The organism is Amazonocrinis nigriterrae CENA67, assembly GCF_016056305.1.
In the GTDB taxonomy this organism is placed as follows: domain Bacteria; phylum Cyanobacteriota; class Cyanobacteriia; order Cyanobacteriales; family Nostocaceae; genus Amazonocrinis; species Amazonocrinis nigriterrae.
This window is the reverse complement of the sequence record NZ_JAECZC010000023.1, coordinates 1-57,671: the sequence shown is the minus strand read 5'-3', so window position 1 is coordinate 57,671 and position 57,671 is coordinate 1. Positions and strand designations below refer to the sequence as shown.

Annotated in this window: 46 protein-coding genes (1 of these 46 running past the window's edge); 15 read left to right on the top strand and 31 right to left on the bottom strand. The window is 41.8% G+C overall.

Translation table 11 applies throughout. The annotated features are described in order from the left end of the window. A protein-coding gene (locus I8748_RS14280) for a hypothetical protein (protein WP_198125245.1) crosses the window boundary here: on the top strand, positions 1–268 show its 3' end. Its footprint begins 335 nt before the window's first position; only the last 268 of its 603 coding nucleotides appear in the window; its start codon lies beyond the left edge, outside the window; the stop codon is at positions 266–268. A gap of 170 nt (positions 269–438) precedes the next feature. Here I8748_RS14280 and I8748_RS14275 read toward each other — a convergent pair whose 3' ends face one another. From I8748_RS14275 to I8748_RS14265, 3 genes are all read right to left on the bottom strand, one after another. After that, the gene (locus I8748_RS14275; RefSeq protein ID WP_198125255.1) at positions 439–1,422 is read right to left on the bottom strand and encodes a hypothetical protein; all 984 of its coding nucleotides are present in this window, start codon (positions 1,420–1,422) and stop codon (positions 439–441) included. Between the two features lie 379 nt (positions 1,423–1,801). Next, positions 1,802–2,320, bottom strand: coding sequence for a P-loop NTPase family protein (locus I8748_RS14270; protein ID WP_198125244.1), 519 nt, complete (start codon positions 2,318–2,320; stop codon positions 1,802–1,804). Positions 2,321–2,718: 398 nt separating this feature from the next. Continuing rightward, positions 2,719–5,340, bottom strand: coding sequence for a PD-(D/E)XK nuclease family protein (locus tag I8748_RS14265; RefSeq protein WP_198125243.1), 2,622 nt, complete (start codon positions 5,338–5,340; stop codon positions 2,719–2,721). Between the two features lie 141 nt (positions 5,341–5,481). Here I8748_RS14265 and I8748_RS14260 point away from each other — a divergent pair, with 141 nt between their 5' ends. Both I8748_RS14260 and I8748_RS14255 read left to right on the top strand, forming a co-directional pair. Beyond that, complete coding sequence (locus tag I8748_RS14260) at positions 5,482–6,222, top strand: dienelactone hydrolase family protein (protein ID WP_198125242.1); 741 nt, start codon at positions 5,482–5,484, stop codon at positions 6,220–6,222. 274 nt (positions 6,223–6,496) lie between these two features. Beyond that, positions 6,497–6,823 carry a hypothetical protein gene (locus I8748_RS14255; protein ID WP_198125241.1) on the top strand — a complete coding sequence of 109 codons (327 nt, stop codon included), beginning with the start codon at positions 6,497–6,499 and terminating at the stop codon, positions 6,821–6,823. Positions 6,824–6,933: 110 nt separating this feature from the next. Here I8748_RS14255 and I8748_RS14250 read toward each other — a convergent pair whose 3' ends face one another. Both I8748_RS14250 and I8748_RS14245 read right to left on the bottom strand, forming a co-directional pair. Beyond that, complete coding sequence (locus I8748_RS14250; RefSeq protein WP_198125240.1) at positions 6,934–7,341, bottom strand: hypothetical protein; 408 nt, start codon at positions 7,339–7,341, stop codon at positions 6,934–6,936. Positions 7,342–7,774: 433 nt separating this feature from the next. Continuing rightward, a complete protein-coding gene (locus tag I8748_RS14245; protein ID WP_198125239.1) occupies positions 7,775–9,478 on the bottom strand; it encodes a pentapeptide repeat-containing protein in 1,704 nt (567 codons plus the stop codon). 499 nt (positions 9,479–9,977) lie between these two features. Between I8748_RS14245 and I8748_RS14240 the strand changes: the two genes are divergently transcribed. Next, a complete protein-coding gene (locus tag I8748_RS14240) occupies positions 9,978–13,010 on the top strand; it encodes a zinc-dependent metalloprotease (RefSeq protein WP_198125238.1) in 3,033 nt (1,010 codons plus the stop codon). Between the two features lie 594 nt (positions 13,011–13,604). Here I8748_RS14240 and I8748_RS35695 read toward each other — a convergent pair. The 8 genes from I8748_RS35695 to purE all read right to left on the bottom strand — a co-directional run bounded on the left by I8748_RS35695 (position 13,605) and on the right by purE (position 21,800). Further along, positions 13,605–13,730, bottom strand: coding sequence for a hypothetical protein (locus I8748_RS35695; RefSeq protein WP_263975737.1), 126 nt, complete (start codon positions 13,728–13,730; stop codon positions 13,605–13,607). 126 nt (positions 13,731–13,856) lie between these two features. Continuing rightward, complete coding sequence (locus I8748_RS14235; protein WP_198125237.1) at positions 13,857–15,065, bottom strand: 4-hydroxy-3-methylbut-2-enyl diphosphate reductase; 1,209 nt, start codon at positions 15,063–15,065, stop codon at positions 13,857–13,859. Between the two features lie 339 nt (positions 15,066–15,404). Further along, the gene (locus I8748_RS14230) at positions 15,405–16,214 is read right to left on the bottom strand and encodes an SGNH/GDSL hydrolase family protein (RefSeq protein ID WP_198125236.1); all 810 of its coding nucleotides are present in this window, start codon (positions 16,212–16,214) and stop codon (positions 15,405–15,407) included. 74 nt (positions 16,215–16,288) lie between these two features. Continuing rightward, positions 16,289–17,710 carry an ammonium transporter gene (locus I8748_RS14225; protein WP_198125235.1) on the bottom strand — a complete coding sequence of 474 codons (1,422 nt, stop codon included), beginning with the start codon at positions 17,708–17,710 and terminating at the stop codon, positions 16,289–16,291. A gap of 409 nt (positions 17,711–18,119) precedes the next feature. Beyond that, positions 18,120–18,443: a YnfA family protein gene (locus I8748_RS14220; protein WP_198125234.1), complete on the bottom strand. Its 324-nt coding sequence runs from the start codon at positions 18,441–18,443 to the stop codon at positions 18,120–18,122. Positions 18,444–18,718: 275 nt separating this feature from the next. Next, a complete protein-coding gene (locus I8748_RS14215; protein ID WP_198125233.1) occupies positions 18,719–19,021 on the bottom strand; it encodes a hypothetical protein in 303 nt (100 codons plus the stop codon). A gap of 372 nt (positions 19,022–19,393) precedes the next feature. Next, entirely contained in the window at positions 19,394–20,866 is a 1,473-nt protein-coding gene (locus tag I8748_RS14210) for an ammonium transporter (RefSeq protein WP_198125232.1), read from the bottom strand. Between the two features lie 418 nt (positions 20,867–21,284). Further along, positions 21,285–21,800 carry a 5-(carboxyamino)imidazole ribonucleotide mutase gene (gene purE / locus I8748_RS14205; RefSeq protein WP_198125231.1) on the bottom strand — a complete coding sequence of 172 codons (516 nt, stop codon included), beginning with the start codon at positions 21,798–21,800 and terminating at the stop codon, positions 21,285–21,287. Between the two features lie 134 nt (positions 21,801–21,934). On the opposite strand from purE, the gene nagA reads away from it, so the two are divergent. After that, positions 21,935–23,107 carry an N-acetylglucosamine-6-phosphate deacetylase gene (nagA, locus tag I8748_RS14200; RefSeq protein WP_198125230.1) on the top strand — a complete coding sequence of 391 codons (1,173 nt, stop codon included), beginning with the start codon at positions 21,935–21,937 and terminating at the stop codon, positions 23,105–23,107. 517 nt (positions 23,108–23,624) lie between these two features. Here nagA and I8748_RS14195 read toward each other — a convergent pair. The 4 genes from I8748_RS14195 to I8748_RS14180 form a co-directional block, all read right to left on the bottom strand. After that, positions 23,625–25,793, bottom strand: coding sequence for a DEAD/DEAH box helicase (locus I8748_RS14195; RefSeq protein ID WP_198125229.1), 2,169 nt, complete (start codon positions 25,791–25,793; stop codon positions 23,625–23,627). 316 nt (positions 25,794–26,109) lie between these two features. After that, a complete protein-coding gene (locus I8748_RS14190) occupies positions 26,110–27,438 on the bottom strand; it encodes an ATP-binding protein (RefSeq protein WP_198125228.1) in 1,329 nt (442 codons plus the stop codon). 96 nt (positions 27,439–27,534) lie between these two features. Then, a complete protein-coding gene (locus I8748_RS14185; protein WP_225896407.1) occupies positions 27,535–28,872 on the bottom strand; it encodes a tellurite resistance TerB C-terminal domain-containing protein in 1,338 nt (445 codons plus the stop codon). 99 nt (positions 28,873–28,971) lie between these two features. Continuing rightward, positions 28,972–30,330: an ATP-binding protein gene (locus I8748_RS14180; protein WP_198125227.1), complete on the bottom strand. Its 1,359-nt coding sequence runs from the start codon at positions 30,328–30,330 to the stop codon at positions 28,972–28,974. A gap of 87 nt (positions 30,331–30,417) precedes the next feature. Here I8748_RS14180 and I8748_RS14175 point away from each other — a divergent pair, with 87 nt between their 5' ends. From I8748_RS14175 to I8748_RS14160, 4 genes are all read left to right on the top strand, one after another. Next, a complete protein-coding gene (locus I8748_RS14175; RefSeq protein ID WP_198125226.1) occupies positions 30,418–30,738 on the top strand; it encodes a TMEM14 family protein in 321 nt (106 codons plus the stop codon). 1,260 nt (positions 30,739–31,998) lie between these two features. Beyond that, positions 31,999–33,237 carry a phosphotransferase family protein gene (locus tag I8748_RS14170; RefSeq protein WP_198125225.1) on the top strand — a complete coding sequence of 413 codons (1,239 nt, stop codon included), beginning with the start codon at positions 31,999–32,001 and terminating at the stop codon, positions 33,235–33,237. A gap of 190 nt (positions 33,238–33,427) precedes the next feature. Further along, positions 33,428–34,516, top strand: a complete 1,089-nt coding sequence (locus I8748_RS14165; protein ID WP_198125224.1) for a T3SS effector HopA1 family protein — start codon at positions 33,428–33,430, stop codon at positions 34,514–34,516. Between the two features lie 77 nt (positions 34,517–34,593). Continuing rightward, a complete protein-coding gene (locus I8748_RS14160) occupies positions 34,594–35,040 on the top strand; it encodes an acyl-CoA thioesterase (protein ID WP_198125223.1) in 447 nt (148 codons plus the stop codon). Here I8748_RS14160 and I8748_RS14155 read toward each other — a convergent pair. The 3 genes from I8748_RS14155 to menA all read right to left on the bottom strand — a co-directional run bounded on the left by I8748_RS14155 (position 35,023) and on the right by menA (position 38,569). After that, positions 35,023–36,504, bottom strand: coding sequence for a 2-succinylbenzoate--CoA ligase (locus I8748_RS14155; protein ID WP_198125222.1), 1,482 nt, complete (start codon positions 36,502–36,504; stop codon positions 35,023–35,025). The two genes, I8748_RS14160 and I8748_RS14155, sit on opposite strands and share 18 nt — an antisense overlap. Continuing rightward, complete coding sequence (locus I8748_RS14150; RefSeq protein ID WP_198125221.1) at positions 36,489–37,577, bottom strand: o-succinylbenzoate synthase; 1,089 nt, start codon at positions 37,575–37,577, stop codon at positions 36,489–36,491. Before I8748_RS14150 ends, I8748_RS14155 begins: the two co-directional genes overlap by 16 nt. Positions 37,578–37,672: 95 nt before the next feature. Continuing rightward, positions 37,673–38,569: a 2-carboxy-1,4-naphthoquinone phytyltransferase gene (menA, locus tag I8748_RS14145; RefSeq protein ID WP_198125220.1), complete on the bottom strand. Its 897-nt coding sequence runs from the start codon at positions 38,567–38,569 to the stop codon at positions 37,673–37,675. 326 nt (positions 38,570–38,895) lie between these two features. On the opposite strand from menA, the gene I8748_RS14140 reads away from it, so the two are divergent. Beyond that, entirely contained in the window at positions 38,896–40,308 is a 1,413-nt protein-coding gene (locus I8748_RS14140; protein ID WP_198125219.1) for an isochorismate synthase, read from the top strand. Positions 40,309–40,638: 330 nt separating this feature from the next. On the opposite strand, the gene I8748_RS14135 is transcribed toward I8748_RS14140, so the two are convergent. From I8748_RS14135 to I8748_RS14115, 5 genes are all read right to left on the bottom strand, one after another. Next, the gene (locus I8748_RS14135) at positions 40,639–41,043 is read right to left on the bottom strand and encodes a putative toxin-antitoxin system toxin component, PIN family (protein ID WP_198125218.1); all 405 of its coding nucleotides are present in this window, start codon (positions 41,041–41,043) and stop codon (positions 40,639–40,641) included. Next, positions 41,040–41,279, bottom strand: coding sequence for a hypothetical protein (locus I8748_RS14130; protein ID WP_198125217.1), 240 nt, complete (start codon positions 41,277–41,279; stop codon positions 41,040–41,042). Before I8748_RS14130 ends, I8748_RS14135 begins: the two co-directional genes overlap by 4 nt. A gap of 132 nt (positions 41,280–41,411) precedes the next feature. Continuing rightward, positions 41,412–42,719: a glutamate-5-semialdehyde dehydrogenase gene (locus tag I8748_RS14125; protein ID WP_198125216.1), complete on the bottom strand. Its 1,308-nt coding sequence runs from the start codon at positions 42,717–42,719 to the stop codon at positions 41,412–41,414. A 167-nt stretch (positions 42,720–42,886) separates the two neighbouring features. Continuing rightward, positions 42,887–43,012, bottom strand: coding sequence for a hypothetical protein (locus I8748_RS14120; RefSeq protein WP_318781222.1), 126 nt, complete (start codon positions 43,010–43,012; stop codon positions 42,887–42,889). A 155-nt stretch (positions 43,013–43,167) separates the two neighbouring features. Continuing rightward, positions 43,168–43,356, bottom strand: coding sequence for a hypothetical protein (locus I8748_RS14115; RefSeq protein WP_198125214.1), 189 nt, complete (start codon positions 43,354–43,356; stop codon positions 43,168–43,170). 127 nt (positions 43,357–43,483) lie between these two features. Between I8748_RS14115 and I8748_RS14110 the strand changes: the two genes are divergently transcribed. Together I8748_RS14110 and I8748_RS14105 are read left to right on the top strand one after the other, a co-directional pair. Then, entirely contained in the window at positions 43,484–43,861 is a 378-nt protein-coding gene (locus I8748_RS14110) for a hypothetical protein (RefSeq protein ID WP_198125213.1), read from the top strand. A 298-nt stretch (positions 43,862–44,159) separates the two neighbouring features. Beyond that, a complete protein-coding gene (locus tag I8748_RS14105) occupies positions 44,160–46,157 on the top strand; it encodes a zinc metalloprotease HtpX (RefSeq protein WP_198125212.1) in 1,998 nt (665 codons plus the stop codon). 222 nt (positions 46,158–46,379) lie between these two features. On the opposite strand, the gene I8748_RS14100 is transcribed toward I8748_RS14105, so the two are convergent. Continuing rightward, positions 46,380–46,517: a hypothetical protein gene (locus tag I8748_RS14100; protein WP_198125211.1), complete on the bottom strand. Its 138-nt coding sequence runs from the start codon at positions 46,515–46,517 to the stop codon at positions 46,380–46,382. 621 nt (positions 46,518–47,138) lie between these two features. Between I8748_RS14100 and I8748_RS14095 the strand changes: the two genes are divergently transcribed. Both I8748_RS14095 and I8748_RS14090 read left to right on the top strand, forming a co-directional pair. Next, a complete protein-coding gene (locus tag I8748_RS14095) occupies positions 47,139–48,725 on the top strand; it encodes an iron uptake porin (protein WP_198125210.1) in 1,587 nt (528 codons plus the stop codon). A 67-nt stretch (positions 48,726–48,792) separates the two neighbouring features. Beyond that, positions 48,793–50,187: a sugar porter family MFS transporter gene (locus I8748_RS14090; RefSeq protein WP_198125209.1), complete on the top strand. Its 1,395-nt coding sequence runs from the start codon at positions 48,793–48,795 to the stop codon at positions 50,185–50,187. Positions 50,188–50,229: 42 nt separating this feature from the next. On the opposite strand, the gene I8748_RS14085 is transcribed toward I8748_RS14090, so the two are convergent. Then, a complete protein-coding gene (locus I8748_RS14085) occupies positions 50,230–51,615 on the bottom strand; it encodes a metal-dependent hydrolase family protein (protein WP_198125208.1) in 1,386 nt (461 codons plus the stop codon). A gap of 421 nt (positions 51,616–52,036) precedes the next feature. On the opposite strand from I8748_RS14085, the gene I8748_RS14080 reads away from it, so the two are divergent. Next, entirely contained in the window at positions 52,037–53,506 is a 1,470-nt protein-coding gene (locus I8748_RS14080) for an aldehyde dehydrogenase family protein (RefSeq protein WP_198125207.1), read from the top strand. Positions 53,507–53,516: 10 nt separating this feature from the next. On the opposite strand, the gene mazG is transcribed toward I8748_RS14080, so the two are convergent. The 4 genes from mazG to kdpB all read right to left on the bottom strand — a co-directional run bounded on the left by mazG (position 53,517) and on the right by kdpB (position 57,618). Beyond that, positions 53,517–54,341, bottom strand: a complete 825-nt coding sequence (gene mazG, locus I8748_RS14075) for a nucleoside triphosphate pyrophosphohydrolase (protein WP_198125206.1) — start codon at positions 54,339–54,341, stop codon at positions 53,517–53,519. A 172-nt stretch (positions 54,342–54,513) separates the two neighbouring features. Then, positions 54,514–55,158 (bottom strand): K(+)-transporting ATPase subunit C, encoded by a 645-nt coding sequence (gene kdpC / locus I8748_RS14070; RefSeq protein WP_198125205.1) that lies wholly within the window; start codon positions 55,156–55,158, stop codon positions 54,514–54,516. Beyond that, positions 55,158–55,442: a potassium-transporting ATPase subunit F gene (locus tag I8748_RS14065; protein WP_198125204.1), complete on the bottom strand. Its 285-nt coding sequence runs from the start codon at positions 55,440–55,442 to the stop codon at positions 55,158–55,160. The genes kdpC and I8748_RS14065 overlap by 1 nt, the downstream gene beginning before the upstream one ends. Positions 55,443–55,464: 22 nt before the next feature. Continuing rightward, positions 55,465–57,618 carry a potassium-transporting ATPase subunit KdpB gene (gene kdpB, locus I8748_RS14060; RefSeq protein WP_198125203.1) on the bottom strand — a complete coding sequence of 718 codons (2,154 nt, stop codon included), beginning with the start codon at positions 57,616–57,618 and terminating at the stop codon, positions 55,465–55,467. Positions 57,619–57,671 lie beyond the last annotated feature (53 nt).

Sequence of the window (57,671 nt, the reverse complement as noted above, 5' to 3'; positions counted from 1 at the left end):
AGTACATCAAATTACTACTTATAGTTCCTATTATTCCACTGAAAAAGGGGTAAAGGTAGGCGATAACATAATTAAGGCTCTCAAAGCATACTCAACGCTTTTATCAACATATGAGTATAGCTCAACATTATCAACAAGTGAGCTTTTATCAAAAATTGATAGTGAAAATCGTTTAGGATATGCCAATGATGCTTATGGTGGTTTATTCTTTTCTACCAACAAACAGAGGAATATTAGAGAAATCAGACTAGTAGTAGGTGCTTGTTGAGAAGATATTTTGTTAAGTAGAAAGCAAGAGGTAAACTGCAATTTGGGAGGGATTTAAAGCCTCTCCCAAAATTTTTTTGTCGTTTTACCCAATACCCAGTCCCTATTGCCCCTAATCCCCACTCCCGTTGGTCGTGGGGGCCCCGAGTTCCCCAGTACCCAGTCCCCAATTTACACTCCCCATCCTGGGTTTATGCATACAATGTTGCCAGTAGAAACTTCTTCAAACTTGCCTAACCTGCGATTAGAACGCCATGCCTTTTTTATCTGTTTCCAATATTCAGTCTCTTCAGATTTAGCAATTGCTATCAACTCAGGGTCACTTACTCCATTTCGCATACATAAGCCACCAAATCCAAGCACCTCTGATTTTCCTAGTTGAGGTAAATTAAGTACATCAATTACTTGAGCAGTTACTTTTCCCTGGCTATCTGGTGCTGAAAGGGTTTGAAACCATAACATTTCCTGATTGCCCTTTTTAATCCGGCTGACTGCATAGGTAAAATTATCTTGAAATTCTCCTACTATCGAGCCTCCTAAGTATTGAAGACCTTTAGGCAAATTTATATTGTAGTAGCGTAGACCAATATAACTTGAATTATTGTCTGCTGAATCTGCTAGATTAAATCTAGAGCCAAAAGTTTCTCCCAACACGATTTGTTGAGGGTTATAATTCAATTTTTGGGAAGAAAGCTGGTATTTTTTACCGTCAAATTTAAATACTCTCCAAGCTATTTCTCTTGGTTCATAAGTGAATACGGGAGCAGCAATATTAATCCAACCTTGACTTCGATTTGGAAGTACTGCTACTTCCAGTTCACCGCGTGAAGTAAATACCTCTGAAATGAAGCGATAATTACTGCCATTTTTTTGAAAAATATAAACAGGACAATGACGATTATTACATACTAAGCCCTGTTGAATGCCTATGAGGGTTTCTTTAATGCCGTCATTATTCAAATCTATCTCAGCAAGTTTATATGTAATTTCATTCCAATTCACATTCTGAAAATCTTTACTAATATTGGCTTTGATGGCGTTGATCAAATTTGGATTTGGTCGATTATTTTGAGGTATTTGGGCTTGAATAGGTAGAAAGCTGACACCACAAACTATTAAATTCACTGCGATACCAAGTAGTATTTTTCCTTTCATATACTTCTCAACTTTATAATTCTAAATTCCACAGTAGACAATAACCAGACAAACTGTCTCTCAATTCATATACATGTTGCCATTTTTGCTGTGTAAGTCCTGTTGTAGCATTTGGCTAACGAATTACAATCAAGTTTTTCAACACGGGTTTTGTTTTAAGTTTTCCCTCACCAGTTGCTTGTCTAACAACTTGGACTAGAACTGGCGAATACACTGTTGCGAATTCATTTAAGGGGTTCAAAAAGGGGTAGGATAAGCTTTAAACATCCAAATCTACGCCTATGAATGGCGATCGCTGCATAACAAGCCCAATATAGGGCGATCATCAAAAAGTGATATTCTGAGCGTTCTTTGTTGTCTACTCCCTACTCCCTACTTTCTACTCCCATTCAATGAATTCAAAAAATTGCGAAATCTGTTTAGTTGATCGAATGTGATAAACACTTTTGATGCTTTGAGCCTGCTTGATATACTCACGATATTTTGGAGTCAAATATTTGTGACATAACCAAAGCACGCGGTAGCTAGTCAGTGAACTCTTCAATATTGGACTGTTTTGCGGCCAGCCTTCTGGCGGTTTAAAATAACCTGTGATGAATCGTTTAGTTACCCACCAGAAATGCACATATAGCGGTAGATCGACAAAAACCAGACTATCTGCCTCATCAAGTCGTAGCCAGAGGGTTTCCATACAACCAAACCCGTCAATAATCCATTGGTCAGTAAGTAAAATTTGCTGATGGGCGCGCTTATACTCTTCATGCGGTATCTCAGCACCCCCTGGTTGATATTGAATCTTATCCAAGATGTGAAGTGGCAAACCAGTGATTTGGGATAATCTTTTGCTTAGAGTTGATTTACCGCCTCCAGAATTGCCAAACACCACTACTTTTTTCATAGCCACTCTCCTTCTATTCATATCTTGCACCAGCTTTCCGTCTCGCCAACAAATAAATTTCACAGGCTTTTAGCTAAAGTCATATTTATCTGACTATAAAAATATTTCAGTTTTTTGCAACGGAATTATGCTGTTATATCAAGTTTGCTTAATTACTTATAAAAAGCGAAGAACCCCACCCCGCCTTTGACTTGCGTCAAAGTTTCCCCTCCCCGTTCACGGGGAGGGGTTAGGGGTGGGGTGCAATGACAGTGGAAATCATAACTATTTATCCGAACTTGATATTATACTAAGAATTTATTCTCAAGTGAGATATGCGGTTATAAAAGATTGCTCGGATTTGGTCTGGCTGGTCAATAGAGCAGATAGTAGGCAGTTTACAACAACAATATGAGTTATTAAATCGAAGCTTTACGGCTTTGGCGAGAACCCTTACGGCAAACTAAATCATAAGGGCAATATTGACAGGAATGTTGCTCAACATCCGGTGCAACTGGGTAATATCCTGATTGTAAGTAAGATTTGAATTTTTGAGCGATCGCTTGCAATGTTTCTGGACTTGGTTGTTTCTTAGAAAGCTTTTTACCTTTGGTGAGAGAGTAATAATAAGCTTGATGTACTGTTTCCCCCGGAAACAAAGTTGTACTAGCAAAATGAATATATAGAGGTAGTTGAATATCTATATTAGCTTTCCCAAATTCATCTTTGATACCCCGTGGCGCTTGGGAACTAGTTTTGTAATCTAATAAAATTAAACCTTGGGGAGTGCGGTCTATTCTATCAATTTGACCTTTAATAATTAAGCCATACCATTCGCCGACAAACTTCTGTTCTACCTGAAAAAATTCTGCCTCTGTTTGACAAAATTCCGGTTGCATACACGCTCGAATTAAAACGTTTAAATGTTCAGTCCTTCTAGCTTCCCAAGCTGGCAACAAAGGTAATTGTAAATCTTGTTCTGCTTGCACAAAAGCAGTTTCTAAATTTTCGGGAACTTTGGATAGATCTGAAGTATTTAATAAAGCTAATTCCAAGCTACGGTGATACAAAGAACCTCTTAAACTGGAATTTAATTCTTCTTCAGCTTCTTCCACCTCTGCCAAGTGCAAAACTTTATTAGCAAACCATTTAAAGGGACATTGACCTAAAGCAGTTAACTGAGATGCGCTAAACACGCGTTTATCCGGGTCTAACGGCAAACCAATTACACCATCATACTCATCATAAGGGTTTGCTCCCTCTCTGCGTTTTTCCACATTCCAAGCATGGATTGCCTGTGGTAAAACATCATCGTCTAGTAAAGTTTCACGTCGCAGATAAATTTGTCTTGCTTCTTCTAAACTAGCAACAGGTAAAGGTGGAGGTTGGACAATTTCCAATCCTAATTTTGAGAGATAAGAACTAGGTAAAGTGGCTTCCTTACCAATAATCTGCAGATAAGAAAAAGTCAAACTTTGAGTGGGAGTTTGTAATAAAGCGTAGAATGAAATTATTTCTCTTCGCGCTGCTTGTGCTGCGTCGTCAAACTCAAATCCTTGTTGGCGTAGTAGTTTACGTTCATAGAAATCTAGTATTGGCTCATCTTGTATTGGTGCTGGTAAAATTCCTTCAACTGCACCCAAGACAAAAACGTGCTGAAATTTTGCTCCAAATATAGAAAGCGGTGTATGTAATTCTACACCTCCGTTACCAGGTTGAGCAGGCACAGTCACTAGTGCTAAACTGCCCATCACATCCGCCGCAAATTCTCCTAAACTGATGACTTCTTCTTCTGGTTTCGACAAGTCTACCAGCACTTCTTGAAATTGATAAAAAGCAACAATTTCCCTAGCCCAAGGTTCTGCACCTTGCAGCAAGTTAAACTTATTCAAGACATCTTGCATCCGTTCTACCCAATTAGCGCGAGTATCTTCGTATTGCCAATCAAGTAAAGAGAGGTTAACGCCCAAATTTTGCCAGGCTAACAGGTTAGATGGATGCTGTTTACGGGCTTCTTGCCAAACTTCGGCAGATAATGCACAACACAAAGGATTTGTCAATAATCTGGCAGTGGACTCAAAGGGAAATTTGTCTTGGATAACTTGCAATAGTAACTGCACCCAAGCGCCCACTCTAGTAGCATTCAACGGTACTCCATACAAAGCGCTGACTGGTAAGTTGTACTCGTAAGCGACATCTAACACTGTCGGGCCATAAAATTGATCATCTCTAGCTACCAGCACAATTTCATTTGCTGGCGTTCCCTGGCTGAGAAGATTTTTGACCTGTGCTAAGGTGCCGCGTACCTCTGATTCCAAGTGTGCATAAATGTGGGCTTTCACTTCAGCAGGAACTATTGTTTGGTTGAGGAAACAATCTTGCAGTTGTTTGCCAAGTGAAGGCTTAGTTTCTTTGAATACTTGTACTTGCCAACTTTGCTGCTGTAACCAATCTACAGCTTTTTGATTGTCTACAAAATTGCTAGACTCTGGACAAGGCAAGACTATTACACTGTGATGATCTGCGATCGCATTTAAAAAGTGAAGTTGGTCAATGCGGGGATGAAAGTAGCCATAAATTAGAACTAATTGACGTTTAGTAATCACACCGCTAGCCTGCCAAAGAACTTCAGCAGCATCTACCATGCCTTTTTCTCTCAGCAAACTTACGTATGTTTGCGTTAAAAGGGCTAGTTGTTTGGTACGGCTACTACTCACACCAGCCAGTGATTCTAGATTAATTCCCGCCCGCAATACAGCTTTGATTGCAGAGGAAAAAGCGCGTGTAGTTCCTTCAACATCAGACGTTTGGATAACTCTACTGACTGCTGTACGCAGCAAACGCGATTCCATTAATATCGATGCAACTTGAATACCTGCTTCTACCAAACTTTGCTTTGCCAGAGTTTCTAAGCTTTGGTGTGGTACTTTTAATGCTCGTGCTGTTTGTAATGTTGGGGTAATTACTTTAACAGGCTGGTGCTTAGCTAACTGCTGGTTTAAGTAGTTATCAGGTAGATTGAAGTAAACAAATCGCTTCATTCAGTCCCTTTTACCTTTTTATTAGAGATTGAGTGAAAAATCTGGCAAACTAAGCAGAAATTTCTTCGGCATTTCTCTTATAACAAACATAAATTAAGCGCGATCGCACATCCAGCAAACTCAAGTCACGGAGATAAAACAGTGCAAATCACCAAGCGCAATATCGAGTTAAGAGTCAATGACAGTTTGATGCGCGTCTATGTAGCGGCTCCTAAAACAGCAGGACTTTACCCAGGTATTGTATTCTATAGTGATATTTATCAGTTAGGTGATCCTATAATTCGTTTGGCTAACTACTTAGCAGGATATGGTTATGTAGTGGCAGCACCAGAAATTTTTCATCGCATTGAGCCAATTGGGCAAGTTATTGAACCAAATGATCTTGGTCGGATGCGTGGTAATGATGATGCTCGTAAAACTGCGATCGCTGATTATGATGCCGATTGCCGTGCTGTAATAGAATTTCTCAAGGCAGAAAGTGCAGTTTCTCCAGGGAAAATAGGCACTCTGGGCTTTTGTATTGGCGGACACTTAGCTTTTCGTGCAGCATTCAACAGCGAAATAAAGGCTAGCGTTTGCTGCTATCCTACTGGCATTCCCAGTGGCAAGCTGGGACAGGGGGTAGCTGATACCATCCATCGCGTTAGTGAAATCAAAGGCGAAATGTTAATGGTGTTTGGTACACTCGACCCTCACATTCCAGAACATGACCGACAAACCATAATTAAAGCTCTAGAGAATGCTAATGTACCTCACAAAGTTCTCTTGTATGAAGCAGAGCATACCTTCATGCGCGACGATGGTTATCGCTACGATTCTGTTGCCACTACCTCTGCTTGGGCTGAAATAATACCTTTTTTGGAACGTGTATTTGGCAAATAAATGTACTCAGGGATTTCCAAAAAATAAATTAACGTGAGTTCAACAAACCTCATTTAATTTTGTAGGGTGTGTTGTGCCGTAGACTAACGCACTACCATAGATTTTCGGTGCGTTAGGACTTCCGTCCATAACGCACCCTACTCATGTGGGTGTTTCAATCCCCGTAAGGAGAATTAGTGATTGGAAACATTAATGCTACCAAAGTTTCACCCTATTACTACCAAAAGATCTTGTTTGATAAAATACTTTGAACTTTAATACGTTACATTAATTTATGAATCCTTTCAAAGTATGTACTCTGACAGTTTTACTGTCAGCATTTACATTTGCTCAGTCAACGCGTGCTAGTGCTATTACTGCACCACCACTTGAAACACAGGTCAAAGAAGTAGCACAGTGGTTTACTGGCTTATTCGATAATTCTCAGCAAGTGCTAACTAACTCTTCTGTTATCAAGTTTCGCCGAGTTTACCCTATTCCTGAACCCTCCTTCACATTAGGAATGCTAGCGTTAGGCATCTGGGGTACAAGCAAAATAATTTTAGGCAAACAGAAATATAAAAGGGAACGGGGAACTCGGGGCCCCCACGACCGCTCGTGAGTGGGGATTAGGGGTAATGGGGAATTGGGAATAGGTAAATGAATTTCCTGTTTCCTAACTTCTATTTATTAAGTGGGCATTTCATGATTTAATTGCAAAATTAATTACCTTCATCTATCTGTGTGTAAATTTGGCCACTGTCGCTCTTTGCGGCTTTGTTGATACTCCTTAGCCCGTATCCTTTGCTCTGAACGGGTTAAGGTCTCCCAGTCACCAAAATAATTAATATATGCTTCTAAGTCATTTGGCGGGAGGGACTTGTAAAAATTCCGCAGAGTACTACCGAAATTTTCAGAATAGTTGGTTTTCAATTGCCGACGAAAGGATAAATAACCTACCCAATCACGAGCAGTTATCATGGCAGCCATAGCTCTAAGTATCTTTTCTTTTGGTAGTGGAGGAGTTGCTGTCATAATTCGCGGTTGCAATGTTGCATCCACTCTCAAGGATTCTAGGCTAGGCTTTGGTTGCTGGTTGGTGGCATTGTCTTGGCTGTTGTTGGGTAACTTTTTACTCATGTGTAGATGGAGAAATTGCGGTTAGAGTCGTAACAGGTTCAGGATAAACAGCAACTGGAGACTAGGTATTGGGTACGCTTAAGATGTTCACCAAAGGATTTGGGTGGGGTTTGAATAAGAGTCCATAATCCTCCCAATCCCTAATCCCCAGTCCCCAGTTCAAAATAATTCAGTGGTTTTAGGTGGTCTATTCTTACAGTGTACTCTTCTGGCACAATTGACTGACAACTTGTTGTAGTTCCTGTGTCATCCAATCTGTATCTTTTTGCTGATACACCTTGACTAGTGATTGGTAGAACCACAAAGTCTTGTCCTTACCACTACTAAACTCAGTCCAGATCACATCCCCATGTTGTCACCAGTCTGCTAACAGTCATCTAGCATTGTCTCTCATCTTTCTCATCCTCCTCATCCCCATGCCCTATGCCCGATTTCAACTCAACCCCAAATACTGCCTCAACGCTTCAGGGACATTCACAGCTGTCTCTAGTCCCCGTACATCTTCCCACTGTTGTTTTTCACCCCAAGTTGTCTGTTCTAGGTTGGCTTCGCTAAGATCTGCACCGCCGAGTATGGCGTAACTCAGGTTTGCTTCGCTAAGATCCGCACCATTGAGTATTGCACCTGTGAGGTTGCTACCACTGAGGTTGGCACTGCTGAGGTTTGAGTAGCTAAGATCAGTACCGAAGAGTATGGCGTCGCTGAGGTCGGCCCCTTTGAGGTTGGCATCGTTGAGAATGACGCCGCTGAGATCAGCATCGTTGAGGATCACGCCAGTTAGGTCTACACCGCTGAGGTCTGCACCTAAGAACATGGCACCAGTGAGTCTAGCATAGTTGAGTTTGGCTCCATTGAGTTTGGCGTAGCTCAGGTCTGCGGCCATGAGAATGGCGTCACTCAGGTTAGTACTGAAGAGAATGCTGTCGCTGAGGTTGGTGCCGTTGAGGATGGCCCCCTTGAGGTTAGCACCACTGAGGTCGGCGCGGCAAAGGTCGGCATGACTGAGGTTGATGTGACTGAGGTTGGCATCACTGAGGGTTGCACCGAAGAGGATAGCGTTGCTGAGGTTGGCGCGGCTGAGGTTGCTATCTTTGAGGTTGGCGCTGCTGAGGTTGGCATGGCTGAGATCGCAGTTTTCTAAGCTGGTGCTACTGAGGTCGGCACTGCTAAGGTCTATACGGTGAAGTTTGGCGTAACTCAAGTTCGCACCGCTGAGGTTAGCGCTACTGAGGTCGGCATTGCTGAGGTCTGCCCCGCTAAGGTTAGCGCTGCTGAGGTTAGCATCACCAAAGTTTGCACCAGTTAAGTTAGCGTTGCTAAAGTTTGCACCAGTCAAGTTAGCATCACCAAGGTATGCGCCAGTGAGGTCGGCACCGCTGAAGTTAACGCCGGTGAGGTTGGCATCACCAAGGTATGCACCCCTAAAGTTACAGCCTTTGAGAAATTCCCCGACTATATTACTAAAATTACCAATTTCAATAGCATCAGTGTAGTTAATGATTCGCAAAAGTTGGGACGTGAAAAAATGATCTGTATCAGGTTTTGTGGATGGATAAAAGGTGATTTGTGGCTGGAGCTTTTCTTTTTGTTGTGCGTAACGGTGCAATTCTAAGAGTAAAATTAATACGTTTAGTCCTGTATATATGTCTACTTGTCTCAATCCGATCGCTATATTTTGTCCTAGCATGGCAATCATTTTTTGCTGAGGTAAGTTGTCAGGCGGTACAGCATCAATAAATTCCCCCTGACACCAACGACTATAAAAGTCTTCCAAACGCTGAAACAGTTCTACAGGGCGAAATGTTCTCTCATGTCTTAGCAAGTCCATCACTTGTTCGACTAACTCTAGCCTCAGCGCACCATTGCCCAATAAATCGTAAATTTCTTCATGCAATTGGCGATCGCTTGTGTTAAAACTACAACAATCTCCTGGTTGAGTCCATGCTGACAAGGTTTTTTGCAGTCGTTGGGGTGATAAACTTTTTTGACCATTGTCTGGAGAACACTTGATACTTTTATCTATGTCTAAAGAAAAAAATACTGCTGTTTTTAGTGGCGTTGTCTTTTGCTTGTCTTGTACCCAGCCATCTGTGACATAATTTTTCAAACGCCGCCAAACTTGAGATAATTGTGACATTTTTGTATCCGTTATTACTTAATTAGTGTTGTGTTTCAGATTCATGCTCACTCAGTCAAATGTGAAATTCTCAGTATAAATGTATAAAAAAGCTTAAGTAATAAACTGTTAACATCTCTTCCCATCAGCTAACCTTTAGGTTGACAAGGCTTTTTGTCTTAATAAAACTAGGTTTTAGCTGAAAGACTTGTTCCTTTTTCAAAAAAATCAGTTATTCTGGATTATTTTAGCGAGACTGTGAAATTTTTTCCCCCAGCATCTTGATCAAACAGATGTAGAAATAATACGTGCTGTTTGCTACAGACGCAATTACTAGGAAAAATATTACAGTAAGAAAGCGCTAAAAAACGGAAAAAAGGCAGCTAAAACTGAACTGAAAAATTGCCGCTGAAGAGGTGGCTATAGGTCTTTTCAGACTTTGCTCCATTGGATAAAGTAAATATGCTTTACTTGGCAAAAATTAAAAATTAACTCGTGGTACTTATCAGGGATAAACTGGATGAATAGAGTAACTTTTTATGTAATTTTGTTGCATAGTTTGTTTTTAGGAATAACAACCGTTAATGCTGAGTCACTACCAGGGAATACAGCCAATACAACGTTACACACTAACACTAAAGCAGATGCAGTTCTCAAGGTTAAGAAAATAAAAAAAGATGCGGTTGATAACCACACAAAACCAGAATCAAGGGTAGTGAAGAATGCTATAAAACCTGAGTTGGGAACAATCCAACCTCCAGAACAAACCCCTCGACAGGTGTGGGTGATTAATCAGCACAAACAAGTACAGCAACAACCTTTTATTGGGGTAGTTAAAGACCCAATAAAAGCCGGACAGCAGCCATTTTTAAAAGCTGAAAAAACGCCAGATAAGCCAGAAGAGAAACCTAAGCCAAGTGATAAACCACCAAAAAAGGATGATTTAGAACCATTTGATGAAGTTGTTAAAGATACACAAAAAATACCAGGATTATTTACTCTATATCGTAATCAAGAAAAGAATAAAATTTATTTAGAAATTAAACCAGAGCAGTTAAAGAAAAATTACTTAGCTACAGCAACGCTGGAATCAGGCATTGGTGAACGAGGTATTTACAGCGGTATGCCTTTGCAAGATTTTTTGTTTTATTTACAAAGGGTGGATAATAATCTACATTTTGTTGTCCGTAATGTCAACTTTCGCACTCGTGAAGGAGATCCGCAAGCGCGATCGCTAGCCCGTTCGTTTAGTGATTCTGTGCTTTATAGTGTTGCCATCAAAAGCATTCATCCACAACGTAAAACAATTCTCGTCGATTTAGGTGACTTGCTGCTGACCGATTTGGCAGGACTATCGGGGAGTTTTGGTTTGTCTGTCAGCACAGATCAGTCTTATTTTGGTAATGCCAAAGCCTTCCCTGAGAACGTAGAAATCGAATCTGTGATCAATTTTACTAGCAGTGGTGGTAGTAGCGATCGCAATAATGAAGCGTTGAATTTTGCTTCACTACCAGATAGCCGTGGCTTTACCCTACGGGTTCACTACAGTTTCTCCCAACTAAGAGACCAAGATTACCGTCCACGTTTGGCTGACGAACGTGTGGGTTATTTCATCACTGCTTACCAAGACTTAACCAAAGACGACCGCCGTGATGCCTTTGTGCGGTACATTAATCGCTGGCATTTGGAAAAACAAGACCCCAACGCCGCCATTTCTCCACCGAAAAAACCCATTGTCTTCTGGATTGATAACGCTGTACCTTTTGAATACCGCGATGCCATCAAAGAAGGAGTGCTGATGTGGAATAAAGCATTTCTCAAGGCTGGATTCAAGGATGCCATAGAAGTGCGACAAATGCCAGATAATGCCACATGGGATCCAGCAGACATCCGCTACAACACAATTCGCTGGATTAACACAGTGGATGGTTATTTTGCCATGGGGCCATCCCGTGTTAACCCTTTGACTGGGGAAATTCTAGACGCAGACATTTTAGTAGATGCTAGTTTTGTCCGGGCGCTGAAGAGTGAGTATCGTAACATCGTCCAACCTAACCAAACATCAACGCGCACATCCTTGTCAATGTTGATGCAAAATCGCCTACTTTGCGCTAACGGTTTAGGTGCCAAAGACAATGCCCAGCAGCAACAAGGGCAAAAAAATGTGTTGTTTCCCGGTTTATCCAAACTCGCGGGTGAGTACGATTTGTGCTATGGCATGGAAGCTGCCAATCAGTTTGCTTTTGGTTCCTTAGCCATGACACTCTTACAAGACACCACAGACAACCAAGAACAAGTCAAAGAGTATATCCATCAATATTTACGTTTAATTATTGCTCATGAAGTTGGTCATACCCTTGGTTTAAGGCATAACTTCCGTGGTAGCACCTTACTAAAACCAGAGGAGATGAACAACAGAGATATTACCAATACCAAAGGGCTAACAGCTTCAGTAATGGATTACATTCCACCAAACATTGCACCTCAAGGTACAAAGCAGGGAGATTATTTCCCCTCTATGGTGGGATTATACGATGAGTGGGCGATTCAGTACGGTTATACACCGACTCTAGCAACAAATCCCATTGCTGAAAAACCAATATTGCAAGAAATTGCTAACCAATCTGACAAGCCTGAGTATGCTTATGCTACTGACGAGGATGTATATGACCTTGACCCAACCGCCGATGCTTGGGACAACAGTGGCAATGTGTTGCTTTATTCTCAGTGGCAGTTAGATAATTCCCTTGCCATGTGGCAACGTCTCAATCGGCGTTTCCCAATTCCAGGGGAAAATTACAGCGATTTGAGCGATCGCTTCAATACTGTTTTAAGTAACTATTTCCAGCAAATATACTATACTACTAAGTATATTGGCGGACAGTCTTTTTATCGAGTCCAGCCTGACAAAATCGGATCTAGCAAGCTGTCGTCACAGACAAACCAAAGCCGATTACCATTTGTACCAGTACCCATCGAAGAACAACGGCAGGCATTAAAAACTTTGCAAAAGTATGTATTTGCAGAAGATGCGCTAAACTTTTCCCCAGAATTACTGAATAAATTAGCACCTTCCCGTTGGCGGCATTGGGGTAGTAATCCCCGTATTGGTCGTTTGGATTATCCCATTTCTGAGTGGGTATTGTTCATGCAAAGTTCAGTATTGCAAGATTTGCTTTCAGGCGATCGCCTCTTCCGTCTCAAAGACATTGAACTCAAAACTCAACCTGGGCAATCACTGACGATTCCAGAACTGTTTGATACTTTGCAATCAGGCATTTGGACGGAGGTAATCAAACCCAAAGGCGGGATGTTGAAGATTAGCAGCCTACGACGAGGACTGCAAAGACAATACCTAGAAATTTTGGCGGCTATGGTGTTGCGGAAAGAATACGTCCCAGAAGATGCCCGGACTCTGGCGTGGTATAAACTGAGGCAGCTAAATGACAAACTCAAACAAGTAGATTCCCAAGATGAATACACCGAAGCCCACTTACTAGAAACACGCGATCGCATCGAAAAAATCTTAAATGCGCCATTGCAAGGAAATTAGCATAGACAAAGGTACAGGACTTACGCAGCTAGATTACTTGTTGGGGCCGGGAATAGGGCATAGGGCATAGGGCATTGGATATTTTTTCCTGCCTGCACTATGCCCCAGCAAGAGGCCAAACCCATTAATCGATTCCATTCGTCTGGCGTTCCCCTAAAGGTGCCTTTTGTTGCGAAAAGTTGTTGTATGTCTGTAACCTCTAAACCTTGGAGACACAATATTCGTACAGGTCGTGTCTTTCCTTCAAGAGGGGTGATTTCATGGAATTTGACACGACTAGTCAAGATTAAGCAACTTTGATGGGGGCGATCGCCTTTATCTAAAGTTAACTTCGGTAACTATGTCTAATCAAATTGTAGTCAGATTGGGCGGGTGTTTCGCTCACAATATCGATATTAACCAACAAAAATAACAATTTAGCACCATCTATATTAGAGCGATCGCTGCCGTTGTTGATTATTCTTCATATAGACCAGAAGTAGATAATGATGGCGTGATTTAGGTATAGTCCGCTTACCTCTTGCAGAATCGGGTAAATAATTCCCTCAGACTTTGCCTTTTTTGAACCAACTGCGATCGCCCAAGGTAAATCTTCTAAAATCGCTTGTAAGCGAGAACTAGGTGCGATCGCTTCAATGGGGGTAAAAACCGTCCTGCTTCAACCGTGGTTAAACCAAACTCTTTCTTGACCTTAGCTAAGGTAAAACTGCTATATGGCATAGTTAAAATGAACGTGCAAGGCAAGCTGTATCCATTACACTGGCTGTTATGCAAATCTGCTCAAATATAAAACCCTCTTTGCTGGCAAAGAGGGTTTTATCTATTTTATCTAAAGTTGATTTTTGCTTACACCACCGATGCAGTTGCCTTCAAGGCAAAAATCTTCTCAATTACATCTTCTACTACCTTATCTGGCGTTGAAGCACCAGAAGTAACTCCCACAACAATTTCACCTTTTGGCAACCAATTTTCTGTAATTACCAAATCTCCATTTAATTGCCTATGTTCAACAGCATTTCCTGATTGAATTCTCTTAACACTATCAATGTGATAAGAAGGAATTCCCCGTTGCACAGCAATTTGTTGTAATTGAGTAGTATTTGATGAATTAAACCCACCAATTACCACTATCAAATCTATGTTTTTTTCCACCAACTCCAACATTGCATCTTGCCGTTCTTGAGTTGCATCACAGATGGTATTGAAGCTTTGGAAATGCTGATTTAACTCAGTAGGGCCATATTTTTGCAGCATACTACGCTCAAATAGTTTGCCCATTTGCTCAGTTTCACCTTTGAGCATGGTGGTTTGGTTAGCAATACCAACACGTTCTAAGTCTTGATCAGGGTCAAATCCCACCGAACAAGCTTTGGCGAATTTTTTCAGAAATTCTTCACGATTGCCACTATTGAGAATATAGTTAGCCACATATTCTGCTTCTTGTAAATTCAGGACAATCAGATATTTGCCAGCAAAAGAACTAGTAGCTACAGTTTCTTCGTGTTTATATTTTCCGTGAATTATAGAAGTGTAATCGCCTTTTTTGTGTTTTTCAACTGTGTTCCAAACTTTCGATACCCAAGGGCAAGTTGTATCCACAATTTTGCAGCCTTTATCGTTTAGTATCTGCATTTCTTGGACACTAGCACCAAAAGCGGGTAGGATGACCACATCACCAGCTGCCACAACAGAAAAGTCTTTTTGACCTGCTGTAACTGGTATGTATTCTACTGCCATTTCCTGCATCCGCTGATTCACAGAAGGATTGTGAATAATTTCATTGGTAATCCAGACTTTTTCTGTGGGGAAGTGCTTGCGAGTTTCATAAGCCATAGCCACAGCACGTTCTACACCCCAGCAAAAGCCAAAAGCTTGTGCTAGGTGGATGGTGACATCACCTCGTTGCAGAGTGTAATTGCGATCGCGAATTTCCTGAATTAAGTTACTTTGATATTCAGATTGCAATTGGGTGGTGACTTCTGCTTGATGCCCAAATCCCTTACGGTTGTAATTTTCTGACTGTTGGAGTGTACGCTTAAAGGCTTTTGTATCCATTGCTTTATTTTTTCATGTCTCCTCTTTTTTGATTGTCTCCCGCCAAGACCCAATTTTGGTAGGAAGTTGGGAGTTAGGAGTTAGGAGTTAGGAGTTAGGAGTTAGGAGTTAGGAGTTAGGAGTTAGGAGTTAGGAGTTAGGAGTTAGGAGTTAGGAGTTAGGAGTTAGGAGTTAGGAGTTGTCAGTTGTCAGTTGTGAAGAATTATTTCCCCATCCCCCATCTCCCCATCTCCCTCATCTCCCTCATCTCCCTCATCTCCCCATCTCCCCATCCCCCCATGCCCCATGACGCCACTTGCGCGGCTGTCTGGCGACCGAACGCAGTAGCTCCCCCATGCCCTATTCCCCATTAGTATAAATCTGCAATGCGGTACGCCAAACTATATAACCGGCGGGACTCAGGTGTAAGCCGTCGGTGGAGAAGTCAGGACGGAGATTACCTTGCTTGTTGGTAAACAAGGGATACAAGTCAAGATATTTCACGCCTTGTTTGGCAGCTATATTTTGCAGTTGTTGATTCAATTGGCGAATTCGAGTATTAGTAATAGCCAGTAGTCTCTCCCGCCCTTCCCATGTTACCTCCTCGCCGCCGTGGGGCAAAACTGATTGGATAACAATTTGCGCTTTGGGATGAACCCTTCGCAGGTAACTCATAATTTGCCGTTGATTATCTAAAATGACTTCATCCTTTACCCCCCGGATTAAGTCATTAATCCCAATCATCACAAAAATTACCTCTGGCTGGGTGCGGTCAAATAAATTTAATCTTTTTAATAATCCGTAGCTGGTTTCGCCAGAAATTGCTTGATTGAGCCAATTTCTATTTTCGGGTAATAATTCAGTGGGGAACCATAGACTTAGAGAATCACCCGCCAATATGCTTAAACGCTGGGGACGTTTTTCGGCGGCTATGTTGGCTTCTTGCTGAAGAATGTCTAGCCATTGCTGGTAATTGAGTTTATGACGGGGGCCTAACTCTGGTGTAACAGCTTGGGGTTGACTGACAGCAGATACCGAAGAAGTGGTACTAAAAAAAGCGGTTGATCGCTGCTGTTGCCAAATCAGCAGAATCACCGCCAACATCAGTATGCCGTTGGTTAACAGCGAGAAAAATGCCCAGACAGGAAAGGTTTTAAGAGAAGTGGACACGACTAGCGAAATTTACCAATGATTTGACTCAGATTTTAATTCGCCAGCGCTAAAAATCACACTATCTTGCGAAATTACTCTGAAACCTTTATGCCATCGCCAAACTCGGAATTATAACCTTCTTCTCCGTGTTCGTTGATATCCAGTCCTTGAAATTCTGCTTCTTCTTTGACTCGCAGACCAACTGTAGCATCGATAATTTTCAAAATTACCCATGTCCCAACGGCTGCAACAACATAAGCAGTGACAATTGCTGCTAATTGAACTCCTAGTTCGCCGAAGTTACCACGTAACACGCCATCTTTACCTGCTGAGTTGACTTCAAGGGTGGCAAATACTGCTGTCAAAATTGCCCCCACTGTACCACCAACACCATGCACAGGATAGGTATCTAAGGCATCGTCAACTTGCAGTTTGTGCTTGAAGCTCACCGCATAAAAGCAAACAAAGGCGGTGATGAAACCAACTAAAATTGCTGATAGAGGTGTGACAAATCCTGCTGCTGGGGTAATACCCACCAACCCAGCAACGGCTCCTGTTGCTGCTCCGACTGCGGTTGGTTTACCGCGTAACACTGCTTCCAAAATCAGCCACATTAAAGCAGCCGCAGCCGCAGCAGTATTGGTGGCAACAAAGGCTGTTGTGGCTACGTTTGTGGCTAAATTACCGGAGGTTCCACTCGCGACAGATAGGGCACTCCCAGCATTGAAGCCGAACCAACCAAACCATAACAAGCCAGCACCCAACAAAATAAAGGGGACGTTGTGGGGAGGGCTGAGGCGGTCAGGATGGCTTTTTCGAGGGCCAAGAACGATCGCAGCTACAAGGGCAGAAACCCCAGAGCTAATATGCACAACTGTACCACCTGCAAAGTCTAAAGCGCCTAAACCACCGTACAAACCCAAAAATCCACCTTTGGCCCACACCATATGAGCTAGGGGTGTATAAACAAAGGTTGACCACAACAACACAAATAAGCTATAAGCACGGAAGCTCATCCGCTCTACGATCGCTCCAGAAATTAAAGCCGGGGTGATAATGGCAAACATGGCTTGATAGATCATGAATGCCTGGTGGGGAATCGTCCCAGCATAGGAAACAACTTCTGCTGGGTTTGACCCTTTGAGATAATCTGTGATTTCTAGCCCCACACCATTCAAACCTAGCCACTGCAAACCACCGATGAATGATAAACCTGGTGCAAAGGCAAGGCTATAACCCCATAAAATCCAAGTAACACCCACGATCGCCATTAACACAAAGCTCATCATCAATGTGTTGAGGACGTTGCGCGATCGCACAAATCCACCATAAAAGAATGCCAATCCTGGTGTCATCAACAAAACTAGTGCTGCTGAAATCAGCATAAATGCTGTATCTCCTGTATCAGCAGCAGGTGGAGCGGCGGCTGGTGCTTGGGCAAAAGCATTGCCCGTCAGCGGCCCTCCTAAAAACCATAGGGTAATCACCCCAATTGCGATCGCTTTTTTCAACACTTCTGTTTGTCCTTTCTCTATGAAATCAGATTTTTCTGTATAATTGAATACATTTTGATACTTTTTGCTACTCGTTTTTGTGTTGAAAGTTACTCATCTTTAGTTTTTTTGGAATGTTAAGAAAAATATAATCCTCATTGCAGTTACTAATCAATCAAACACTGTTAAAAAATGTAAGTTTTGCATCTTTTTTTTGGTAATTAGCTTTTTTCACGCACTACAAAATTTCCAGTTTTTTACTAACTGTTCACTACAAACTAATAAAGTACTATGAATTTGCGAGACTGAGTAATTATTACCAGTCTATGCATATAATCGCAATATTATATAATGATTGTGCGACCCATCATACGCAAAAATAAAAATAATATTTTGTATTTTTATGTGCGGTTATCAACAGGCTTACTAACTATATTCTGGGGGCAAACATAATAATTAAAACGCTGACTAAAGCTAAACAGCCTCCGATCAAGTCGTAACGGTCTGGAGTGATGCCATCTATCCTCCAACCCCAAAGCATAGCCATTGCAATAAATACACCGCCATAAGCAGCATAGACTCTGCCAAAATTTGCGCTCTGGAGAGTTGCGATTGCTCCATACAAAGCCAAAGCAATGCCACCCAATATTCCCAACCAAACTGACTTACCTTGCCGCAACCACAACCACATCAAATAGCCACCGCCTATTTCAAATACACCAGCCCATAGAAAATAAAGTAGTGATTTAATCATCTGACCAATTTGTTAAGTTGCTAGACGAAAATAAATACACTGATTAAGATAGGGCATGGGTGAGCCACTACAGTGAGGCAGCCCCATCTTGGACGCCACTTGACGCCAGTCGCCTCAAGTCGGGAGACCCGCCCACGGCGCTGGCTCCTTTATGCCGGGGAACCCGTCCACCGCAGTGGCTCCGGTTTCCGTCGATGGGGAGACCCCAAGTGGAGCAAGTGGCCTCATGGAGCATAGGGCAAAGCAACAAAATTAATTCGTAATTATTACTTTTTTTAACATACAAAAATTGGCGTTATGAAGAATACTAAAAAGGCAGCGATCGCAACCCACAGTGTATCAAAAGCAACTTGAAGTTCTGCTGTAGTTAGCCCAGTGGCGGGAGTTTGGGCAACTGCCACATAACCCCAGCCTAAAACAATCAGACAAGCCATTATTGGTAAGCAGGCTTGCCAACTCAAACAGAGTTGCTTAATTGCTTGAGTAAATATCTGGGATTTGGAGTTAAATTCTCTATTTTTAGTGTAATTACTTGGTGACAACTGCCTAATTTTTGGTTTCGATTTTTGTTTGTACATGAGTCTCAACATCATCTTCCAAACTATTCTTCATTACAAAATACAACCACCAAAATTCAATTTAATGGTTTTTGATATTTTGCATTTAGACTACTTGTTTGCAAGGTAGAAAGTTATATCCCTAATAGGAGTTTAAGTAATTAATGGTACATCTGTAAATATTTTTTTATTTCTTTTTAAGAAATTATGATTTAGTTTGCATACCAGTCAAGTTTACTTCACTGAATCTTTAATTATTCAAAATAATGCTTGAAACTAAGTTGCTATATCAACACAATGTCAATAAAAAATACGGTAGAGAGTGGCAAGCAATTTGTACAAAACACTTCACTTCCGTACTATTACTGTAATGTTTTAAAAACGGTTACTGCTCTATTCACTCTCAAAAGCACCTACTCCTGGAGTCTTGTTGCGATTTTTTCCTTCTTCTTCGACAAATTGTTCAACCGCGTAAACATCAGGCCATACTGACGCACCGTGTTCATAAGCATCGATGCCAATGCGATCTGCTTCAGGATTGACACGCAGGCGTCCGATCGCTTTCAGTCCACCATACATCAAAAAGGCGAAAGCAACTGTAAACACCACAATGGATACTATACCCAGAAGTTGTACACCCAGTAAGTCAAAGCCGCCACCTAACAACAGGCCTGCTTTTTTATTTAGGGTGAGTTCTTTTTGACCCAAAAAGCCGACACAGAGAGTACCCATCATGCCATTCATACCATGTACGGCAAATGCTCCTACCGGGTCATCAATGTGGAGTGACTCAATCAAATCCATTCCCAGTATGACCAAAATGCCACCCGTTAAGCCAATTAAAACAGCAGCCCAAGGAGCCACATAAGCGCAAGGAGCTGTAATGGCTACTAATCCAGCTAGGGAACCATTGAGACAATAAACCAAATCCCACTTACCTGTGCGGATGTACTGGTAAATTATCGCCGATAATGCTCCTGCTCCTGCGGCAATTGTAGTATTGATTGTTACCAATCCAATCAATCCTGTATTACCTGTGCCTAGAGTTGAACCAGGGTTAAACCCATACCAACCAAACCACAGAATCATTGTTCCCAGAGTTGCCAACCCCAAATTGTGGGCTGGTGGTAGTGTTCCCCACGCAGGACGCCCAGGACGGGGCCCAAGCAAATAAGCTCCTACAAGCGCTGTCCAGCCACCAACACTGTGGACAACAGAACTACCAGCGAAGTCGTGATAGCTCAATTTGGCTAACCAACCGTTGGCATTCCATGCCCAGTGAACAATAATTGGGTAGCTAATTGCCCCCATAATGGCGCTGTAAATTAAGTCGCCAATAAAGTCTGTTCTGCCAGCCATTGAACCAGTAGTGATTGTACTGGCGGTGGCGGCAAAGGCAAATTGGAAGAAGAACAATGTGTAGGTGTTGATGGGGGCTGTAGAACCAGGTGCCCCCAATGGATAGCTGCCATCAGCACCAGGTAGTTGGCTGAGAAAGAAAGTATCTATGCCAAAAAATCCGCCAGCACTTGTTCCAAAGGCGATACCGAAGCCGATCGCCCACCATGCCAGAATAGTTACAGCCGCGTCAATAAAGTTTTCTAATAAAGCGTTAACTACACCTCTTTGGCGGATCAAACCAGCTTCTAACATGGCAAAGCCGGTTTGCATGAAGAATACCAAAAACCCAGTTAGCAGTACCCAGGTTGTATCAATAGAAACTTGCAGTTGCGTTGTAGTTTTCGATAAAGACTCAAGGGTTGGAGGATCTGCCGCCTGTACAACTGTAGGTGCAAAAACTGCAAATACCATCGAGCCTATCGCTAAGGCTAATAAGCGATGCCACGGTCGAATATGCTTATTCATTGCTTGTTTTTTCCTGCCTGAAAAGCGGTGATTTACGTCAGTGATAATTTACTGACATAAATAAAATTGGTTGACACATGACAGATGATTGATAACTGATGACTGTCATTTGTCATCGGTCATCGACCTTTACGAGTGATTATGCAATTTAGATGTACTTGTAGCTCTAATGAGCAGACTAGTTTTTGTTACACCTCTAGTAAATCTACGTATAAATAAATTCCATTGATTTTCTATTTAACAATCCGAAAAATTCTGTATTATTAGATACTTTTTTTTGCTAACACGGCATCCTGTAGCTGATGACGCATGAAATCAAGCAACTGTATGCTTTACAGGATAAGTATTTCCCCATCTGGGCAAGGCAAAGTCAAGAATGTTATTAAATTTATATACAAAAATTTAAGAAATTGTGACTTTAGAGTTGTTTTAAATATTGCTCGTAGCCTAGTTCGTCGAGTTTTGCTTGTTTTGCCATTACTGATTCAGCTAGGTTTTGGCGATATTGTTGCACTTTGACTAATAAGTCTGGTTGCTGAGTTGCGAGAATTTGCACTGCTAAAAGTCCAGCATTCTTAGCATTGCCTATGGCTACCGTTGCTACTGGGATACCTGCTGGCATCTGTACAATTGAATATAAGGAATCAACGCCTTGCAGGTTACGAGTGGGTACAGGAACACCAATCACAGGAAGTGGAGTCAGAGATGCTACCATTCCTGGAAGATGGGCAGCACCACCCGCACCAGCGATAATCACCTTAATACCGCGTTGGTGAGCTTGTTGAGCATACTGCACCATGCGTTCTGGAGTACGATGGGCAGAGACGATCGCAACTTCACTCTCGATGCCAAATTCTTCACAAACTGCGATCGCATCTTTCATTGTGGGCAAATCTGAATCGCTGCCCATGATAATACCGATAAGGGGAGTCATAGAATTTTGGATTTTAGATTTTAGATTTTAGATTTTGGATTAATGACCGATGGTTTTGTTTAATTAGTAATTGGTAATTTTCGGGTTTAAGTCCTCCTGCCTTCTGCCTCCTGATTTATTCTCTCGCCAATGTGATGACTAAAGCAATACACAGTCCCATCGCTACGAATGTAGATATTATCAATGCGCGAGTACCTGGTTACAAGGGCTTGCAGATGCTCTTAGTTAACCATGAGGGCATGATTGAGCAAATCTTGCCCATGAGTACAGTCTTCAAGCGGGTTCCAGCACCAGACTTACAAATCTTGGATGTCGCTGGCGACTGGATTTCTTTGGGTGGTGTCGATTTGCAGATTAACGGGGCGTTGGGTTTAGCATTTCCCGATTTAACTACCGCAGATTCTCATCTATTAGGGGAAATTTCGCAATTTTTATGGAATGTTGGAGTTGATGGATTTTTACCAACAATAGTGACAACTTCAGTAGATAATATTCAGCGATCGCTAGCTGTAATTGCTGATTTTCTCCCCAGTCAAAAAGCAGATGCCAAAATTCTGGGAGTACATCTAGAAGGGCCGTTTTTGAATTTGCAAAAGCGCGGCGCCCACCCAGCAGAGTATTTGCTACCTTTAACCATCGAAGAGGTGAAGCGAGTTTTGGGCGATTATGCCCATGTTGTGAAAGTTATTACCTTAGCACCAGAATTAGATGTCACTGGTGAAGTAATTCCATATTTGCGTTCCTTGGGTATTACCGTTAGTTTAGGACATTCTCAGGCAACAGCCACCCAAGCACAACGTGCTTTTGAACTCGGTGCAACGATGGTAACTCATGCTTTCAACGCCATGCCACCATTACATCACCGTGAACCAGGTTTATTAGGGGCAGCAATTATCCATCCTGATGTGATGTGTGGTTTTATTGCCGATGGTCAACATGTTTCGCCTATCATGTTGCAAATTTTACTCCGTGCTAGCAAGGGATTGTTCCTGGTTAGCGATGCCCTTGCACCATTGGGGCTACCTGATGGGGTGTATCCTTGGGACAGTCGGCAAATAGAAGTTAAAAATGGTACTGCACGATTGCCAGATGGCACTTTATCGGGGACGACTTTACCTTTGTTGGTGGGAGTGCAGAATTTGGTGAAGTGGGGAATTTGTGACGTAGAAACAGCTATTTTACTTGCTACTGATGCACCTAGACAAGCATTGGCTTTGCCGGGAATTACCAAAAGTCAAGCCGCTAATTTATTGCGCTGGCATTGGGATGAAGGTACAACAGAACTCACCTGGCAGCGGTTGGGCTAAATTTTTTATAGCTTAAAAGAACAGTTGCAAGCAGTTAGTCTCCTGTTCTAAGCCAATGTACTTTTAACTTGCATATTCAGGGCGGGCAAGATGCCATTGGTGTCAAGTCAAGAAAAATAGAGTCTTGTCAAATGGGGAAAACTTAATGGTTAAACTCAACACAAGGGTGTTGAGAATAGCCATGAATAAGCCACATGCTCCACTTGGTGAGGCAGTCGCAGTCTTGGTGAGTCCAGTCCCCGTCTTGGCGGTTTCCGTCGTTAGCGCAAGCGTTGCGCGAGTCTTCTCCTGTCGGAGACGCTACGCTTTCCGAGCGTCTGGCAAACTCCCGTTAGCGCAGCGGTAGCGAGGAACGAGCGTCGGAACGAGCGTCACCCGAAGGGGGAGACCCCAAGACCGTACTGCCTCACCACAGTGGCTCCTCCCTACTCCCTGTGTTTCTTGAGAGTTTACACAAATTACATAGAATTACTATAGTTACTGAAAGTAAATCTAGCAACTGCTAACAAAACTGCTGTTACCAATTTGCCACTTGCTGCTTGAGTTCTTCCATATCTAAACAATCGTAAGCAAAAGCTTTACGTAAAAGTGAATGAGGAATAAATTCATCATACTTTTGAATTTTTGGAGCTTCTGAAGAACTGACTAAATCTTCTGGTGTAATTCTTTGCTCACATAATGAGACAATTTCCGGATAAATATCTTTAAATTTATTTTTACCTAATTTAATTATTAAATAATAGGGATTTCCACCACCAATACTGTTAATTTCTAAAGATTCCCGACAAAATGAATTGAGCAATCTTTCTAGAGTACGGTAAGCGACTGTTCCTATCCAAGGAAAAATACAGCATTTACCTTTTTCTAATTGCAAGATATTTTTTTGATCTAACCCAGCATTTTGCACCAATTTGCGAACTTTTTGTAAACGTCGTCTAGCATTATTTTGTAAGTAGCTATATTCTACATTCTCTATTAAAACCTGACGCATTCGTTGCAAAATTTTTGTATGAATAGTACCACTACCACCACGCCAATAAATAGTAGCTTTACCCTCTACTTGCTTGGCTGTCACTACCTTTTTTCTGAAGTCAACTTCTAAAACTTCCCATGTTCTTCCTGCTAAGGCAAACTGATTACCAACAGGAGGCGGCATGGCAATACTACCAATTTCTGTTGCTGCTTGCTTAACTACATATTCTTGAGTGTCTGGGAAAACAGCATAAAACTGAAATTTTCCCACAACTTTCTCCCCAGCTAAACCAATGATTAATTTACCTTGTTCAGTTCGATGAATATGGTCAATATCAATTAAGTAGCGCAATAATAGTTTTAAATCTTCTTGAGAAATAGCGGCAAATGGAGGCAAGCTTAAAACTTGTTTAGCTAAAGCAGCAGGTGAAAGTTCTCCAGTTGCTGCTAAAATGCTCATTGTCTGATGATACAGCAAACTCAAAGGATATTTAACAGGCTTGATTGGTTCAATCCAACGCTCTTCTAAATAAAGTTGAATAATAGCGATACACTGCAAAAGTTGCCAAGGAATTTGTTCTGGTAAAGACGCTTCAGCTAATGGTTCATTTTCAGTGCAGACAAAGCGCATATCAGCAGCTTCACCTCTTCTACCACTGCGTCCCAAACGCTGTAAAAAGCTAGCTACAGAAAGAGGTGATTCTAACTGAATTACTCGCTCTAAATGACCGATATCTATACCTAATTCTAGAGTTAATGTGGCGGCAGTGACAGCTGGACTGTTGGGTTCGCGCATGGCATTTTCAGCAGCTTGCCGCAAGCTAGCAGATATACTGCCATGATGTACATGATATATATCTGGTTGTGCTTGTTCTGCGGCAATTTGTCGCAATGATGCAATCACAGATTCAGTTTGGGTGCGGTTATTAGCAAATATTAAGCATTTGCGAGATTTACTAAGGTTGAAAACATATTGCTCATATGCAGTCACCTCCGAATCAACTTGATTTGTATTGATATAAAAATGTTCTACAGCAAGTTTAATTTGGCGTTTTCCAGCGTCAATTTTCGGAGTAATTACTGGCTTTTCAGTTCCAGAACGCAACCAATCTTCAGCCATGGAATAATCACCGAGAGTTGCTGACAAACCAATGCGGCGGGGTTGGGTTTGCGTCAACTTTCCCAAACGTTGCAATTGACAAATAATTTGACAACCACGTTCAGAACCCATAAAAGCATGAATTTCATCGATGATTACAAATCGCAAATCACCGAATAAGCGTATAAGGTCAATATTTTTGTTAATTAATAAACTTTCTAGAGATTCTGGCGTAATTTGTAGAATACCTTTAGGATTTTTCAAAAGCTTGTTTTTCCGACTTTGAGTAACATCACCATGCCAGTGCCAAACAGGTATATCTGCTGATTTTAGCAAGTCATTAAGGCGTTCAAATTGGTCATTAATTAATGCTTTGATTGGCCCGATGTATAATGCACCTATAGTATTTGCCGGGTTTTCATATAACTGAGTTAAAACTGGTAAAAATGCAGCTTCAGTTTTACCTGCAGCAGTAGCAGCAGTGATTAATAAATGAGCTTCTGTGTCAAAGATAACTTCACAAGCTGCAATTTGAATTGGTCGTAATTCAGTCCAGTTGTGATTATAAATATATTCTTGAATGAAGGGTGCAAGTCTCGTAAAAGCATCGCTCATATTTTGTAATTCGTTAGAGATGATAAGTAGAACGTATAAAAACCCTTTGTGTCTTCGTGACGCCAGTAGCTTTAAGTCGGCAAAGCCGGACGCCAGACGCCTCAAGTCGGGAAACCCTTTCGGCAGTTCCTCCTGGGGGAAACCCCCAAGATCGGACTGCCGACGCTCGTTCGCGCAGCGTCTCCCCTTGGGAGAAGACTCGCTACCGCTTCGCTAACACCACGGCGCTGGCTCCCCAACGCACTGGCTCGTCTTTGTGGTTGAGAATTTTTTACCACCAAGACAGAAAGGCACAAAGTATTTTCAATTCAGTAATTTACAAGCTAAATTCTGCTACATCATCTTCATCAACATTTGCATTTAAACCTACTGCTGTGGGTTTAAATTTAGAACCATGAATTAGTTTACTAAATGTAATTTCAGGATTTTGATGGAGGATATTTAATACACTAATAAAATCCCGGACAATTTCCCCTGGTGTTAGCAATGCTTCTGCACCTAAGCGACTAACAACTTCTTGGACAAATTCCTGTAACTCCCGATTTGTCAAAGTTTTTTCATAGCTAAAATTGACTGCATGTATTTCAGTTAAGCGTTGCAAAAGTGTAAGAATTTCTGCTTCACTCAAAGGGTTTAGCCGAATCACTGGCCCTAAATATTCTTGGACATCAACTTGTGTAGCAAAACGGCTTTCTTTTGTGCGTCTTCGCCAAGCTTGGTCGGCAAAAAGTCCACGGTTGGGGTCTTCTAAAAATTTAGTTGTTCCACCAATGAAAATGCCAAGGTGTTCTGCTTTGCATTGCATGGTGTCATTAAACATTGCTAAGAGTCTGTTATAGTTTTTTTCACGAGTAACTGTAGTAGATATTTGATATAAATTTACAGCTTCATCAATCAGAATTAATAGTCCTTTATAGCCGATCTCAGCTACAAATTTAGCCCAGAGTTTGATATAATCGTACCAGCTATCATCATCAATAATAACGCGGACTCCTAACGCTGTTCTGGCCTCAATTTTAGTTGTGAACTCTCCACGTAGCCAGCGCATTGCCGCATTTTTCAAGTCATCATCATCTAATCGGTAGCCACGCCAATAAGCAATAATAACACTACCAAAATCAAAACCGTGAACTAAGTCTTCAATATACTGAACTACTTCTCTAATTTTTGCTTCAACTTGGTCATCAAAACCATCATCATTGGGACGAAGGCTGGTTTCTTTGACCACTTCTTGTTGAATTTTATTAATCCATCCTTCTAAAATTGAAACTAAAGCACTACCATCTGGACGAGTTTTGGTAGCAAGGTGACTCATTAATTCTCGATAGGTTGCTAGACCTTCATTGTTGCTTCCTGCTAGTCGGCGTTCTGAAGATAAATCAGCATCAGCTACTACAAACCCTTGCTCCATAGCGCGGTTACGAATCATTTGCAGTATGAAGCTTTTGCCTGAACCATAATTACCAATTATAAAGCGAAAGGCGGCTACACCTTCTGCAATGTCATTAAGATTTTGCGATAGGCTTTGAAGTTCTTTTTCCCGACCAACTGCTATGTATTCAACTCCCACTCTGGGTACTACTCCTGCACCTAAAGAATTGATTAAAGCAGTAGAGATTTTTTTCGAGATTTTGAGCTTTGCCATGTAATTCACTTCACAATATTTTCAACGCAGAGGCACACAGCCAGTGGTTTAGGTATATGCCTAATGACTAATAATATTATGACTTACCAGAATCATTTAATTTGATGAAGTGGGTCTAGCCATGAGGTCTTCATACATAGCGAGCATTTTTTTGACGTTAATCAGATGTTCTTGATACACTTGTGGCATTTCTCCACCTGGCTCAATTATTAATTCCCCAATCGTGTCATTTGCACATTCATTGATAGAGTCGATTAACAGATTTGGCATCGTAATATGTGCTTCGGCAATCTGTTTAATAGCTGCATGAGTATTATCTTGCTCTACTATAGCTTTTAAAACTTGAATTTCATGCCCTGGTAATTTTTCTAAAAAATTAGTCCATTCTTCAGGTAAAATCTCAGATGTCTCAGCTGCGATTTCTGTTGTAGCTAAGGGTTCAATTAATTCTGCAAAAGGAAATGATTCAATCTCTTCTTCAGCAGTTGTAGTTAAAGGCTCTTGAGTAAGTGTTTCTGTTTGTTGGAGTAATTCCCAAACTTGGCTTTGTAACAAATCGCGTTCATCTTGTAATAATGAAATTTCACCTTTTAGCTGCTGTAACTCGGCTTGTTTTTCTAATGTTTGGTTATTTAATGAATTTAAGTTAACTGCTGTATTTTGTTTTTCAGCTTTTATGGCTGCAAGTAATTCATTTTGGTGATTAACCTCGGTTTCTAAATCTTGCAGTGTCATTCGCAGTTCGTAGAGTTTTTCTTCTAGTTGGGGTTTGAGTCTCCCTAGTAGAGTTAAATTGCTGTCAAGTTCTTGTTTTTCCTGTTGAAGTTCAGAAATATGATTTTGCAACTGAGCAATTTCTGAACGATAAACATTACAATGCAATTCCAAACGGCGTTTTTCTGCTGTCAAGTTTGAAAATGAGTTATTCAGTTCTGCTTTACTGTTTTCTAGAGTATGAAGTTCAGTTTTTAGGTTACTAGATTCTGCTTCTAGTTGCTTTTTCTGCCCAGCAAAAGTTCCTAATTCTCGGTGAAGGCTATCCCTTTGGTTGCGGCATTCCAGGATTTGGTTTTGCAGTTGCTTTGATTCTGTATATAATAAATTACGATGCTTTTCTATTTGGCTAATTTCTCTGACAATACGTGATTTCAGTGCCTCCATATCTTTAATTTTCTTGCGGAGGGAACTTAAGACCAGCAGTTCATGATTCCTACGTCGCTGATCTACAATCAAAGCTGCTGTATAGGTAGCAAGTACAGTAATTATAGCTGTGATTAAGGAGCGATTGAAGTCCCAGGTGGGAACGAGACTCAAGCCAAAACTCACACTAAAGGCAATTATGCCTAATATAACTTTATTACTTACCATTGCTGATTGCATATTGCTAATTTTTAGCGTAGTTAAGTTGTCAGAATAAGTAGTCCTTAAGGTCATTAGTTTTTACATTGTTGTTTTGCTAGCTTTGCTTGTAAGTAATTGTGCATAATATTGTTCTGTAAGTAATAAACAGGTACAATCATTAGTCAATTAATTTTAGATCTGGATGTCAGATATATCTTTATTTTTAGCCAATCGTGCTAAGTCTGCTTTTAAGAAATCAACAAACTGGCGTGCTGTACGTCCAGAACGACCATTGTGGCGAGTTGCCCACTGTAATGCTTGATATTCTAAATCTTCTTGGCTAAGATTAATTTTGGCTTGTGCCGCCAAATGGTTTACTATTTTTAAATAAGTTTTCTGATCGGCTGGCTCAAAAGTTAAGGTTAGACCAAAGCGATCGCTAAACGAAAGCTTCTCCTGCATCGTATCCCATGCATGGACTTCTTCGTTATCCTTGGGATTGGGTCTATCGGCGAAAAATTCCCGAATTAAGTGACGACGGTTAGAAGTAGCATAAACTACTACATTTTGTGGTCGTGCGGTTAAATTGCCTTCTAAAACCACTTTCAGCGCTTTAAAAGCATCATCATCTTCTTCAAAGGACAAGTCATCGACAAAGATGATAAATTTTTGTGGCACACCGCGCAACTGCTCTACGATTTGTGGTAAGTCTTTTAAGTCAGATTTTGCCACTTCCAGCAAGCGGAGTTTGCCAGTGACACCATCACCATACTCATTTAACAAAGCTTTTACCAAAGAAGATTTTCCCGACCCCCGGCTACCGTAAAGTAATACGTGCAGTGCCGCCTCTCCCGATAATAAAAACTCCGTATTTTTTAACAAGGCATCTCGCTGAGACTCATAACCCACAAGCGCGCTTAGTTTCACAGGATCGGGATAACGAATGCCAACAAATTCAGCAGCTTGCCAACGCAAAGCGCGATATTCGGCGAATAAACCCGTGCCAAATTGTCGATAGTAAGCAGCTAATTCTTCTACACCATCAGCCCAATGTTCTAAATGTTGTAGAAACTGGATTTTTTCTGCACCTACCCCATCTAACTCTCGATACCACACAACAGGTGAAACTGGCAAATGGGCTACACCTTGCACCCACTCGCTTAAAGAAGCGCTGCTACATTCATAGAGATTCTGCAACACTTGTAAATCATGCTGCGCGGCTGCTACTAAAGCAGGGGGTAAATTCTCAAATTCTTCTTGTTGAGCCAGCCTACTAAAAGGATTCTCACTGATGAGAATTTGAGTAATTAGGTAGTCTTCCCAATTTTGATTTTTCGCAGCCAAAGCATGGAAGTAATTGCCGTAGGCTTGGAGGCAACCTCTAGCATCGGCATCAGTGTAACGTATAGCTTGTAACAGGTCAAGAAATGCGATCCCCACTTCGCCTTGGAGAACGGATTGGTAAATTAAAAGAGAGGCTGCTTGACGCTGGAGGAATTGAACCTGGGTAAAGGATAAGGTACTTGCTGCTGGCATCGTTGGATTATCCATCAATCAACTAGGTGATGTAGCTAAACAGCTATGGTAAATTGTCTGCCGACCCTGGCAGCAAAATCAAAATCTACATAGGTTTTAACAATGAATTTAAGTATAATTGCTGTCCTCGCCTATGGCATCTTAGCGATTGTTGGTGGCATCATTGGTTACATTCAAGCTAATAGTAAAGTTTCACTCCTAAGTGGTAGCATTAGCGGTTTATTGTTGCTTTTCGCCGCTTATTTTCAATTCCAAGGACAATCCTGGGCTTTGATTGTAGCAGCTTTGGTGACTGGGGCTTTGGTAGTTTTCTTTGCATTGAGATTGGCTAAAACACGTAAGTTTATGCCTGCGGGATTAATGACTATTTTAGGTGTGCTGGCATTGGTGGTGATCGTAAATCAACTTGTTGCTGGAAAGTAACAATTATCCTCCTCTTGTTTTCAGACAATTATGGCTGTTTCTGCCTTAGATCATTCTATATAGTACATGTATATTACTGGAGATGGGAATGGGGCAGGGGAGCAGGGGAGCAGGGGAGAATAACAACTGACAACTGACAACTAACTAATGCCCTATGCCCTATGCCCTATGCCCTATGCCCTAAATTATTAATATCTACTCAAAAACAAATTAATTCTTAGCTTGATAAAATATCCGGTTTTTTGCAATTTGTAATGATAAATAAAAATAATGTTGTATTTTAAGCTGTTTCACATTTGGCGTTGCATATCCAATTGTGTTGACTGATGGCTGATGACGGATGACTGATGACTGTTGACTGTCTGTCATTGGTCAATGACCTTCTCCTTTCAAGGATGCTAAGTGTAGCTTGCTTATTTGTATGAGTACACGAGTGATTATGCAAGGAATATGTGCTTTAGCTTATTTTCGCTTTTTGAAGATCTGAAAGATTCTATCTACACTGCTCTATAAGAACAGGTTTGATCCATGGAGTAGGGTCAACCACGCTCACAATTACTTGAATTGTTGTTTATACTGCATCTAGCAGCATAACAGTAGAAGAAAAAATCCTCACTGGCTAACGAATATTTAGTAACCAAAAGCATCCATCTCAAGACAGTTTTTTTGGTCGCTTACTCAGTAATTTTAACAATATTTCTGAGTCAGAAAAGCAGTGAATAACTGTAGTTTAATTTTTATTGAGGAAAGCAAAATAATGTTGTAAAAATTACACAAAATTTATGCTAATGGAAACCTTCAGTACCCTCGAATGCCAGGAAAAACCATATAGTATAAGCAGAAATGCTATCTTTTATGCGCTTGCCAGCTAGCAATCATGTTGCACTCATCATTTAACATGCTACTGTTCAGATAGAGTCAAAATTGCCACATATGCAAAATCGTTAATTTTTCTCTATGTCAGGCAAATTTGGAGACAGAGTAACATGAAAGTGCTGGAATAAAAACTCTATATCTATGTGAGTAAATAACTAGATAATTTTAAAGATTTAATGCGGTATACCACTAAAATTTAAAGTAAAAATAAAGGTTATCTTGCCATTTTGGCAGGATTTTATGCAAAAGATAAGATATTAATAAATTAGAGCAATCATGATTGTTACTAGCACAGTTGTTGCTGTCTACCGAAACTGCTAAAGCTAAATCAATCCCGACATTAGGTGATTTTCAAGAGCAATTTTACGAAGTAGGACATAATACATGTTATTACCACTGTCTTCTCACAACGTTATCCAGTATCTGCGAGATGCAGGTCTGTGTAGTTCAGAAGATGGCTCATTGAATGAGTCTGAGTTACCAGAAAGTAGCAAGAAGAATTTCAATTTATTGGTGACTCTAGGGGGTAATCGCCAACTACTAGTTAAACAAGAACGTAGTGTTGGAGGTGATGGAATTCCTCATGAATTTTTTAATGAGTGGCTATTTCACCAATTGCTTCAGCAGTTTCCAGTTCTCGGTAACATTAGAGCGATCGCGCCATTAGTGCTACATTTTGACGAGGAAAATTCTATCCTTGTCCGTAACTACTTGAGTGAATATGTGGAACTGGGGAGATTTTACCGCCACAACGATATCTTCCCACCAGAAATTGCCAGTGCGATCGCCATCACGTTGGCGGGACTGCACCGCGCTACCTTCCAACGGCGGGAATATCGTGAATTTATGTTAACTGCTCCCCAAGGACAGTTTCGCTATAACTTTTACAACCCCGCACAAGGGATAGGCTCAATTGGGCCAGAGATTTTTGGTCAGATTCCCACTGAGGCGCTGAAATTTTATGTACTCTATCAACGTTACGAGAGTTTAGAGTCAGCGATCGCAGATTTGGCTTATGAATGGCAACCTTGTTGCTTGACTCACAACGACCTCAAGTTAGACAATATATTAATACATTCCCGTTGGAATCAACTAGACAATTGCTTGGTGCGATTAATTGATTGGGAAGCTTGCGCTTGGGGTGATCCTGCCTTTGATTTGGGAACTCTAATAGCAAGCTATTTAGGAATTTGGTTAAAGAGTCTTGTGGTAGACCCCACCATTGAATTAGAAGAATCTCTAAGTCTAGCAATGACACCGCTTGAGGTGATTCAACCTTCATTGCTGGCTCTCATTCGGGCTTATTTGAATGCTTTTCCCATGATTTTGGAGTATCGTAGTGACTTTCTGGTGCGAGTTCTTCAGTTTGCAGGACTAGCACTAATTCACCAAATTCATGACAGAATGCAGTGTCAAAAATACTTTGATAATGGTGATATCTCTATGCTCCAAGTTGCTAAAAATTTACTCACTATACCAGAGCAATCTGTGATGAGTATTTTTGGTGTGAGTGAATCGGAAATTGTTAGCCCTTTGGCAAAACTTCATAAAATTCCTCAGCCAGAGAAGGAGCAGCAATTAGTGCGGCTCTACTATGAAAAAACTCGCCTGCGTGGTTGTTAAAAAACGAGGCTGAACAATTCAAAAAGCAAAATTGTGAATTTTATATTTTGAGTTTTGAATTTGTCATCTTTTTATTTACTAAAACACCAAAATTTTGACAATCACAACTAACAACTAACAACTGACCACTGACGACCCTAAATAGACAACTTCTTTCACCCTCACTTATTTTTTAATTTTGAATTGATTAATGCTAGATGATTCTGTTAATCCCCTTCTAAATTCTCTGTTCGATATTGCTGGCAATATCCAAATTGAGCCAAACTTTTGTATTCACCATCCTAGTTATCAACCTTTTTCACTACCGACTAAAGTAGCAGAAAGATTTCAACAAAATTCTCCTGCCTTACAACATAAATATCTCTCGCTATTACTGCGAAATTTTCTCCACGGGATTTATTACAATGGTTCTCTACAAAGCATTTTAGCTGTCAATAATGATAGTGGTAATTGTGTGCTACACCAAAATTTAGAGAACAATTCTATTTTGGAGATTGATTGGGAATTTTATGAGCAACTGCACGCTAACAATCACGGTAGCGGTTATTTTGACCCTAGTTGGCAAGTGTTGCGCCAAGAACCTGATGGTAGTATGGCAGTGACTAAAGGTGGTTTGACATTATATATTGAGCCAGATTGCCATCTCAAACCAAGTACAAAATCTGCTAAAACTGGTGAATCAGTTGCTATTTGGATGCCTAAAAATCGGCTGCAAAACGGGTGTTACCTAGCAGTGAGTAATGTGGGACACCAAAAGCAGGGGAACCCAGACGAAGATTTGGGTACGGGAAGAATCTATTTTAATTTTACTGCATCTGGTGCGATCGCCCTCATGGATAGCTTGACACAGCAACTAAATGCTGCTGGTATTGCTTTTACGTTTCAGGTACTCTACAACCCCTGTGCATACGGGCGCTATGACTCCGGTGTACTCTACTTTGAACGTCACGACTATCCTAAAATCCATAAAATACTTCAGGCTGTATATACAGAAAATCAATCGTATTTTCAGACTGAAATTCCTCTGTTCACTAAGTTTTTAGCACCTGGGCTGGGTTTAGCTGAAGAACCAACTCAAAAATTTGCGGCGCGGGAAAGTTTTGGGTTGAATCGGTGCCAAATCCTCGCTAATGCTTTGTTGGAAGCGTGGCAAAAAGGTAAAAACGCGATGGAGGAACGTATAAAGACAATTGATCAACATTTTGCACAGCATTTAATTGATTTACAGCGTCCTTACCTCAATCCTAGTTCTGAGGATATATATTACCCTTTAAAGTGAGAAGTTTTGTTTTTACAGTAAAATTAATTGATAGAGCAAGTGATCAGCTTGCTCTTTTTAATTTCTAATTTTTCAAGATGACTTTTACTTATAATCGCACTGTTCGCTTTCGAGATACTGATGCCGCCCAAGTAGTGTATTTTGCAAATATTTTGGGTATTTGTCATGAAGCTTATGAAGAATCTCTAGCAGCATCAGGGATTAATCTCAAAGATTTTTTTACTAATCCATCTGTAGCTTTTCCCATTGTTCATACTAGTGTCGATTTTTTTCGTCCGATGTTTTGTGGGGACAATTTAGTAATTAGTTTAATTCCCCAAAAGCTGGGTGTTGATAAGTTTGAAATTGCTTATGAGATTTCGGTTGCAGATGTAGTTGTTGCTAAGGCAATTACTCGACATGTTTGTATTGATGCAAGTAGTAGAAAAAAGCAGGAATTACCTGAAGAAATTGTTAGCTGGTTGGAAACGAACCGCAGAGACGCGGAGGGCGCGGAGAGAAGAAGGTTAAGAGAGGTTTTGTAGGTATTCTGTGGCTATTTGCTGTAGTTGCTGGCGATTGATTTTACCTTGGGTGTTGCGGGGTAAGTTTGGTAGAGGAATCCAGTGTTTGGGAATTTTAAATTTGCTGAGTTTGTTGTAAAGTTGGGTTTGAATTTCAATTATGGAAGTATTTGAATTGTTGGGGACGTAAAGGGCTGTTAATGCTTGTCCCCAATGTTGATCTGGGATACCAATCACGCAAATATCAGCAACCATTTGAGTTTCTCTAATAGCAGATTCAATTTCTATTGGGTAAATGTTTTCTCCGCCTGTGATAATTTTGTCGCTGTTACGTCCGACTATATTTAAATAACCTTGCTCATCTAAAAATCCTAAATCATCTACTTGAAAATAATCCTGATTATTCCAGGTTTGAGGATAGTAGCCAAGGGCTAGAGATTTAGCCTGAATGGTGATATTGCCTATTTGATTGTAATTTAGGACTTGGCCTTGCTGATTGCGAATTATTATTTTTGCATGGGGCAGAATTTGACCACTACTAATTTTACCGTTGAGAAAATCATCGGGTTTGAGGGTAGCAATTTGAGAGGCGGTTTCTGTCATCCCATAGGTGGGTGCTAATTGAATGCGGTTAAATCTCGCTTTTTCTAGTAGTTCATGCCAAGCTGGCGCACCTCCCAAAAGTACAGTTTTAAATTGGGCTAGCCAATTGGTTAATTCTGGATTTTGCAGGAGGCGTTGTAACTGTGTTGGAACTAAAGATATAAAAAAATCTGAGGTTTGAATATTGGATATTTGACTAATGTCTAATGTTTTGAATGGGATAATAGCTAATTTACCTCCAGTCAAAAAGGAACGCATAAATTGCATTAAACCACTGACATGATATAGCGGTAACACACAAAAAGAATTGACTTGCTTTAGCTGAAAATATTCTACAAATCCTTGTACAGATGCTTTGAGAGTTTCCCATGTGTGGATAGCAAACTTAATCTGTCCCGATGAACCACCAGTGGGAATCATTATTAGTGGGGAGTAGGGAGTAGGGAGTGGGGAGTGGGGAGATGAGGGGGATGAGGGGGATGAGGGAGATGAGGAGGATGAGGGAGATAAGGGGGATGAGGTAGAATTTTGTTCCCCATTCCCAATTCCCAATTCCCAATTCTCAATTCCCAATTCCCAATTCCCAATTCCCCAAATTATATCTGGCTGTACTAAATTAAATACTTGTTGCCATTCTTGTTTCCCCCAGTCGGGGTTACACAAAAAAACTGAACAATTAGCAGCACAAGCAGCAATAAAACTTGCTAAAAATTTTACTGTTTCACGTTCAGATAGGATAATTTTTACTGTTGATTTATACTTTAATAATTGGGCTAATTCTAAATATAATTCTTGGGTTAATTCCTGAAGTTGATGGCTGTTGTAATTAATCAGCCAATCATTTTGAATATGGTTATTGAGATAGTCTAAAAGTCTTTCCATAGGTGTTGCAGCCAGGTTTGTTCTTCTTGTTCAAAAAAGTGGTTGATGCCAAAACCAACTGCCCTATTATGGGGGGATAATTCTGCTGCTAGTTTGAGTGCAGCTTGTCTACCAATGGTAGTCTCAAATACAGATGAAAATACTGCGTCAATTTCATGCTGTTGGCAAAACTGCCGCAAACGAGATGGTGAACCAACAATCCCAGGTTTAATAACGAAAATATCTCGCCAACCTTGGTGATAACGGGTTGCAAGTTGTTTGAGTGTGGCGACAGATTCATCTAAAGCCATTGGAGTTTTATAACACTTACTCAATTCCAGCATTTCCTCGAATTGCCCAACAGGTAGCGGTTGTTCAAGAAATTCAATTTCTAAGGATAATGCTTGATTTGCTTGGATATTATCGCAATTTTGCAGCCATAAGTTAGCGTCTTCATAGCTGAGTCCGCCGTTAGCATCTAATCGCAGTTTGGTAGAGGCTGGTAAGGCGTGTATCAGTGAGTCTAAAATTTTTAGTTCATGCGCGATCGCATACACCCCAATTTTCCATTTCAACGTGCGATAACCGTCCCGCCACAGCCTTTCCCACTGTTCTAACGCCGCCTCACCCGCTGGTAATAAACCACTGTAGGATAAAAGTGAGGAGTTAGCAGTTAGGAGTGAGGAGTTAGCAGTTAGGAGTGAGGAGTTAGGAGTTGTAAAATTACTCCTCCCATTCCCAATTCCCAATTCCCAATTCCCAATTCCCAATTCCCAATTCCCAATTCCCAATTCCCAATTCCCAATTCCCTCCAACGCCGACTCAAAGCCAAATTGACAAGCAGGTAAGTCATCTGGGATGGAAAAAATTGTTTCTTCAGTGATTTGTGTTGGTAGTTGGTGACAAAAATCTAAGGCTTGTTCTAGAGTTTCTGAACCAAACCAGCTAATTGGGGCAATTTCTCCCCAACCGATACCAGTTTCGTCGCTAAGGCTGAGAATAATCCCTTCACGAATATCCCAAATGCCATGACTGGTAGCAAGCGATCGCACAAATCTACGGCTATAAGGACGAAATTTAAATTTGTAAGTCACGACACGAAAATTAAGCTAACTCATTGGGGTTATCATTTGTCAGTTGTCATTTGTTAGTTGCTACTGACCACTAACCACTGACAACTGACTATTAACTAAAGCATGAATCCCACACCAAAGAATAAGCAACTCCAAAAATGCACTTTGACGGCGATGAATTTACAGTTACTCACTTTGTCCGGCAGGTGATGATTTTGCTCAACGTGGTGACATAATTTGAAGGCGTAAGGTAAACTCAGCCAACTTAGCAACGTCCATACGGGGAAAGTTCCCCACAGCACAAACAGTAAGGTGAGGGGATAAATACTGCCTGTAATCCACTTCAGGAGTTGGGCGCCTTTTGCTGTACCTAAACGGACAATAGGCGATCGCTTGCCGGCGGCTATGTCATCCTTAACTTGGTGAAAGTGTGAACAAAACAAAATTAAGCTTGTGGGTATTCCCACAATTACTGAGGCGGCTAAACTCGTCATTGACCAAGTTTGAGTTTGGCTGTAATATGCTGCTGTCACTAATAAAGGCCCAAAGGCAAAAAAGCAAATAATTTCGCCTAAACCCTGGTATCCTAAACGAAAGGGAGGCCCTTGATAAATGTAGCCTAAACCACAGCCCAGTAAACTTATCCCGAACACGGTTGGATCTTTTTGCCAAATTGCGATCGCTAGTATTCCCAATAAACCCGCAATTAAACAAAAATTTCCTAACCAAAATATTAATGGTTTATTGCCAGTCAAGTTCACCAGAGAATGATGTTTATTTTTATCGATTCCTGTTTCTGCATCAAAGACATCATTGCTGATATTTTCCCACGCCAGAATTAAAATTGCCGCAACTAAAAAAGTAGAAAATACTGCCACATTCAAAACTTTTGTCTGGGCAAAAGCTACTGCTGTTCCTATCCAAACGGGCATAATAGCAACGCTGTACATCGGCGGTTTAATTGCCGCCATCCATAATTTAATTTTAGGATCTGAAATCTGCGCTTGTGTCATCAGTCTTGATTAATTAAATTACTAAAATCTTACTCATAATTCATTTCTGCTGAATGCTAAATATACAACATTCTCAGCATTCAGCACTCTCAAATCAGCACTTTCAACTCTCTACTGTTGTTGGCTGGTTAACCTCCCATGAGTAGCACTCCCTCTTGGATTGCAATCCAAAACTGAGTATGGCTTGTCGGCGTATGAGAACACCACAAACAAAGCAAACCATACTCTGGTGAAATGGTAACTAAATATGTTACCTGTAGAAATACGACCACGTTTAATTACACTTTAGGAAGATAACTTAAAAAAAGTTTACTATTGCTAGATCCATGACAGTTTCACCATGTCGCAGCAAATTCTTTGTAGAACACAAAGACTTATACCATTTTTTGTTATCCGTTCAGGAAAATTGCCTCACAAATGATTGTCAGCAAATCGTGAGTGTTTCGCTGGATATTGACTGGGTAGACCCTCTAGTTGTATTGGAGAAATTTTCGCAAGCAAATGAAATAAATTTTTACTTTGAGAACAAAGGAAAAGGAGAAGCGATCGCGGCTATTGATGCCATAGCAAAATTACAAATTGATGGACAAGACCGTTTTATTCAAGCTGAGCATTTTATCAAATCTTGTCTAAAAAATATAATTAATTTTGGTAATACTAATCAACCTTTTGCTGGAACTCACTTTTTTTGTTATTTCAGCTTTTTTCATCAAAAGGTTCAGATAAATTACCCATTTCCATCTGCTACGATTTTTTTACCACGTTGGCAAATAGCTGTAAAAAATCAGCGTTGTGTATTAGTAAATAATATAATTATCAGTACTAGAGTAAATATTAAAAAGATAGTACAGAAATTACACACCCAACTGCAAATTATCGAGTCTCTACAAGATTACTCTCCAAAACTTGATTTCCCAGCACAGTTTAGCAAAAAACCAGTCACGAATTCTGTACACTTCAAAAACTCAGTTGTATCTGCCTTAGAAAAAATTCAATCTAATCATTTAAGTAAAATTGTGCTGGCGGATGTATTAGATGTCAAGTCAAGTAATTATTTTAACTTATTTAAATCCTTAGATAATCTCCGGCAAATACATCCTAATTGTTATATTTTTTCTACAAGTAACGGTAAAGGGCAAAACTTTATTGGTGCTAGTCCAGAACGATTAATTAGTATTCATAGCCAACAGTTAATTACTGATGCATTAGCTGGTTCTGCGCCGCGAGGTCAAACACCAGCTGAAGATGCTGCTAATGCTAATCGCTTACTCAATAGTGCAAAAGAAAGACATGAACATTCGCTAGTAATTGATTTCATTACTCAACGTTTAACTCAGCTAGGCTTGTTACCGCAGGTATCAGCACCACGACTCAGGCAATTATCTAACATCCAGCATTTATGGACACCAATTAGCGCCATAGTTCCTGCTAATGTACATCCCTTAAAGATTATCTCACAACTGCATCCCACACCCGCTGTTGCTGGTGCAGCCAGAGATATTGCTTGTGCAGAAATTCGTCGCTATGAAAATTTCGAGAGGGGTTTATATGCTGCGCCTCTCGGTTGGATAGATGCTGAGGGTAACTGCGAATTTATAGTCGGCATTCGTTCAGCATTGATAGATGGCGATCGCGCTAGGCTGTATGCTGGTGCTGGTATCGTTGCTGGTTCCGACCCTGATAAAGAGTTTGCAGAAGTGCAACTTAAATTGCAGGCGTTACTTAAAGCATTGGTATAAACCCCTTCGGGGTAGGGAATGGGGAATAGGGAATGGGGAATAGGAAACAAGCAAAAACAGGGAGTATTTTCAATCCCTAATAGGGATTAAGTGAAATTTCAACCTAATATAGTGCCAAGAGTCAGATTAAGCCAAATAGCTACGTTTCAATCCCTAATAGGGATTAAGTGAAATTTCAACTACACTACTAAGCGCTGTATATCCCCCTTGAGTTTGTTTCAATCCCTAATAGGGATTAAGTGAAATTTCAACTTTAATATCTTGGAATTGCTAATAGGTGATTTTCAGGTATCAGAAAGCAGATTCGCTGACAAGACTACGAAGTGAATGTCAACTCACGCATAGCCTGTTGAATAACGACACAGAAATAATAGTTGTATTTACCAAAATTTGTGCCTGATTAAAATCAGAATCACCTGTAATCAAAAAATCTGCCTCTGCTGCTAAAGCACAAGCTAAAAACTTGGCATCTTTTCTGTCTCTGGGAAAATCAATTGATAAATTGACATCAATTAGTGTCGAAAATGCATCAATAATTTCAAACCATGATGCTTTCACTTCCTCTGTCAACTTAAATTTAGGACGACTTAATACTGACTTATATTCCGTTAAAATTTCTTGAGAAACAATCCATTCCCAGTCATAAGTATCAACAATAAACTGAATAACTACTCTTGGTATTCCACCCTTAATGACAGCAGAAACTAAAACATTCGTGTCAATAACAACTTTCATTCTCCACGTCGATAAGCTTCAATCTCTGCTGCTATTTCTGATTCTGTAATATCTCGTATTCCTTGTATAGACTGTGTTTTATCAAATAAATCTCGCAGTTTTTGACTAATTTCTGCTCTGGGGTTATCCTCTGCTAAGATAATTATTTCAACTCGCTGTCCTACCTGAAACGGTAAATCAGATAATATTACTTGCTTTGGATCTGTAATAGTGATGTACTTTTTGTAAGCGTTCATAATTTAGCACTAAAAATCAAACACTTTTATTGTTAGGTTGTTCACCATAGATATAGTGAACTTTTCCTACCATCACAACACGGGCTGCAAACTTTATGTTTATTTGCAATAACGTAAATTATGCTATGTCTTCTACACTAAATCCTTGTGAGTAAAAGGCTTGGCATTTGCCCCTGTGTAGGTAGCTACAATCTGACCATCGCCAGTCATTTGATATTTATATGTTACCAATCCTTCTAAGCCGACAGGGCCGCGGGGTGGCATTTGTTGGGTACTAATTCCCACTTCTGCACCAAAACCGTAGCGGAAACCATCAGCAAAGCGGGTAGAACAATTGTGAAAAATATTGGCTGAATTTACTAGTCCAAAGAAAGTTTCACTAGCCGCAGAATCTTCAGTGATAATGGCATCAGTATGACGAGAGCCATATTCATTAATATGGGCGATCGCGTCTTCTATGGAATCCACTATCTTAATGGACAAAATATAATCGCTGTATTCTGTCTCCCAGTCTGTTGCTGTTGCTTTGTTAATATCAGGCAAGATTGCCAAAGTACGTTCATCGCCTCTTAATTCTACATGACGTTCTGCTAAAGCCTGGGCAGCTTTTGGTAAAAATTCAGTAGCAATTGACTGATGAACTAACAAAGTTTCAATGGCATTACAAACAGCAGGATATTGCGCTTTGGCATCAACTGTAATTGTTACTGCTTTAGCAATATCAGCATCTTTATCTATATAAAGATGACAAATGCCATCCGCATGACCTAGTACCGGAATGCGGGTATTTTCTTGCACAAACCGGACAAAAGAATTAGAACCTCTAGGAATAATTAAATCTACATATTTATCTAACTTCAAAAGTTCTAAAGTTTCTTCTCTAGTTGTGAGTAACTGTACCGCATCAGGATTCACAGCAGTTTGAGATAAACCTTGTTTAATTGCCTTAACTATCGCTTCACAAGAACGAACAGCTTCTTTACCACCTTTAAGGATGACACCATTACCAGATTTAATAGCCAAAGAGACAATTTGAATTGCTGCCTCTGGACGTGCTTCAAAAATAATACCCAAAACACCCAATGAACTTGTAATCCGCTTCAGGATTAAGCCAGTATCAAGTTCCCGGTGAATCTGCACTTTCCCAACAGGATCAGCTAGCTTACCGACATCTCGAACACCAGCGATCGCATCTCTTAACTTATGTTCATCTAACTGTAGGCGTTTATAAAGTGGTTGGGGAATTCCTGACGCAGTAGCCGCTTCACAATCAGCAACATTTGCTTGCAAAATTTCATCTTTAGCAGATTCTAAAGCTTGGGCGATGGCATCGATTGCTTGATTTTTCGCCGCAGTCGAGAGAATTGCCAACTTACTAGCACAGGAGCGAGTTTTTTGAGCGATCGCAACTAAAGGTAAAGCAACTTCGAGAGTAGTCATGTCAAACAACTTTTAACTGTGGGAAAAATCTATGGCTTTTACTTATCCTATCAACGTTGGTTGGTCAATTGTCAGTTGTCAGTTGTCAGTTGTTAGTTGTCAGTTGTCAGTTGTCATTCTCCCCATCTCTCCATCCCCCCATCTCCCTCATCTCCCTCATCCCTTGCTTATTTTTTCTTTTCTCTGTCTAGCGCCTCTTGAATCGCACGTCTACAAAATTCGGCAGGGTCGTCATGTGCTTTCACCTCTTCTTTCATAGATTTGGTGGCTCGAAAGCTTATCTGTTCAGTCATAGGTTCTTCGCCTTTTGGCTGTATTCGCTCTAAATTCTCTGGCTTTCCTTTTGGATTGGGCATTGTTTAGAAAAGTAAATATAGCTTGAATTGTCTGGTTTCAAACAATCAGATTTATTCAATAATCATTCTCCCCTGCTCTCATACTCCCTTGCCTATTTTTTCTTTTCTTTATCTAGCGCCTCTTGAATCGCACGTCTACAAAATTCGGCAGGATCATCATGTGCTTTCACCTCTTCTTTCATAGATTTAGTGACTCGAAAACTAAGGTTGTCTTCTAATGGTTCTTCCCCCTTAGCTGGGTATATTGGTAAATTCTCCGGTTTTCCTTTAGGGTTGGGCATTGTTGAGAACTGTAAATCTAACTTGAATTAGATGTATGCATCCTATTAACATTTAAATATCAGTGGTGCGTACGTCTGGTAAACAACTCACCACTGATAACCACCTTTAGATGGACACTTTTATTGTATGTTTAGTCGCTCCGAACTTGAAGCGATGACACTTCAAGAGTTAAAAGACCTTTGCTTGCGATACAGCGTCAAGCCAACGGGGAATGCAGGCTACAAAGTCAGCTATATTACATCCTTGATGGCGTTCCCTCAGATAGCGCTTTCACAATCGAAACAAGGAAAGGGAATAAAATCACCTAGTTTTGGAAATATTCAGAGTATTGGGGAAGCGCTTGATGAGATGAGAGAACCCACAAATGAACAGATGGCGCTGATTAGGGTATCCCTGGAAGGCAGAAGAATGAAATACCCAGAACGATATGAGCAAGAGAGAATATACACCCTGTACAAAGTCAAGCTACTCCTGAGTGAAGTAGTTAATTTATTGAGCCAATAATTACAAGGGTGCGGCGCTTGGCGACAACGCACCTTAAATTTTTGACGGTGCGTTAGCCTACATTTACGTTTATTAACATAGTTGTCGCCAAGCGCCGCACCTTAGATTGTTGACGGTGCGCGATTCCTTCGGCATAACACACCCTATATTTACTTCCAAATAAAAAATATCCCACAGTCATCAGCCATCTTATCAAAAATCAAATTGATACTTGCTATTTTTCCGTAATTGCGATGACGAACGCTGGTTCTATTGAGTATTCATGGATCAAATATCACTCCTTTGCAAAGGAGATCCTATGTCACTTCAATCTGGATTAGAAGCCTTTCAACAAGGGCGTTACCAAGAAGCAGTTAACTTGCTGGAACAATTCAGTCGCAATTGTGTAGATCACAATTCCTCTGATTATCTTTCAGCACAGATGTGGCTGATGAAAGCTTATCAAGCTACAGGGCAAATTGAAAAAGCTACGACCCTGTGGCATAAGTTAATAGTCAGCGAAAACCCACAAGTACGCAACTGGGCAGAACAAGCTCGTCAATCCTTTTCCGAACCGCCAACAACCCAAACTAGTGCCATCCAAAAAGCCGGACGTGCTACTGCTGCTGGTGTGAAATTAGCAATGGGAGGCGTGGGCGGTAGTCTGGTGTTAGCCTCTGGTGTTACCATGACCTTGCTGTTTGGCATGGTGTTGGTTTTAGGTTTGAGCTTAGTATTTATTTTAGGTAGCAACGATCCTCTCCAAGGACTAGCGATCGCTATTGCTATTACATTAATTTTCAACATCGCTGCCTTTTTCCTGTCTCCGTTTCTCATGGACTTAACCCAAAGCTGGCTTTACCAAACTCGTTGGGTAGAGTTGGCAGAAGTTGAAAGCCTCAGTCCAGAGACAGCTAGAGTTATTCGTCAAGTCTGCCAACAGAAAAATCTCAAAGCCCCGCGTCTAGGAATCATTAACGACCAAAACCCCACGGCTTTTACTTACGGTTCATTACCGAACAGTGCCCGCCTAGTAGTTAGTCAGGGACTTTTCACTTATCTAGACGATGATGAAATTGCTACTGTCTACGCCCACGAATTAGGACACATCGTCCATTGGGACTTTGCAGTGATGACAGTGGCTTCGACCTTAGTGCAAATTTGTTACCTAATTTACAGCACAGCCAGACGCCTCGGTCGTGGCGGCGGCGATAACAAAATCAAAGATGCCATCCAAACCGCTGGTTTAGTTGCCTACATATTTTACATCATCGGTACTTACCTACTGCTGTACCTTTCCCGCACCAGAGAATACTTCGCAGACCACTTCGCAGCAGAAAGTACAGGTAATCCCAATGGATTATCTCGCGCTTTGGTGAAAATTGCCTACGGGATTCTTGAAGAAGGTTCGCGATCAAAAGAACCCAGCCGTTTAATTGAAGGGACTCGCGCCTTGGGTATCTACGACCCCAAAGCCGCAACTTCCACAGGAACCGCCTACCGCATTGCATCCGACCCCCAAAAAATTGGTCGCGTCTTTTTGTGGGATATGTTTAACCCGTGGGGCTGGTGGATGGAGTTAAATTCCACCCATCCCCTGACTGGTAAACGAGTCCGCGCCCTCAGCACCTATGCAGAACAGTTAGGTTTACCAACTGAGTTCGACATGGGGCGAGTTATAGGAGAAGGCAAAAACCTGAGCAAGGGTAAACTTTACGGTAACTTCTTCTTAGATATTGTGCTGTATGGTGCAGAAACCATTGGTTTCTTAGCTGGCTTAGTACTTGGCGTTATCCTATTGTCAAGTACTGGCAACCCAGGTATAACATTGGGTGCGCCATTCATCGGTTTAGGAATAGGGATTCTAGTAAAAGCCCTTGTCATGTTCCCCAGCTACAAGCAAGCACCAGAAACCGACATTCTCACCTTAATGTCAGACCCCTATGCCAGCCCCTTGCGCGGACAACCTGCAAAAATAGAAGGACAATTAATTGGGCGTGGCGACGCTGGTTATAAATTTGGTTCCGATTTAAAAATCCAAGACCGTAGCGGTATGCTTTATCTGCACTACGCCTCACGTTTTGGCCCCATTGGTAATTTCTTGTTTGGCATGAAGCGAGTCAAAAGCTTGATTGGTGAACAAGTTGGGGCTGTGGGTTGGTTCCGCCGAGGCGTTGCTCCTTGGATGGATTTGATCCAACTCCAGAGCGAAAATGGCACCTTTGTCAACAGTTACCATCGCTTCTGGTCATTCATCCTTGGCGGTGGATCGATTATCCTGGGAGTAGTCTTGACTATGTTTTTGAGCAGCAGATAGCTGAGTTTCTAGCCTGCTGCCTGAGCATTTCTCAATACATCCAAGCTTTAATCTACAAGGGGGCGGTTAGCAACTGCCTCCATTTCTTTTGTCAGTGGTCAGTTGTTAGTGGTCAGTTGTCAGTGGTCAGTTGTTATACCATTTCACTAAATAAATGATACAAATAATTTCTCCTCTGCTCCTCTGCCCCCCTGCCCCTCTGCTAGCCTAAATGTATCAACCTTAAAGTAAAACGGTATTAGTGGTCATTTGCCATTTGTAATTCTCCCCATCTCCCCTGCTCCCCATCTCCCCATCTCCCCATCTCCCCTGCTCCCCTGCTCCCTTGCGATCGCGACGCTCCGCATCAGGTTCTCTCATAGTTCACCTTTGACGATGTGGTTTTGCAAGATGCATTTACTAACACCAAAGTGGGTTTTTGAATATATACCAAAATATAGATTTTTTGCTCACATACTTAATATTAATAGTAGCTATTCCTCTACTCCTCTGCACTCTCGGTAATCAGAATAATCTGATTAACAAAATCATAGCTAGCTATAAGTAAGTGAACATAATCATATATAAAATGCCAATCAGAGAAATTCCCTATTACGAGGCTTTTACCTCCTGTCTCCTACTTAGTTGTGATAATTCCAACCCCTGTAAAGGAATGTATCGAGATATGTTGCAAATTACTTAGTAATTCTCACAATTGATCTGGGGCTATGTATGATTCTAATTATTGAGCAAATGTTTTAAAAGTGAGCATAAAACTAAATATTAGTCATTCAAGCTTTTTAAACGCAAAGATTCTGTACAATGCGTCAGCTTTGCTTGGCCAAACTATTGGTTAGGCTTCTTGTCAACGCAGTTCAGCAAGACTAAAACCTGATTGCAGCAAGTGCTAACACCGTTTTTGAAGAAATGGGAATGTTATCTAAATGATTGCAAACATCGTAGTTACACAGTCAAAATTAAAGCCTTTTTGAAAATATACAAATGTTCAAAATTGTTTTTTATAGCTTTTGTTTACTGCTGTTGCCAATTCCAGTGGTCTGGGCAACAGATGGCGATCGCAGCTTGCAAGGACAAGTAACTTCGGTTTCCCAGTTTTCTGATGTGCAACCAACTGATTGGGCATTTGTTGCATTACAATCGCTAATCGAACGCTACGGTTGTATTGCAGGTTATTCAGACAGCACCTATAGCGGCGATCGTGCTTTAAGCCGTTATGAGTTTGCAGCAGGTTTAAATGCTTGCTTGAATCGAATCAATGAATTAATTGCCACAAGCACTACTGATATGGTCAGCAAAGAAGACCTGACAGTACTGCAAAAGTTGCAAACAGAATTTGCAACAGAATTGGCAACTCTACGCGGGCGGGTTGATGTTCTTGAAGCGCGTACAGCAACACTAGAATCACAGCAGTTTTCCACCACAACCAAACTAAATGCCCAAATTATTACCGCCATCAGCGATACCTTTGGCAACGGTGTGGGTAGGGATGGCGATCAATCCCAAGCCTACTTTGCAAATCGCAGCCGTCTCAACTTTGAAAGTAGCTTCACAGGCAAAGATTTGTTGCGAGTCCGGCTAGAGTTTGGCAACTTCTTAAATTCCAACGGCACAAGCCAAATTGCCTCAGTCACAGGCACGGGGATGACACGCCTCAATTTTGATACTGACAGCGACAACACAGTCAGTATTCCCCACATCCGTTACTACTTCCCAGTCAGCGATTCAGTTTCCTTCGTCGTCGGCCCCGCAGGTATTGGCTACACAGACATTACAAACACCATGACACCTGCTACCATCGCTGATGATGGTAACGGCGTTCCCTCACTATTTGGCTCATACAGTCCCCTCTTCCGACGAGGGGGTGGTGGTGGTGCTGTCAACTGGCATATGAGCAAAAACTTGGTTCTAACTTTGGGCTATTTAGCAGACAATCCGAATCTGTCATCAGCAAGACATGGCTTATTTGACGGCGGTTACAACGCCCTCGCTCACTTGGAATATTACGGCAAACAAGGAGCTTTTGGTCTTGCCTACTCTCATGGCTATAGCCCTGCTAGCAGAATTGGTCTGACAGGTGGGACAGGTAGCGCCTTGGCAAGTTCTCCCTTTGGCAACAGCATAGCCACTGCCAGCGACATTGTGGGCGCACAGGGATACTATCGCTTTGCCCCAAATTTCCAAATCCATGCTTGGGGTGGGTACATTTGGGCGACTGCCAAGAACTCAGGTTTAAGTGATATTGCCAATGGTAGAGGAGGAACAGATTCTCTGTTTGTGAACAACGGTGACAATGCTAATGCTTGGTTTGGGGCAATTGGCATGTCATTTCCAGATGTGGGAGGTAAGGGCAACCTGCCAGGGATTCTCTTTGGTTTACCGCCCCATGTGTCCAACAGTGATGTGCGTGAAGACAGAGACAACTCATACCACCTAGAAGCATTCTATCGCTGGCGAGTGAATGACAACATCTCAGTCACACCTGGTTTTTGGATGATTTTCAACCCAGAAAACGACAGCAAAAACGATTCTCAGTATATCGGTGTGATTCGTACAACCTTCGATTTCTAATTTCCCCATTCCCCATTCCCCATGCCCCATTCCCCATTCCCCATTCCCTTTCTTAAGAGATATAACAATGACCTCCACTCTTCGTAAAGCCAATGCCTACTATGTAATATTGATTGCTGGTGCTGCTGCCCTCGGCGGCTTTTTATTCGGTTTTGACACTGCTGTAATTAACGGCGCGGTTTTAGCTCTGGCAAAGGCCTTTAATACCACTAGTTGGGTAACTGGTTTTGCAGTGTCTCTAGCCTTACTAGGATCTGCCATAGGAGCCTTCTTTGCTGGGCAAATTGCAGACCGTTATGGTCGAGTCAAGGCAATGGTAGTCGCAGCCGGGTTGTTTACTCTCAGCGCTATTGGCTCCGGGATTGCCTTTAGTATCTGGGATTTTATCTTTTGGCGGCTATTGGGTGGGATTGCAGTCGGTGCTGCCAGCGTGATTGCACCAGCTTACATCGCAGAATGTTCTCCCAGTCATTTGCGGGGAAGATTAGGATCTCTGCAACAACTAGCGATTGTAGTAGGAATTTTTATTGCCCTACTGAGCGACTACTTTATCGCTGTGTCAGCAGGTTCAGCAGAGGCGCCGTTTTTGTTTGGGATTGCAGCTTGGCGCTGGATGTTTTGGACAGCAGCCCCTCCAGCTGTATTCTATGGCATGGCGGCTTTAACGATTCCCGAATCCCCTCGTTACTTAGTAGCCCAAGGACGGGAACCAGAAGCCGCTAACGTTTTATCCAAAATTTTGGGCGGTGACGTACTAGCTAAAATCGAAGAAATTCGGCAAACAGTGATGCTTGAGCGTGAGCCGAAGTTTAGCGACCTTTTGGGAAGAAGTGGTGGACTCCTAGCAATTGTTTGGATAGGAATAGCCTTATCTGTATTCCAACAATTCGTTGGTATTAACGTCATCTTCTACTACAGCAGCGTTTTGTGGCGGGCAGTGGGATTTTCTGAAAAAGACTCCTTAACAATTACGGTGATTACAGCAGCCGTTAATATTGTTACTACACTGATTGCGATCGCCTTTGTCGATAAATTTGGTCGCAAGCCCTTGCTGATTTTAGGGTCAATCGGTATGACCGCCACCTTGGGAACGATGGCTTTTATTTTTAGGACAGCCCAGCTGGATGCTGCTGGCAACCCTACTCTCACCGGTTCAGCAGGTATTGTGGCTCTTTTAGCAGCTAACATCTATGTATTTTGCTTTGGTTTCTCCTGGGGGCCAGTCGTCTGGGTGCTGTTAGGAGAAATGTTTAATAACAAAATTCGCGCTGCTGCACTTTCGGTTGCTGCTGCAATGCAATGGATTGCCAATTTTGTGGTTTCTACAACTTTTCCCCCCATACTTCAATATTTCGGGCTAGGTGCAGCCTATGGTCTTTATACAATTGCGGCTGCTATCTCGCTATTTTTCGTTCTCTTTTTTATCAGAGAAACCAAAGGGATGGAGTTAGAACAAATGTAAACAAGGGATTGGGGATTGGGCGATCGCACTCTCAGTTCTCAGTCACTTGAGGAGATTCTGATAGATCTTTCCGTCCTTCATAATCACGACGAAGTTTTGATCTGGGTTCTCGATCAGCTTGATGTTTTGCAGCGGATCACCGTTTACCAGCAGTAGGTCAGCCAGTGCGCCTTCTTCGACCACGCCCAGTTTACCCTGGTAGGGATTGCGTGGGCCTGACAATGCCAGCAGTTCGGCATTTGTGCTTGTTGCCATCTTTAACACTTCAGCTGGGGTGTACCAGCGAACCATTTTCGCCAGCTGCGCCCCTTGTCGGGTAGCTAGCTTGGCATCGAATAATGAGTCAGTGCCCCAAGCTGTTTTGAGATTGTATTTCTTAGCCAGGGCATAGGCGGTGTCTGTCCCCCTGGTTATTTCTAGTAGTTTGGCATGGTTAACCGACCCTTTTGGCAAAGGAATAGCATCTTCGTCATTGAGGAAGGGCTGTATACTGAGCCAAATACCTTTTTCAGCCATTATCTTCGCTGTTACCTCATCCATGAGTTGTCCGTGTTCGATGCACTTGACACCAGCCCGAATCGCTTTCTGAATTGCGCGAGGCGTATAGGCATGGACTGTTACATAAGTGTTCCAGTTCTCGGCGGCCTCGACTGCGGCATGTAACTCGGTTTCTGTGTACTGGCTGACATCCAGCGGATCGTAGTTCGATATTATACCGCCACCAGCCGCCAGCTTAATCTGGCTAGCGCCTTGCATGAGTTGCTCGCGGGTTCTGCGGAGTACCTCATCCACACCATCAGCGATCGCAACACTGCTGAAGGCTTCTGTGCTGCTGAGAGTTGTATCGGGTGTCCAGACTAGATCTTTTGGTGTGCGGTAGTCGCCATGTCCGCCAGTCTGCGAGATCATCGCACCGCTAGGATAAATGCGCGGCCCCACCGCATCACCGTTGTCAATGGCCTTTTTGAGGTCGAATACTGGCCCTGCCAAATCACGGATGCTGGTGAATCCACGCAGCAGCATTTGTTTTGCTGCGGTTTGTGCTTTCTGATTCATGACTTCAGGACTAAGGGAGAGTGACTCGTCACTCGTGCTGTTAATCATAAACAGATGGACATGGTTATCAATTAGTCCTGGCATCAGTGTACGACTATTTCCATCAATTCTGGTCAATTCAATGCCTGATGCTGTGGCAATTGGAGTTTTAGAAATGGTTTTAATTTTATTACCGACGACTAAAACATTCGATAGGTCAGAAAGCTGATCAGAAGTGCCATCGAAAATACGCACGTTCGTGAACAGGATGCTGGTGGGTTCCTGACTCTGAACACTGGGGGATGGCTGACTTGGAGTACAGCCTATTGGTGCGATCAACCCCATAAGCACAAGTATCAAAGCTCCTAATGCAATCTGATAGCGAAATTGCATATGCTACTCCTTCCTTCCTTACTGTAGATGTCTGGAGCTAAATTCAATTGTAATAATCAGCCCAAAATACTGGGAAATTTTTAGGCACTGAAGTAGAGGTGCAATTCGTTGTTATACCATTTCACGAAATATCTGATACAGATACATGAGTAGGGGCGTACAGCTGTACGCCCCTACAACTCTTTACTTGAAAAGCGCTGTCAGTTATCCAAGGCGTGAATATCAGGTTGTGCGTTAGGTTAACAGTAGAAAACAGAGGCTTGAAGCGGATTTTTTTAATTTATCGAACTCACGTTTTTTGATGTAAATCTTAATATTTAGCAAATGCTAAGAATTTATAAATAAATCCCACAAATTACTGTGTTCGAGAAAACATAATTATATAGATTTAAGCAAATTTTTTATCGCTTAAGGAGGCCTGATGGTTACAGCAAGAGTACCAGAACAACAGGTCAAAATCGGCCCAACTCGGTTGCTGATTAATAATGAATGGGTAGAAAGTGTCAGCGATCGCCGATTTGAAACCATTAACCCAACTACAGGTGAGGTAATCTGCGATGTCGCAGAAGCAGATGCCCCAGATGTAGAAAAAGCAGTCCAAGCAGCCCGCGCTGCTTTTTCTCGCGGTGAATGGACAAAGCTATCTGCTACTCGTCGCGGCGAGTTGCTTTACAAGCTGGCAGATTTAATTGAACAGAATATTGATGAATTGGCACGGTTGGAAACTCTAGACAATGGCAAGCCCTTACAAGATTCATTGGGCGACTTGGGGCTAGTCATCGGCTGCTATCGCTACTATGCAGGTTGGGCTGATAAGGTACAAGGTAAAACTATCCCAATAAACGGCCCTTACTTCTGTTACACCCGCCACGAACCTGTGGGTGTAGTTGGTCAAATTATCCCTTGGAATTTCCCACTGTTAATGCAAGCATGGAAGCTAGCACCTGCTTTGGCAACTGGTAATACTGTGGTGATGAAAACCGCTGAACAAACGCCTTTGTCAGCATTGCGAGTAGGTGAGTTGATTGTTGAGGCTGGTTTTCCCCCTGGTGTGGTGAATATCTTATCAGGATATGGGCCAACAGCTGGGGCTGCGATCGCTCGCCACATGGATATTGACAAAGTGGCCTTTACTGGTTCCACTGAAGTCGGGCATCTAATTATGGAAGCCGCAGCCAAAAGCAACCTCAAGCGCGTGACTCTCGAACTTGGCGGTAAGAGTCCCAACATCGTCTTTGCTGATGCTGATATGGATGCAGCGATCGCAGGTTCTCACGATGCTTTATTCTTCAACCAAGGTCAATGCTGCTGTGCTGGTTCACGGGTATTTGTGGAAGAAAAATGCTACGACGAGTTTGTCGCTAAAAGTGTAGAACAAGCCAAACAGCGGATTGTCGGTAACCCCTTCGATGAAAGCACAGAACAAGGGCCACAGGTAGACAAAGACCAATTCGACAGAGTGATGGGTTATATCGAGTCTGGGATGCGCGAAGGTGCCCAGATGCTTTGTGGTGGTAGTAGAGTGGGAGACAAAGGTTTCTTCATTGCACCCACAGTCTTTGCTGATGTCCGCGATGAGATGAAAATTGCCCAAGAGGAAATCTTTGGCCCTGTGATGAGTATTATCAAGTTTAAAGACATTGACGAAGTAATTCAACGGGCGAATACTACCATGTATGGACTCGCCGCCGCTGTCTGGACTCAGGATATTAGTAAGGCACACGCGATCGCTCACAATGTGCGTGCTGGTACAGTGTGGGTAAACTGTTATGACGTATTCGACGCTGCTGCACCCTTCGGTGGTTTCAAGCAATCTGGTATCGGTCGCGAACTAGGCGAATATGGCTTACAGCAATATACCGAAGTTAAAACTGTCACCATCAAATTGTAAATTAGATATATCACTGCTCTTTGGCAAGTTGAGCTTTTGCTTGTTGCCAGAGACTTTCTAACTCATCCAAACTGTAATCAGCAAGGGGGCGGTCAACAACTGCCTCCATTCTTTCTAACCGTTGGACAAATCGTTGATTTGTGCCTTGCAAACCAGCGCTAGGATCGAGATTATACCAACGGGCAAGCTGAATAACTGCAAATAGTAAATCTCCTAATTCTGCTTGTTGTCGTTGGGGTGTTTCTTGGGCCAAAGCCTGTTGAAATTCTGCCAATTCCTCATGAAACTTTTCCCAAACGCCATCAATGTTTTCCCATTCAAACCCCACAGCAGCAGCTTTCTGGGAAATCTTCATGGCCGCCGTGAGTGGGGGTAGGGTACGTCCATAGCGACTGAGTTTAGCACTGAGTTTTTGATTTTCTGGGGATGCTTCACCCTTTTCTGTGGCTTTGATTTGTTCCCAATTTTGCCGCACCTCATCGACACTTTGTACCGACACATCACCAAAGACATGGGGGTGACGACGAATCAACTTTTGGGAAATACCTCTGGCTACTTCTTGCAGAGAAAATTGTCCGTATTCACTGGCGATTTGGGCTTGCAATACCACTTGTAAAAGTAAATCTCCTAACTCTTCTTTGATCGCTTCCTTGTCACCATTCTTAATGGCATCAACCACTTCATAAGCTTCTTCAATTACGTATGGTGTCAGCGTTTCGGGAGTTTGCGCCAAATCCCAAGGACAACCACCATCAGGCGATCGCAATTTTGCCACCACCTCAATTAATTCCTGCAACGCCGCCAAAGTATCACCATTGTTTTGATTTAATTCCATAACTAATAAAAACTCCGCGTCCTCTGCGTACTCTGCGGTTCAAAAATTATAAATCGGGGGTAACTTGAGATCATCTGTCATCTTAATACATAATTTATACCAATTCTCTAAGGTACTTCCAAAAAAATAATGTTTTGACTTTTTTTGCTGTAATCATCTCGATGTTTCTGATTCAACTTGCAGATTTTAATGCATCCAAAGCTAGATTTAACTTCAAGACATTGACCCCAGGTTCACCAAAGATTCCTAGAAAACGACCATCAGTATTTTGATTAATCAAAGTTTTTAACTGTTGGGGTTGGACTCCTCGCGCTTTGGCTACACGGGTAATTTGTGCTTTAGCAGCTTCAGGGGTAATGTGGGGGTCAAGGCTAGAACCAGAGGTGTAGACTAAATCTGCGGTAGGTTGCACAAGAGCTGTTTTTAATCGATTTAAATCACCTTCAACCCGTTTGCTGGGATCGGGGTCATCTTTACCTTTGATACGTTCTAGTAAGGCTGAATTACTGGGAGCTAAATTGCTAGCACCAGAAACCCCGGTTTTGAGAATTCCGGCCTCATCTTTTTTGGGATCGGCGGTGCTGTAGCTGGTGGTGCTGGGGCGAGTGTTAAAGTAGCGATCGCTAGTAAAAGGTTGACCAATTAAGCTAGAACCTAAAACCCGACCTTGGCTATCTTTTATTAAACTACCATTGGCTTGAAATGGAAACACAATTTGCCCAAAAGCAATCATCGCAAAGGGATAAATAATTGCGCCAATTACCCAAAGTACTACAGTCGAACGAATTGCTCTGCTGGCTTCTCTTGCAAAACTCATTAGAATTTCTCCGGTACAAACATGACAAAAAACAAATATGTAGAAAGGCTCAACGTCACCAGCCCTAACAGTCCTAAAGCCCAAGCTTGAAAGTGAGAAAACTGTTCCCCAGTGGCAGCATAGACAACAGGCGCAACCACAAGGTTGAAACACATTGCCAAAAACATATACAGAGGCAGCTTTTGTTTACGCCATTGCAACCAAATTTCATTTACTCCTGTAAGTATCTGGGCAAATACTTGAGGTAAAAGAATGGGGAGAATGTTTACACGAGGAGGTTTCATAGTAGTTTTGAATGATTAGAAATTAAGACAAAGGTAAAACGACATCAATAATTTTGATAGCAATAAAAGGTGCAATAATACCCCCCAACCCATAAATTAAAATGTTACGTCTTAATAGTTGGTCTGCTGTTAAAGGACGGAACTTTACACCTTTGAGTGCTAAAGGAATAAGTACGGGAATAATCAAAGCATTGTAAATTAGTGCGGAGATAATTGCAGATTGGGCACTTTTTAATCCCATAATGTTAAGTGCGCCAATACCAGCCGCCGCAAAAATAGTCGGGATGATGGCGAAATACTTAGCAATATCGTTGGCAATAGAGAAAGTTGTTAACGCCCCACGGGTAATGAGTAACTGTTTACCAATAGTTACCAAATCAATCAACTTAGTGGGGTCAGAATCTAAGTCCACCATGTTAGCAGCTTCTTTGGCGGCTTGGGTTCCAGAGTTCATTGCTAACCCTACGTTAGCTTGAGCTAATGCAGGTGCGTCATTAGTACCATCACCTGTCATTGCCACCAGTTTACCTTGAGATTGTTCGCCGCGAATCACGCTAATTTTGTTTTCTGGTGTAGCTTCGGCAATAAAATCATCAACTCCGGCTTCTTTGGCAATTACGCTTGCGGTAATGCGGTTGTCACCTGTAAGCATGACTGTCTTAACACCCATGCGCCGTAGTTGGTCAAATCGTTCCTGCAAGCCAGGTTTAACAATATCTTTAAGATAAATAACACCGAAAATTTGGTCATTTTGGCAGACTGCTAATGGTGTACCACCTAACCGAGAAACTCGCTCATAAGCCGCATCTACATCATCAGGAATGCGACCACCACGAGAACGGACAAAGCCTTTAATTGCATCTACCGCCCCTTTACGGACTTCCTTCCCGTTGGGTAAGTTAGTGCCACTCATGCGGGTTTTGGCTGAGAATTCTACACCTTCTGCTTGTTTGGGGTCGAAATCAACCTTTACACTCAAACTTTCGGCTAGTTTGACAATTGACCTACCTTCCGGTGTTTCATCAAATACACTGGCAGCTAAAGCAACTCGCGCCACATCTGTAACTGAGTAACTGTTCACAGGGATAAACTCATCAGCCATCCGGTTTCCCAAGGTGATAGTACCTGTTTTATCTAGCACTAAGGTATTGATATCACCGCAGGCTTCTACGGCGCGTCCAGAGGTAGCAATAACATTAAATTGTGCGACTCTATCCATACCAGCAATGCCGATCGCACTGAGCAATCCACCGATAGTTGTGGGTATCAAAGCTACCAATAAAGAAATCAAGATAGCAACGCTAGCACCTGCACGCAAACTGTTTCCGGCTTCTGCCCCAAACACAGTACTAATAAAGTTGGCGATATAACCGACAAAGGGAGGCATGGTTGCCACGACAATTAAGAAAACTTGTGTCAGTACGGCTAACAATACTGTGAGGGCAATCTCATTAGGAGTTTTAGTCCGTTCTGCTCCCTCCACAAGAGAAATCATGCGGTCAATAAAGCCTTGACCGGGATCGGCTGTAATGCGAATTGTCAACTCATCTGAAAGTAGACGTGTACCTCCTGTAACTGAACTGGCAATATCTGTACCTGGTTGCTTGAGTACGGGGGCAGATTCCCCAGTAATTGCCGACTCATCCACCGAACCTATGCCTTGAAGGACTTCGCCATCAGCAGGAATCATGTCATTGGCAATTACTTTCACCAAATCGTTGCGGCGCAATTCTGTAGAATTAACTTGCTGAATCGAACCATCAGGCAGTACTTTGCGAGCAATAGTATCGGAACGTGTTGACCTCAAGGAATCTGCTTGTGCCTTACCACGTCCTTCGGCAACTGCTTCTGCAAAGTTAGCAAACAGAACTGTGAAAAACAGAATTAAGGTTATTAACCCATTTAACAGGCGTTGCTGGTTGACATCCACCTGTAAAGTGCCAAATAAATTGGGGTCAAGAGTTACCAGAAAAGTCACAATTGTCCCTACCCAAACCACAAACATCACTGGATTTTTGACAGCAATGCGGGGATGGAGCTTGGCAAATGACTCTTTAATTGCTCTTTGATAAAGCCCTCGCATATCTGCTTTGGGCGTGTGTCTGCGCGAGTCACGAGTTCCCTGGGGAACACGGGGCGGGCGAGGTGAAGGCGATGATTCTATATTAGTTTTCATAGATTATAAAGGTAGGGGAGCAGGGGAGATGGGGGAGATGGGGGAGATGAGGG

Coding starts and splice junctions, on each gene's coding strand:
- I8748_RS14255 (WP_198125241.1), top strand. CDS start 6,497: ATGAATCCTTTCAAAGTATGTACTCTGACAGTTTTACTGTCAGCATTT.
- kdpC (WP_198125205.1), bottom strand. CDS start 55,158: ATGAGTTTTGCAAGAGAAGCCAGCAGAGCAATTCGTTCGACTGTAGTA.
- purE (WP_198125231.1), bottom strand. CDS start 21,800: ATGACTCCCCTTATCGGTATTATCATGGGCAGCGATTCAGATTTGCCC.
- I8748_RS14190 (WP_198125228.1), bottom strand. CDS start 27,438: ATGGCAAAGCTCAAAATCTCGAAAAAAATCTCTACTGCTTTAATCAAT.
- I8748_RS14245 (WP_198125239.1), bottom strand. CDS start 9,478: ATGTCACAATTATCTCAAGTTTGGCGGCGTTTGAAAAATTATGTCACA.
- I8748_RS14160 (WP_198125223.1), top strand. CDS start 34,594: ATGACTTTTACTTATAATCGCACTGTTCGCTTTCGAGATACTGATGCC.
- I8748_RS14090 (WP_198125209.1), top strand. CDS start 48,793: ATGACCTCCACTCTTCGTAAAGCCAATGCCTACTATGTAATATTGATT.
- I8748_RS14180 (WP_198125227.1), bottom strand. CDS start 30,330: ATGGATAATCCAACGATGCCAGCAGCAAGTACCTTATCCTTTACCCAG.
- I8748_RS14155 (WP_198125222.1), bottom strand. CDS start 36,504: ATGGAAAGACTTTTAGACTATCTCAATAACCATATTCAAAATGATTGG.
- I8748_RS14215 (WP_198125233.1), bottom strand. CDS start 19,021: ATGTACAAACAAAAATCGAAACCAAAAATTAGGCAGTTGTCACCAAGT.
- I8748_RS14270 (WP_198125244.1), bottom strand. CDS start 2,320: ATGAAAAAAGTAGTGGTGTTTGGCAATTCTGGAGGCGGTAAATCAACT.
- menA (WP_198125220.1), bottom strand. CDS start 38,569: ATGACACAAGCGCAGATTTCAGATCCTAAAATTAAATTATGGATGGCG.
- nagA (WP_198125230.1), top strand. CDS start 21,935: ATGACTAAAGCAATACACAGTCCCATCGCTACGAATGTAGATATTATC.
- I8748_RS14110 (WP_198125213.1), top strand. CDS start 43,484: ATGTTTAGTCGCTCCGAACTTGAAGCGATGACACTTCAAGAGTTAAAA.
- I8748_RS14265 (WP_198125243.1), bottom strand. CDS start 5,340: ATGAAGCGATTTGTTTACTTCAATCTACCTGATAACTACTTAAACCAG.
- I8748_RS14125 (WP_198125216.1), bottom strand. CDS start 42,719: ATGACTACTCTCGAAGTTGCTTTACCTTTAGTTGCGATCGCTCAAAAA.
- I8748_RS14175 (WP_198125226.1), top strand. CDS start 30,418: ATGAATTTAAGTATAATTGCTGTCCTCGCCTATGGCATCTTAGCGATT.
- I8748_RS14115 (WP_198125214.1), bottom strand. CDS start 43,356: ATGCCCAACCCTAAAGGAAAACCGGAGAATTTACCAATATACCCAGCT.
- I8748_RS14195 (WP_198125229.1), bottom strand. CDS start 25,793: ATGAGCGATGCTTTTACGAGACTTGCACCCTTCATTCAAGAATATATT.
- I8748_RS14240 (WP_198125238.1), top strand. CDS start 9,978: ATGAATAGAGTAACTTTTTATGTAATTTTGTTGCATAGTTTGTTTTTA.
- I8748_RS14120 (WP_318781222.1), bottom strand. CDS start 43,012: ATGACTGAACAGATAAGCTTTCGAGCCACCAAATCTATGAAAGAAGAG.
- I8748_RS14135 (WP_198125218.1), bottom strand. CDS start 41,043: ATGAAAGTTGTTATTGACACGAATGTTTTAGTTTCTGCTGTCATTAAG.
- I8748_RS14105 (WP_198125212.1), top strand. CDS start 44,160: ATGTCACTTCAATCTGGATTAGAAGCCTTTCAACAAGGGCGTTACCAA.
- I8748_RS14170 (WP_198125225.1), top strand. CDS start 31,999: ATGTTATTACCACTGTCTTCTCACAACGTTATCCAGTATCTGCGAGAT.
- kdpB (WP_198125203.1), bottom strand. CDS start 57,618: ATGAAAACTAATATAGAATCATCGCCTTCACCTCGCCCGCCCCGTGTT.
- I8748_RS14275 (WP_198125255.1), bottom strand. CDS start 1,422: ATGAAAGGAAAAATACTACTTGGTATCGCAGTGAATTTAATAGTTTGT.
- I8748_RS14220 (WP_198125234.1), bottom strand. CDS start 18,443: ATGATTAAATCACTACTTTATTTTCTATGGGCTGGTGTATTTGAAATA.
- I8748_RS14210 (WP_198125232.1), bottom strand. CDS start 20,866: ATGAATAAGCATATTCGACCGTGGCATCGCTTATTAGCCTTAGCGATA.
- I8748_RS14095 (WP_198125210.1), top strand. CDS start 47,139: ATGTTCAAAATTGTTTTTTATAGCTTTTGTTTACTGCTGTTGCCAATT.
- I8748_RS14235 (WP_198125237.1), bottom strand. CDS start 15,065: ATGGATACAAAAGCCTTTAAGCGTACACTCCAACAGTCAGAAAATTAC.
- I8748_RS14080 (WP_198125207.1), top strand. CDS start 52,037: ATGGTTACAGCAAGAGTACCAGAACAACAGGTCAAAATCGGCCCAACT.
- I8748_RS14130 (WP_198125217.1), bottom strand. CDS start 41,279: ATGAACGCTTACAAAAAGTACATCACTATTACAGATCCAAAGCAAGTA.
- I8748_RS14165 (WP_198125224.1), top strand. CDS start 33,428: ATGCTAGATGATTCTGTTAATCCCCTTCTAAATTCTCTGTTCGATATT.
- I8748_RS14185 (WP_225896407.1), bottom strand. CDS start 28,872: ATGACCTTAAGGACTACTTATTCTGACAACTTAACTACGCTAAAAATT.
- I8748_RS14065 (WP_198125204.1), bottom strand. CDS start 55,442: ATGAAACCTCCTCGTGTAAACATTCTCCCCATTCTTTTACCTCAAGTA.
- I8748_RS14085 (WP_198125208.1), bottom strand. CDS start 51,615: ATGCAATTTCGCTATCAGATTGCATTAGGAGCTTTGATACTTGTGCTT.
- I8748_RS14250 (WP_198125240.1), bottom strand. CDS start 7,341: ATGAGTAAAAAGTTACCCAACAACAGCCAAGACAATGCCACCAACCAG.
- I8748_RS14140 (WP_198125219.1), top strand. CDS start 38,896: ATGACAGTTTCACCATGTCGCAGCAAATTCTTTGTAGAACACAAAGAC.
- I8748_RS35695 (WP_263975737.1), bottom strand. CDS start 13,730: ATGCCATATAGCAGTTTTACCTTAGCTAAGGTCAAGAAAGAGTTTGGT.
- mazG (WP_198125206.1), bottom strand. CDS start 54,341: ATGGAATTAAATCAAAACAATGGTGATACTTTGGCGGCGTTGCAGGAA.
- I8748_RS14100 (WP_198125211.1), bottom strand. CDS start 46,517: ATGAGAGAACCTGATGCGGAGCGTCGCGATCGCAAGGGAGCAGGGGAG.